Raw genomic sequence first — 55,104 nt, forward strand, 5'->3', positions numbered from 1 at the left:
AAAAGAAACAGCGACCCCACGGCCACCACCACAATCAGCAGCAGCACACCCAATAACCGCATGATCCATTTCATCGCCAACACTCCTCGCCTGTTGCTGGGCCTTTCCCAGACCCTTCGCTTGGCTTATAGCGCAAATGATGAGCACAAACCCACCTAATTTACGCCCCGATCTTGCACCAAAGATGCAGATCACGAACCCGTCCCGCCCCGGCCAGCCCACGATCGGGATGGTATCGCTGGGTTGCCCCAAGGCATTGGTCGACAGTGAGCGTATTCTGACCCGGCTCCGGGCCGAAGGATACGGCGTGTCCCCCGATTATGCGGGCGCGGATGCGGTCATCGTCAACACCTGCGGTTTTCTGGATTCCGCCAAGGCGGAATCGCTGGATGCCATCGGTGAGGCGCTGGCCGAAAATGGCCGCGTCATTGTCACCGGGTGTCTTGGCGCTGAACCTGACTACATCCGTGAACACCACCCCCGCATTCTGGCTGTCACAGGTCCCCACCAATATGAGCAAGTTCTGGATGCCGTGCACAAAGCCGTACCGCCCAGCCCGGACCCATTCATCGACTTGTTGCCCGCCCAGGCGGTCAGCCTGACACCGCGCCACTACAGCTACCTGAAAATCTCGGAAGGCTGTAACCACAAGTGCAAATTCTGCATCATCCCCGACATGCGCGGCCGCCTGCAATCGCGCCCGGCCCACGCCGTGCTGCGCGAAGCTGAAAAGCTGGTGGAGAATGGCGTCAAGGAACTCTTGGTCATCTCTCAAGACACCTCTGCCTACGGCGTCGATATCAAACATGCCGAGGACCGTGGCCACCGCGCTCATATCACCGATCTGGCCCGCGATCTGGGGTCGCTTGGCGCGTGGATCAGGCTGCACTACGTCTATCCCTACCCGCATGTGCGCAACCTGATCCCGCTGATGGCGGAGGGTCTGGTCCTGCCCTACCTCGACATCCCCTTCCAACACGCACACCCCGATGTCCTGAAACGCATGGCCCGTCCGGCGGCGGCTTCGAAAACCCTCGATGAAATCGCTGCATGGCGCGATGTCTGCCCCGACATCACCCTGCGCTCCACCTTCATCGTCGGCTATCCGGGTGAGACTGAGGCCGAATTCCAGACCCTGCTCGATTGGATGGATGAGGCGCAATTGGACCGGATCGGATGTTTTCAATATGAAAACGTCGACGGCGCGCGGTCAAACGCCCTGCCCGATCATGTGGCACCTGAGGTCAAACAAGACCGCTGGGATCGCTTCATGGAAAAAGCCCAAAGCATTTCCGAGGCCAAGCTCGCCGCCAAATTCGGCACCCGTATGGATGTGATCATCGACGAAATCGACGAAGACGCCGCCACCTGCCGCACCAAAGCCGACGCGCCCGAGATTGATGGCAACCTGTTCATTGATGAGGGGTTCGAGGGGCTGTCGGTTGGCGATATTGTAACAGTCGAGGTTGAGGAAGCGGGCGAGTACGATTTGTGGGGGCGGGTGGTCTCCGCCAACTAAGCTCGACCAAGCCCCGCGCGTAATCCGGGCAGCGCCGGACCGGGGGATGGCGCTTTTGCGTTCGGTGTCTGTCCCTTTATGCTAGCCAAACATATCCTGACCCAAAAACGAAACCCCCAGCCTCACCAAAGCGCCAGCCGGTGAGGCTTGATTCCGGGTCGGGGTATTTTTCAACGGTAGCGATGAGCCCAATCACGACGTTCATATTCGGTGCAGCATCCGGCAAATTCGCCGGAAATGCTTCAGAGAGAAAGAAATAGATAAAGAGCGTCGCCGTCCCGTACTGAGGTGCCCTTAGATTTGTAGACGCTTTGCTTGCCAACACCGGCCTTAAACCAGAACTCGCCCCACGCGCAGGACTTGCGGTTCAAAGTGACAACCGTGAGGTAACCTACTTTGTGAAACTTCCAGATGCTCTGCAGGGATTTCGCCACTTTAGCTGGCCATTCAGGTGATTTGGTGGTTGGGCAATGAAGACCGTGTGCCATTCTTGCGCCTTTGGTGGCTGCTACTCTGAATTGGCGTTAGTCCACCGGGCACGCTCAATGCGGCGCTCTTCGAACCAGTCAAGTATTTCCTTAGTATCCCAAGCGGTGGCTGTGCCGCCGATTTTCAAATTAAGGGGGGGGCGACAATCCTCTGGCTTCATGTCCTAGTAAAGCTGTTTTTGACTGTCAGATACCCAGTTTTCTTAGATCGGCGCGAGATACCATAAGCCTCTGGCCGAGCATATCTTCTTACGCACTCATGATTTTCACCGTTTCCTGTGAGCAAGACCTTTGGTTGACGGTTGAATGTTTGCAAACCGAGCGTGCATTAAAATTTTTCAAAAGGGTTTCCTTTCCAGTTGAGTTATTTGGAAAGGACACGCGTCCTATGAATTTGAATTTAGTCATTTGGCCAGGCTGTAATTGTCCCCAATAATCGATGGGTAATCGATTGATTTACGTCCCAGGTAACCCCGCCTTATGCGGTCGCTTTGCCGGCCTTTGCATTGAACGGATCAAGATTTCTGCGACCAACAGATTGAGCACCCAAGCGAAGATCATCAGCCCGTCGCGTAGGGGTCCCATCGCTTCTGAACCGACAGTAATGATCCAAGCAATGCCCAAAACGGTTTGGGTCGACGCGCCTTGGCCAATGGCATAGGCCCGAAACATAGATGCGCTATGTCGAAAGATTTTGCGCGTTCGAATTGCGATCACGGCCCACATAATAAGTCCGAGCATTGCTGTACCCAAAAACAAACGCACCCAATAAAGTGGGGCACCCTGAAGCGCATTCGGAAAGACATAAAAGTGCGTCATCCACAAACCGCTAAGCGCTGAAACACATCCTGCAATTGCGATCACGCGTCCGACTTTGCGATGCGCTGCCGGACGCTGGCGGCGAATACTTGGCAAGAACTGAAGCGCCCCGACGATGCAAAACAGAAAGCTGCTGAAGATATGCAGAACGATGGGCGTTGGGGCAAGCAAGGCCCGTGGGTTTGCTGGTGCGATTTGTGGCCCTCCAGCAAGTTCCAGAACTCGGATCAAACCGCCAAAGGCAGGAATGAACGAATAGACAAAGATAAGTCCAAAGAGCGCCCACTCTGATCTTCGCAAACGTATCACAGTAAACCTTTCATCTGGGGGTGGCATTTGGGCCGCCGCGCCCAAAAGGCAGTGCTCGCGACACCAGCACAGGACGCGAGGTGAACTGGTTGGTATCCGATGTCGGCAAGTTGGCAATCTTGTAACCACGCAACCCCCTGTTGTTCTGTGATTGCCCATGTGCGCCACCGGAACTGGACAAGGGCCCCGAATATCGAGGGCCGCGTCAAACAAACGAAAACCATCCCACCCGGTTTGAGAACGCGGATCATTTCTTTGAGCGCACGTCGTGGGTCTGAAAGATGCTCAAGCACATGCGCGGCCATGACCAAGTCGAAAGACTGATCATCATAGGGCAAAGACTGCACATCCGCCTGTCTAAGATAAGGGCTCAGCCCCGCGTGCTGCATGATCGAACTTGCCTGTGCAATCATGTCAGCACAAGTATCAATTCCATGGAACTCGACCTGGTCTTCCAGAATGCTGCGAAGTGCTATCGACAAGCTCCCGATGCCGCAATCAAGAACACGCGCCTTTGGCCCGAACTGCGCAAGTAGTGTAGCGATTTGAGACGTAACAAACGGCTTTTGATACGCGGCATTCAGTTGGAAACAACGTGCCTTCCTTTCCCAACTGTCCGAGACCGCGCCATATCGGCTGGCAAGGTCTGTTGTTGAGAGCGGACGCCTGCTTATGAGAATTTCCCAGGAACCGATGCGACGCATTGCCATGGGTATTGCCTTTTCCATCGCAGGGTTGTGTGATGACCTGAGGCTCTTATTTTCTGGATGCGCCAAAACTCTGTTCCGCTTGAAGTTGCTTGATGGCAAATACCTAGAACGGAGCGCGCCAATACGGAATTGCGTATCATTCTTGCTTTGGTATACGCAAATGATGGAGTGGAAACGATCAGCGTTCGACTGGAATCAAGCACGGGCGTTCCTCGTGACCGCCGAGGAGGGGTCGCTTTCCGCAGCTGCGCGCGCGCTTGGACTAACGCAACCAACGCTCAGCCGGCAGGTCGCGGGCCTCGAAGAGACGCTTGGCGTGACACTCTTTGAACGGACATCGCGTGCGCTTTTGCTGACACAATCGGGCCTAGAATTGCTTGCACACTTTCGGATGATGGGCGATGCGGCAAACGCCATATCCGTTGCCGCAACGGGCCAGTCCGAAGCCGTGACCGGACATGTGTTGATTTCTGCTACAGATCTGATGGCGACGCATTTTTTACCACCCGTCCTCAAGAATTTGCGCAAGGCTGCGCCAGATCTTCAGATTGAGATTATCGCGTCAAATGAGTTAAGCGATCTGCGGCGGCGTGAAGCGGATATCGCGATCCGACACAGCCGACCCAAAGACGAGGCGCTATTTGCCAAGCGGTTACGGGACACAACAGCGCATCTTTTTGCATCAAAGGAATACCTCGACAAAGTTGGTCGCCCAAAGACGCTTGCTGATCTTGAAATGCTAATGTTTGTCGGTTTCGATCAGCCAGAACGGCGACTTGGATTAATGGCGTCACGTGGCGTGAATCTGACGACCGCGAATTTCAATTTTTCGACGTCAAGCGCCACGCTAGCGCTAGAACTTGTCCGGCAGGGTTTTGGGATTGGTATTCTCCCCGTTGATATTGGGGCGGCTTATCCGGAACTCGAAAACCCATACTTGGCGTTTGAGCCTATAAGCATTGAGACATGGCTGGTAGCTCACCGTGAACTAAAGACGAATCTAAGCATTCGCCTGGTCTTTGACCTACTGGCGGAGGGACTTGGTTAATCAAGTCGAATTCATTAACCGAACGAAGCAGTGCAATCAAATCCAAGGCCAGATTTATCCTCTTTCACAACAACCGCCTATTTCTGTTTCTCTGCAATGAAGTGTCCAATAGCCTCTTTGTTCTGATCTCCGAGTTCAACCTCGCCATCGTCGAGTAGGTCTTGCAACGTCTGGCCGCGCAGGGCCTCTCGCCACAGCACCTCGGCATTGAGCATTCGACGTTTGACAAAGCAGTCCTTTTCATAAGCGCAGCGGGCATTTGTCGTGACATCGCCTTTTTGCCGGATTTCACGGCATACATAGGTAGGGCCCTGACCGTCGATGGCCTCTACCACATCCAGCATGGAAATGTCTTTGGCCGGTCGTGTCAGGCGATAGCCTCCTCTCGGGCCGGGAACTGCCTCGGTCACGCCAGCGGCTGTCAGCGTGCGCAGATGCTTGAGCAGATAGCTCTCTGAAATACCATGCAGCGCCGCCAGGTCTCGGCCGGACAGAACCTTTCCCATTGGCAATGCCGCCAGAACTGCGGCGCAATGTAACGCCGCTTCAACTCCATCTCCCAAACGCCGCATTCGAGTATTTCCTCAGGTTGTTGATTTTGCACTATGCTGTTGTGGCGCTCAATACCGCGATTGCCTCGTCAGGCACCGACACGCGCCTCATGCACCTTATCAAGATTTGGGTTTCGCAGATAAACGGCTGCGCGCTTTGTGTCGGTATGCACACTACGCCCCAGCATCAGGCCTTCTCCATTCACAGCGGTCTGAATGGTAAGGTTGCTGTCAGTGAAGTGATGAGTTGGGGCGAGCGCGTCGTTCAACGTGATGCCTTGACGCTCTATCCAAACATTCCAGTTTAAATTTGTGGTGTCATTGCCGAATGTTTCGTCCCCAAGCAATACAAAATCTGCAACACATTCAAGAGATACGCTATTGTTTTTCCAGTACTGTGGGCTGCAGACTGGACTGACAAATTCATCAAACAGTCTAAGCGAGCATATGCCAGGATATGAGCCACTACCAGATCGTATCGCCAGATCAAAATCGCCCTGTCGAAAATCTGTATTATCATTGCTTGCGTCCAGAATGATCCGGCACCCCCTATGCGCCAACGCGTACCCATTCAATCGCTTAACCAGTCATTTGGCTGCCAAGGAAGGCAAAACAGTGATGCGCAATTCGAATCTATCGTGATCCCGGCGGGCCTTGTCGACAGCCTGCTCCAGTCCATTCAATATTTTGGATAGGTCTTGGGCAAACAGGTGTCCGCCTTTCGTAAGTTCGGATGTGTTTGCGCTGCGCAAAAAAGAGCGGCCCACCCATCCAATCTTCAAGCGTCGCAATCTGTTGGCTTACTGCAGAAGCGCTTACAGAAAGTTCCGCGGCGGCCTTTGAAATATTGCCGTTGCGGGATACCGCATCAAAGGCTTTGATTGAGTTAAGGGGTGGTATTCTTCTTATTCATTTGCCCGCCATCGGGTTCTTGATGTCACACGTTTCAAGACACAAACGCGCCGATCGCGTTTTTCAACCCTCGGGGATTACTTTGACCCAATTCGGTGATGGCTTAAAGGTCGATGCGGACACACTCATGAATACCATATAGAGACCGTTTGCTGCGGTTCTCACACGTCTTGGAGCGGCAAAATCTAATAGCCCTAAACCGCTGGAAATCCGATAACTCCAAGTGCGGCAGCCTTGCTGGCACGCTCTATTTCTTCTGCGGCAGGCCCAGCACCTACGGCACGCGCCAGTGTAAGCCCGCCAATGAGCGCCGAAAGGAACGCCCATGCTTTTGTTTCTTGGTCATTGTCATGCGCGTTCCTGGGCAGATTTTTCGCAATCTCTTTGACGATACGGTTCATCATCGTTGCGTATTCGGTTTGCACCTCTGCATCTGACCTAATCACATCGGGTGTCAGACTGGTCATTGCGCACCCTCCTTCAAGATCCAGCCGATGATCCTTTCCTAGATAGTAATCTGCAAAAGCCACTGGCCACTGGTCACCGTGGGTCTCGCGGTACTCAGGCAGTGCGGCAAGGACCTCTTCCAATCCCGCGACAAGAGCCGCGCGGAAAGCAACATTCTTGGATTTCAGATGAGAATAGAATGCACCGGATGTAACGCCGGCATCTTTCGCAATTGAGTCGACCCCAATCCCGGCATAGCCCTCCCTTCGAAAGGCTCTCCCCGACGATGCGAGCAGTTTGGCCTTGGTCGCGTCAGATTTTTTCATAGGTATTTCAGTCCCTTAAACTAAAATATAGCGATCGTTATATTTTTGCGTTGACGTCGGATTACATGCGCGATAGCAATATATTGAGATCGTTATATTTTGCCTCTCGTTCCAAGGCAACCACCAAGGTAGGTGGCGCATATCAAAACGGAAAATCGACATGAATTCACGTGTGCCGCGGCACGCGCCCAGCAATACTGGGCCGCTTTCAAGGCGCAAAGTTATCACAGCGCTCGCCGCCATTCCGGCCGCAGCAATAGGCTTAACCGCCCCCACAACTGCGCGAACTAAACAGAAGGAAATCCAACCTATGCCCGCCAACGCCTTTGTCTACACAGAATTGCAAACCTCTGTGCCCTTTACTGAGGTCCCTTGGGAAAAGCTGAATGATGCCATCGCTGCTCAGCCCGGATTCATTGACAAAACGTGGTTTTCCGGACTTGGCAATAACTCGGTTGGTGGACTTTATGGGTTTGCCAGTGTCGACGATGCCCTGCGCTATTGCACCGACTTTTTCCCGGCTTTGGCACGTGATTTTGGCGTGGCTCAAACCACCCGCGTCTTTGACAATCAGCCAACCAAAGGGGCAAGTGCCGACATGGATGCCCCCCATTTCGGTGGGCAGGTCACAACCGAACCAGCCGCATTTGTTTATACCGAAGTGCAGGTCGCTATCCCCTTTGAAAACGCGCCATGGCAGGACCGAAACCCGGTCTTGCGCAGGCAAAAGGGACTGTTGTCCAAGATCTGGCTAAGCGGGCACAACACAAACACGCTGGGTGGCTTGGACGCCTTCGACACTGTTGAAAATGCGTTGGACTTTGCCATCAATGAATTCCCGAAAACGACGGCTGCGATGAACGCTGCCTATTATACGCGCGTCTTCGATGCCCGTGTGACCGAGGCCGCAAGCCGCGGTCTCAACTCTCCCTACTACCTTTAACCTCTTCAACTGAACGGAAATGACATGAAACTGAACTCCTTTTCTGGTGCCATCATGGCGCTTGCGATGTCCTCAACTGCCGCTATGGCCGCCGACTGCTTTCAAATGGGCGGCGTTGCTATCCCGAACTTCTTTGGCGAAGGCGAAGGTCAGCCGATGATCATCTCGGCGGTTTTGACCGGTGCTGTTCAAAATGCGGCTGGTAAGATCACGGCCACCCGCGAGACTGAAACGGGTCTTGAGATGGATATGGAACACTACTTTGGCCGCGCAGATGGCGGTGCGTTCCGAACCAAGGATCTGGGCATTCTGACCGCCGTGCCGGGCAAGCCTGGCCGATTTATGATCGAGATAACCTACGACATTCAGCCGGACGTCACGCGCGGCACCATGAAGGGTTACTCAGGCCAGTTCAACAGCTACGGCCTTGTCGATTTGCGCGACAAAGACAACCTTGTTGGACTGGTGCGCTACCAAGGCGAAATCTGCCGCTAAAGTCACTTTCTGGGGGTGGGAAAGGTCTGCCCCCAGTCCATCCGACCATTCAGGTGCATAGATATGAATACTGTCCTTCACCCTGCCAATACTCCCCACGCACTTTTATATACGATGGTGCGCGTCCAAGACCTTGATCGGTCTTTGCGGTTCTATTGTGATGCTCTTGGCATGCAAGAAGTGCGGCGGGAGACGTTTACAGATGCGGAATTTACACTGGTGTTTGTCGGCTATGCCAACACCGACGCGCTGATCGAGTTGACCTACAACTGGGGGAACAACAGCTATTCGCATGGCACTGGTTACGGCCATATCGCGCTGGAAGTCCAAGACATTGGACAAGTGTGCAGGCACCTATCAGATTCGGGCATCGAAATTGTCCGTGCGCCCGGCCCGATGGCGATGGCACCCGATGAAACGGGCGAACGCGAAACCATTGCTTTTATCGAAGATCCTGACGGCTACAGGATCGAATTGATCCAAGCGCCGTAGGTATCACATCACATGGTTAGACTTCATCCTGCGTCACGCATCTTCAGCCTGTGGCCTACCTCCACGATTGCCTCAAGTGCGGGTACAAGTTCTCCGCCCAGATCGGTCAGGGCGTATTCAACAGATGGCGGCGACGTGGGCTGTACGTTGCGCGACAGCACGCCGCGCTGTTCCAACTCACTCAACCGAGTAGAGAGCACCTTGGCCGAAATCGGGGGGATGTCCGTTCGTAACTCGTTGAACCGGCGGGGACCGGCACGCAGCGACCAGATGACGTTGGCCGCCCATGCGCCTGAAATCACAGCCATGCAATGCGTCAGCATGCAGGGCTGCGGGGGCTCCGGGCTTTGGTTCTTTCGGACTTTAAGCGGCATGTTTCGGTAACCTGGTTTCCATGGGGTAACTCGATAATGAAGTATCCTCTAGATACCTAGTTGTCAACGGTTATCAAATTCGCCATCTCTGAACTATCACCACAGCAAATAGGAGCTAAGTTAATGAAACTTTATTACAAACCCGGTGCCTGCTCGATGGCATCGCACATCATCCTGAACGAACTCGAGATCCCGTTCGACCTTGATCAGACAGACACCGATGCAAACAAAACCGAGGCTGGTGATGATTTCCTTAAAATCAGTCCGAACGGCTATGTTCCGGCTCTGATCACCGACGAAGGCGACATCATCACCGAAAACCCAGCCGTGTTGCAGTATTTGGCCGACCAATCACCCGATGCCGATCTTGCGCCACCGAACGGTACGCTGGCGCGCACCCGGCTTCAGGAAGCTCTGAACTTCATATCGTCAGAGCTGCACGTGTCTTTTGGCCCGTTTTTTTCGGGCCGGGAGCTTGATGGCGATGCAAGGCAAAGAGCCGAGGCAGGTGTCTGGCGCCGCGCCGCGCATATCGAGCAACGTCTCGCAGACGGTCGTCCCTTTCTGCTTGGCGACACGTTCACCGTCGCAGATGCATATGCATTCGTGGTGCTGAACTGGGCAGGTTTCGTCGGCATGAGCCTTGCCGCGTATCCGCAAACCCAAGCCTACGTGGCACGGATTGCGGCGCGCCCTGCCTCGATCAAAGCGATGGTTGCAGAAGGCCTGATGGAGCAGGCGGCATGACCGATTTCGCCGCAGTATCCGGCGTGTTAGGGACCTATTTCGATGGTCTCTATCACGCTGACACCGACAGGCTGGCCACCGTGTTTCATCCAAAAGCCATCTATGCGACAGCGGATGAAACTCCGATGCTCTATCGCACGATGGATGAATACTTCTCGGTTGTTGCAAAACGCGTGTCCCCGGCCTCGCGCGATGAAACCCGGCGTGATGTGATCGAAGCCATAGAATTTGCGGGGCAAAACACCGCCTTTGCCCGCGTGCGGTGTTCCATCGGCACGAAGGACTTCGTCGATTTCCTCACCTTTGTGCGCACCGATGGGGCGTGGCGCATCATGGCCAAGATTTTTCAAACCACTGAACGCAAGACCTGAAAGGAAGCGATATGCCCTATGTAAATATCAAAGTAACGCGTGAAGGTGTCACCCCGGATCAGAAGGCCGAGTTGATCAGCGGCGTCACCGAATTGTTGGTCCGAGTTCTGGACAAATCTCCGGCGACAACTTTTGTCGTCATTGACGAAGTTGCGCTTGAGGATTGGGGGATCGGTGGCTTGCCAGTTGAGGAATATCGACGCTCAGTGGCGCGTTGACTTGATGGCTGTTCGCACACCGATCTGCGATCTGTTCGGCATCGAACATCCCGTCCTGCTGGCACCCATGGCGGGTGTCAGCGGTGGGAGGCTTGCAGCGGCAGTGAGCAAGGCGGGTGGTTTGGGTCTGATCGGCGGCGGTTATGGCGACGCCGATTGGCTGATGCGGGAATTCGACGCAGCAGGCGACGCACGGATCGGGGTTGGTTTTATCACTTGGTCGTTGGCTCGCCAGCCCGAACTGCTTGACCTTGCACTTGATCGAAACCCCGCCGCGCTGATGCTTTCGTTTGGTGACTTTAGACCGTTTCTGCCACGGATCAGGAACGCACAGACGAAATTTATCGTTCAGGTGCAGACGCTGGAGCAAGCGCATGACGCCGTGGATGCTGGTGTCGATGCCATTGCGGCGCAAGGCACCGAGGCAGGTGGACATGGCGGTGCCAGAGCGACGCTGCCTTTTGTCCCAGCGGTTGTCGATATTGCGGAAGGGACACCGATCATCGCCGCCGGTGGCATCGCTGATGGACGTGGGTTGGCAGCGGCACTTGCTCTTGGTGCCGCGGGTGCCTTGTGTGGGACAACTTTCTTTGCCAGTGATGAATCCCTCGCAAATGACAATGCCAAACAGGCCGCCGTCAGCGGTTCGGGAGGCGATACCGAACGCAGTTCCGTATTCGACATTGCGCGCGGGCTCGATTGGCCGTCTGACTGGAACCTGCGCACGATACGCAATTCATTCACCCGGCGATGGAGCGCGGACATGGACGGCCTGAGCGAAAATCTTGTGGCAGAGCAAGCTCGTTTTGAAGCCGCGTCGGCAGCGGGTGACATGGACACAGCCGCCGTGATTGTCGGCGAAGCTGCTGACCTCATTCGGCACCGTGGACCCGCCCAAGTCACCCTTCAAAAAATGATGTCGCAAGCCGAGGATCGATTGCGGTGCCTCACCCGACTGGTTGAACCCATCTAAAAGGATTGAGACAATGCCAAAACTTAAAGGAAGTTGCCTGTGCGGCGCAGTCGCGTTTGAGGTCGTCAACGGGTTCGACAAGATGTTCTTTTGCAGCTGTGATCAGTGCAGAAAGATCACCGGGTCGGCCTTTGCATCAAATCTTTTCATGGAGGCGGAGGGCTTCAACTGGCTGAGTGGTGCCGATGATATCGTCACCTACCAAATGCCAGGGCGGGATATCTCGAAGTCGTTCTGCCGTGTGTGTGGCTCTGGCGTTCCATGGTCCAGCGGCGACGGATCAAAAATGACCGTTCCGGCGGGCGCACTGCAAGGCGAACCGGAAGTGGCCGAAAAGTTCAGGATCTTCATCGCCGAACAACCGTCTTGGTCATCAAACCTTGATCACATCGCTGAACATCGGGGTTTTCCATCGTAGCGAGAAGTGAGGCGCAGTGATCTTGGTCCGACGTCCGCCTATGATCCGCCCCCCGCTTCCGCCATTTTCTGAAACAACTGCCGTTCAAAAGGTTCGCGCCGCTGAGAACGGTTGGAACAGCCGCAACCCCCAGTTGGTGACACAGGCCTATACCGACGATAGCCAATGGCGGAACCGATCTGAATTCCTGTCAGGGCATTCCGAAATAGAAGCGTTCCTGACCCGTAAATGGCAACGCGAACATGAATACCGCCTGATCAAGGAACTGTGGGCATGGACGGAAAACCTTATCGCTGTGCGCTTTGCCTATGAATGGTGCGATGAGGCCGACCATTGGTTCCGCTCCTATGGCAACGAGAACTGGGAATTCGCGGTTGATGGGCGGATGCGCCGACGTATTGCCAGCATCAATGACATGCCCATCAAGGCGTCATCGCGTCTGTTTCACTGGGCCTTGGGTCCTCGCCCCGATGATCACCTCGGGCTGACCGAACTAAATCTCTGAAAAGGAAACTATCTCGGCCCACTCAGTAGCGGGATCGACATGATCGGCATTACCCATGCGAAGCAGATCCGTTGGGGTTCGATCCCAACTTCCCGCTCGATTGTCAAAGCGATGTTTACGATTGTTGCGCTGCGGATCGGTCCATGTCACCTTTTTTTGGACTATGGAACAATGCCCAGTCTGCATGAACATTGGCTGGCTCAATACTTACTAGAAAGTCTCTCACGTCTGGAAATCGGGTCCATCGTCCATTCAGCCTAAGCGTAAACCGTGGCATGCAAACCGATGCAACCAAGAACTGACTATAGCCTGAAGCATTTTGCCTGCTGTAGCTCCCGCCGTCGCTGAGCTTGGACAGAAAAAGCTGTATGCCCGAGTTCGGACTGCAATGCCTTTTCGGAAGCAGACGCCCTGCGACATGTCGATATCGCGCCACGAGAGGCCCGTATTGGCGGACACCGCGGATTAACCGGACGTGGATTCGCTCGTTTTGGTCGCAAAAACAGTGATGCGCAGGAAGGCTTTCAGATAGGTAGATCCTCATCTACCATAAAGTCGTGCGACATTTGGCCGTGCATTATACCATGAAAGACCAGATTGAATGAAGAGACTTGCCCTTGATGCAGCAGACATCCGCATTCTCAGTGCGCTTCAGCAGCATGGGCAATTGAGCAAGGCCAAGCTGGCAGAGGTCAGCGGTCTTTCTGCGACCCCGTGCTGGGCGCGGCTGGCAAGGTTGAAAGCTGGCGGATATATTCGCGGCTATCACGCCGATATTGCTCTGGGGCAACTCGCAGATTTCGCGCAAGTGATTGTGACAGTTTCCCTAAGCCGCCATCGAAAGGCCGATTTTGAACGCTTTGAGGCTTTCCTCAATAGCCGGGATGAAATCATTGATTGCATCGCTACGGGTGGCGGGGTCGATTACATCATGAAGGTCATCAGCCCCAGCCTTGCCGCATTCCAGGACCTGATGGAAGAATTTCATGCCGAAGATCTCGGCATTGACCGCTACATGACCCACTTTGCGACGCGACAGGTGAAATCGGGTTTGCCAAACCTCTCGAAATTGGCCGCTGCAAACACAAAATAGCCAATCTGGCCCAGTCGGTCCTGATAGGACCAAAAAATGGCCCACATGGTCTGAGAACTCGAAATCTTCAGGCCACTTTCGTTGTCCGTCCTGGACTACATCTCGCAAAGATTTTGACAGTCTTCGATCAAGGCGATCAGAGACCAAACGGGAGGAAGTTCCAATGCAAGCAGATGATTTCGGTTTCGGCACACAGATTCGCAAGTCGCCGTATTTTGACGCCACAGTGCGTTGGGGCGCGCAAGGGTTTTCCGTCTACAACCACATGTACATCCCACGCGATTTCGGTGATCCGGAGAAGAACTTCTGGAACCTTGTGAACGATGCGATCCTGTGTGATGTGGCCGTTGAACGTCAGGTTGAAATCACTGGCCCTGACGCTGCCAAATTCACCCAGATGCTGACCTGTCGTGATCTGTCCAAGATGGCCGTGGGCCAGTGCAAATACATCCTGATCACGAACGCAGATGGTGGCATTCTGAACGATCCGATCCTGCTGCGCCTTGCGGAAAATCATTTCTGGATTTCTCTGGCTGACAGCGACATCCTCTTGTGGGCGCAGGGGGTTGCGATCAACTCTGGCCTTGATGTCAAGATTGGCGAGCCGGATGTCTCCCCACTGCAATTGCAAGGCCCCAAATCCGGCGAGATCATGAAAGTGCTGTTTGGCGACGAGATTATGGACCTGCGCTACTACTGGCTGCGCGAAGTCGAACTAAACGGCATCCCGCTGATTGTGTCTCGCACCGGCTGGTCAAGCGAACTGGGCTATGAGATTTACCTGCGTGACGGGTCCAAGGGCGATCTGCTGTGGGAAACCATCATGGCGGCGGGTCTGGAATTCGGCCTCATGCCCGGCCACACATCCTCCATCCGCCGCATCGAAGGTGGGATGTTGTCATATCACGCGGATGCCGACATGAGCACGAACCCCTATGAGCTTGGATTTGACCGACTGGTGAACCTGGACATGGAGGCTGATTTCATCGGCAAAGCAGCCTTGCGCCGCATCAGGGACCAAGGTGTCAGCCGCAAGCAGATCGGCCTGATCATCGACGGTGATCCTCTCACTGGCCCCAATACCACGTTCTGGGAAATCAATTCAGATGGCGCGGCAATCGGGCAAGTCACGTCCGCCATCTATTCACCACGTTTGGAGCGCAACATCGCTTTGGCCATGGTGTCAGCGGAATACGCCAACATCGGTGCACAGGTCGAGGTCGTCACAAAATCCGGCCCCATCCGCGCAACGATTTGCGAGCGTCCGTTCTATGATCCCAAAAAGCAAATAGCGGCCGCTTAACGCCCTGCCACCCGAAAGAAGACCGAAATGTCAGACCTTGCGATCGAACTGCATTGGCAGCGCGTCACTCCCGTACTGCAGGCCGGTGCCTACTCGAACGAGCACACCGTGCAATACAACAACCGGTATGACCTGCTGGTCGATTCCGCCCCTGATTGGGGCGGAAATCCTGATAATACAAACCCCGAGCAGGCCCTCGCCTCGGCGCTGTCGAGTTGCCATATGATGACCTTTCTTGCGCTGGCGGCAAAAGCGGGTTGGCCCGTGGCCAGTTACCACGATTACGCCGAGGCCCATTTGGGTAAGAACCCCAAAGGCCAGATGTCGGTGACACGGATTGACCTGCATCCGGTGGTGCGTTTCGACACCGGCTTTTCGGTCAGTGACGCGGAGCTAGCGCAGATGCAGGACCGCGCACACCGCTACTGCTTTATCGCGAACACCTTGGCCGACAGTGTCGAAATCAACATTCTTTAACCCGCAAAAGGAATAGCCCTGTGACCCCATCTGACATCCTGCTGCGCGATCTGGACGAAAACGGCATACTGCGCCTGACCCTGAACGACGTGCCGCGGCGCAATGCCTTGTCCGAGGCGATGCTGGGGAAACTGCGTGCTGCGTTTGCAAACGCAGGGGCCGACCCAAAGGTGAGTGTCATTGTTCTGGCGGCCAAAGGCCCTGCGTTTTGTGCAGGCCACGACCTCAAGGAAATGACCGCGGAGCGTTCGAATGAGGATGGTGGCAAAGCCTATTTTGCACATGTCATGGCGATGTGCGCGGGCGTGATGCAGGGCATCGTGAATTGCCCCAAACCCGTCATTGCCGAAGTCACTGGCGTGGCCACGGCCGCTGGCTGCCAACTGGTCGCAAGCTGTGATCTGGCCATTGCGGCGGACACGGCGCAGTTCAGCACACCGGGCGTGCACATCGGGTTGTTCTGTTCCACTCCGATGGTGGCGCTGTCGCGCAATGTGGCGGACAAACACGCGATGGAGATGCTGCTGACGGGTGACATGACGTCGGCCGCACGGGCCGCCGAGATCGGTCTTGTGAACCGTGTCGTGGCACCCGAGGCGTTGCAAGAGACAACGATGGAGATGGCGCGCAAGATTGCGTCGAAATCCAGCATGACGCTGGCAACAGGCAAACGCGCCTATTACGCGCAACGCGAAATGACGCTGTCAAACGCCTACGATTACGCCTCTGGTGTGATGGTCGACAACATGCTGGCGCAAGACGCCGAAGAAGGCATCGGTGCGTTCATCGAAAAGCGCACACCCCAATGGCAGGACGCCTGAGCCATGACCACGAACCCATACAATACCGATCTGGACCGCAATCCTGCAAACCATCATCCGTTGACGCCGCTGACATTTTTGGAACGCGCAGCCTCAGTCTTTCCTGATCACACAGCGATCGTGCATGGTGCTTTGCGGCGCAATTATGCCGCGTTTTATGCGCGGTCACGTCAGTTGGCCTCAGCTTTGACACAGCATGGCATCGGGCGCGGCGACACGGTGTCGGCCTTGCTCGCCAATACGCCTGCGATGCTGGAATGCCACTACGGTGTTCCCATGTGCGGCGGTGTACTGCATTCCGTAAACACCCGCCTCGATGAGTCGGTGATTGCCTTTCAACTGGACCATGCCATGTCCAAAATCGTTATCGTAGACCGCGAATTCATGCCATTGATGCGCGGCGCGCTGGCGTTGGCCACGGTGACACCACTGGTTATCCAATACGACGATGCTGAATTCTGTGAGCCCGCAACTGCGACAGATGCGCAGGACTACGAGGCCTTTTTATCGACCGGCGACCCTGAATTTGACTGGCTGATGCCGCTGGACGAATGGGACGCGATTTCGATCAACTACACCTCGGGAACGACGGGCGATCCAAAGGGCGTCGTTTCACACCACCGGGGTGCCTATCTGTTGGCGCAGGGCAATGCGCTGACGACATCAATGGCGAAACATGCGGTATTTTTGTGGACGCTGCCGATGTTTCACTGCAACGGATGGTGTTTCCCGTGGACCCTGTCAGCGATCATCGGGACCCATGTCTGCCTGCGTCAGGTGCGGGCAGAGCCGATCTGGACCGCTTTGGCTGACGAGGGCGTCACTCACCTGTGCGGCGCGCCGATCGTGATGTCACTAATGATTTCGGCCACCGAAACAGAAAAACGCGTGCTCGAGCAAACCGTTCAATTCTTCACCGCAGCCGCCCCGCCACCGGAAAAACTGCTGGCCGATATGAAAACCGCAGGCTTTGATGTGACGCATTTGTATGGGCTGACGGAAACCTACGGTCCTGCCGTGGTGAATGACTGGCATCAGGACTGGTCTGACCTGCCGCCCGCCGAGCAGGCCACGCTGAAGTCGCGGCAAGGCGTGCGGTATCTGCCGCTTGAGGGATTGGACGTGCTGGACCCCGAAACCATGCTGCCCGTTCAGCGCGACGGGAAAACCATGGGCGAGGTGATGTTTCGCGGCAACGTCGTGATGAAGGGTTATTTCCGCAACCCGAAAGCCACGCAAGAGGCCTTTGCTGGCGGCTGGTTCCATTCCGGCGATCTTGGCGTGCGGCATCCCGACGGCTATATTCAGCTCAAGGACCGCTCCAAGGACATCATCATTTCGGGCGGCGAAAATATTTCTTCCATTGAGGTGGAAGAAGCGCTCTATCGTCATCCCGCTGTCGAGATCGTCGCCGTGGTGGCTATGCCCCACGAAAAATGGGGCGAAACGCCCTGTGCCTTTGTGGAATTGGCCACCGGTGAAACTGTCGATGCCGCCACATTACGCGCTTGGTGCAAGGACCAGCTTGCGCCCTACAAAGTGCCTGGACATTTCGTGTTCATGCCAATCCCGCGCACCTCCACCGGCAAGATCCAGAAATTTGTCCTGCGCGATCAAGCCAAAGAGATCGCGCAAAACGCGAATGCAGGTAAAATGGCCCCGACTTAATAGGCCGGGGCTTTTGGTGTCCTATCAGGCTGGCAAAACCTTTGATTTCTGCTCGCCCAAACCGGCAATTCCCAAGGTCACAACCTCTCCGCCATGCAGGTATTGCTGCGGGGACTGCCCCATGCCCACACCGGGAGGTGTTCCGGTCGAAATCACATCGCCCGCCTGAAGGCTCATAAACTGGCTGCAATAGGAAACGAGGTGTGGGATCTTGAAGATCAGTGTCGAAGTTGATCCGGTTTGCATCCGCTTGCCATCCACATCCAGCCACATGTCCATGTTGTCCATGTCTGCGATCTCATCGAGTGTCACAAGCCACGGGCCTGTCGGCCCAAAGGTGTCGCACCCTTTGCCCTTGTCCCACGTGCCTGCACGGTTGAGCTGAAAATCACGTTCTGACACGTCGTTGATAACGCAAAAACCAGCGACATGATCCATCGCATTGGCCTCGTCGATATAGGACCCCGGTTCGCCGATCACGACGCCGAGTTCAACCTCCCAATCCGTTTTAACCGAACCGCGCGGGACTTGAATGTCATCATTCGGGCCGACCACCGCAGAGGTCCATTTGTTGAAGATAATGGGCTCTTCGGGAATTGGCATGCCTGCCTCTTCGGCGTGGTCGGCATAGTTCAGTCCGATGCAGACGAATTTGCCGATATTCCCTACACAAGCGCCAAGGCGCAGATCGTCCTGTGGCGTGCCTTCGACAAGTGGCAGCGTTTCCGGATCAAGTGCCTGCAGGGCCTTCAGGCCAGCGGGGCGCAATGTATCACCAGAAATGTCCGGCACGATGCCTGACAAATCGCGCACACGGCCTGATGCATCCAAAAGTCCGGGTTTTTCTGCGCCGGGTGCGCCATAGCGGAGAAGTCTCATGTCGTTTCCTATTTCCTATTAAGTAGATTCGGTTTCTTCAGGCTGCACCACGCGCCGCCCACAGCGCCCCGCGGCGGATGATCTCCGTGACTTGCGGCACCTTCAGGTCGTCCAGTTCGTGACCGATTGAACAATAGAACACGCGGCCCTTGTCCCAGCGGCGTTTCCAGACAACGGGGATCACGGTGCCCTCGATCCACCAAAGATGGTCGCCCGAAAATGTCGTGGTCGCCAGGACGTCGTTGGATGGATCGACGAGCATATAGTATTGCTCGGTTTTCAGGCGGAAGCTCTTGATGCCTTGCACAATCGGATCTTCTGGTTTGCAGATCGTCACGTCATAATCGACGTAGTCTTCACGCGGCTGCAGGTTGTCAGGCCATCCGGGCGGATGCGCCACAAACTGGCCACCAATCAGAAAGTGATAGGTCGGGCGGTCGCGGAACGCGTCCCCCATGTGACCGTGCCATCCTGCAATCCCACACCCGTCAGCGATCAGCTTTAACAAACCGTCTTCTTGCGGTTTGGTCATGTTGCCGAATTCTTCCTGGTGACCTGAGCGCGCAGAAGACCAGATCGGCGTGATCAAATCGACATCCGCCAAGCGTTCGGGCTGCGCGAGGGGTTCCAGCGTGTTATAAACATCAACCTCAAAACCGTTGGCTTCCAGCAAGTCTTTGTACCAATCCGCAAATTGGGTCGGCGTGTGGCCTTCCCATCCGCCAACGAATAGCGCCGCTTTCATCATGTGTCCTTTCGCATGAAGCTCAACATCGACGCCATGTCGCGGGCACCATACCCTGCCTTTTCCGCCTCGATCAATTTGGCCAAGGTGGTCCGGCCTTGCGGCATCGCAGAGCCAAGCCGATTTGCAAGTTGTGCCGTCACTTCCATATCTTTGCGGGCCAGTGCCACCGTGAAAGTCACATCGTGGTCCGCTTCGTTCAGATACAGCGGACGTCGGTATCTAAGCATTGGCGCACAGGCGGCGGAGGCTTCGATCACATCGAACGCGACCTCGGACGTGATGCCAGATGCTTCGGCCAAGGTCATTGCTTCGGCAAGGGTCTGATTGATCCCGTGGATCAGTGAATTCACCACCAGCTTCATCACTGCACCCGACCCGGACTGACCGAGATAGATGGTCTCGCGACCTACCGCATCGAATATGACCGCAAGATCTGCGTCCTCGTTATGGCATCCGGCCATGATGAGCAGGTCTGCATGAGCAGCGGCTTGCGTCGCGCCGGAAACGGGTGCATCGATCACCCGGATACCTTTCGGAGCTTTTGCAACTAATTCGGCGATATGGTCAGGGCTCATCGTGCCCATTTCTACTAAGGTCGCGCTGCGTGCCGAGGCAAACAATCCGTTTTTGCCAAGATGCACAGCTTCAGATGCCCTGTCATCGGCCAACATGGTGACCACGAACTGCACTTGCGCCATCAGATCGGAAGGGGTCGGCACGGCTATACAACCTTCGTTCACAGCAAAATCTATGGCCGCTTGCTCGGTACGGTTCCAGACAAACACCTCATTACCGGCTGCGATCAGGTTGCGGGCCATGAGTGCGCCCATCCTGCCCAAACCAGCAAAGCCAATGCGCATCTCAGGCGACCTTATCGTTAGCAATGATCCCTGAAATCGCCTGAATAAGGCTCTCCTCGGTGACCTCTTCCGACGTAAACGTCCGCATCACCTTGCCAGAGAACATCGCGACGATCCGGTCGCTGACATGCAGCACCTCCGGCATCTCGGAACTCACCACGATGACAGCGTAGCCCTGCGCCGCCAATTCGCGGATCAGGTTGTGAATTTCGGACTTTGATCCCACGTCGATGCCGCGCGTCGGTTCATCCACGATCAGCACTTTGGGATGCATCGACAGCCATTTGCCAATGACGATCTTCTGCTGGTTGCCGCCAGACAGGTTGCCCACCGTCTGCTTCCATCCCGGCGTGCGAATGTCGAGCTTGTTTTTGTATTTGTCGAAAATCTTTGTCTCGGCGCCGGTGGCGACAAAGGGACCGGATGACAGATCGCCCACCTGCGGCAGGGTCATGTTGTCACGGCAATTCATACCCAACACGAGGCCTTGGCCCTTGCGATCTTCCGGCACCAGAGAAATGCCCTTGCTGATTGCATCGGCGGGGGAGGAGATGCGCACCTCTTTGCCGTCAAGCAGAATAGTGCCGGCACTGGGGTCCCGCAAGCCAAACAAGGTCTCTGCGATCTCGGTGCGCCCTGCCCCGACCAGACCGTAAAACCCCAAGACCTCACCACGGCGGACCTCAAAACTGACGTCATTGAACAAGTCTCCGCAGGACAGGCCACGCACTTCAAGGGCGATATCACCCAGCTCGTGATGGCTTGTATTACGCGACAGATCGAGCGCGCGGCCGATCATCAATTGCGTGATCTCTTCTTCGTTTGTGGCGCGGGTTTCCAGCGTGCCGCGATACGACCCGTCCCGCAGAACGCTGATCCGGTCGGTGATTTTGAAAATCTCTTCCATCCGGTGAGAGATATAGATGATCCCCACACCCTGACTTTGCAGGTCGGAAATGACATCGAACAAAACGACCTTTTCGGCGTCGGTCAGGGAGGCCGTAGGTTCGTCAAAAATAACCGCCTTTGCGTCCACGGTAAGCGCGCGGGCGATTTCGACCATCTGCTGGTTGGCGATGGACAGATGACCAACTATGGTTTTAGCGTTGAACCCCACCTTCAGCTTTTCAAGTATCGCATCGGTTTGCGCATAAAGCGTGGCCCAATCGACCCGCCCGAAAGAGCGGCGCGGCAACTCACCCAGATAGATATTTTCTGCGACGGTCAGCTCTTCCGCGAGGCTCAGTTCCTGGTGAATAAACACAATCCCCTTGGATTTAGCCTGCAAGGGCGAGGTCATGACAGTTGGCACTTCCTCAACAATGATTTGGCCCTCTTCGGGCTGGTAGATACCGCCCAGGACCTTCATCAAGGTCGATTTCCCGGCACCGTTTTCACCCATCAGCGCGTGGACTTCGCCCGGCATCACCGAAAATGAAACGCCATCGAGCGCGCGGACACCGGGGAAGGTTTTGACGATCCCTTCAAGGCGCAGGGCAGGTGTTTGTTCGGTCATATCTTCAACTCCTCTTTGCCCTTGGTGTTCAACTGGCGGTCAAGGAACAGGACGGCGATCAGGATCAGGCCGATGACAAGATTGACGGTCGATGTATCTGCACCAATGTGGCCCAAACCCTTGCGCAGCAATTGGATGGCCAGAACTCCGCCCAACGTTGAGATGATCGACCCAGCCCCACCCGTCAATTTGGTTCCACCAAGAACCACGGCCGTGATGACCCAAAGCTCATAAAGTTGGCCATCGTTTGGATTGACCGAACCAGATTCAGAATAGAAAACCACCGCTGACAAGGCCGCCAGAAAGCCTATGATCATGAAATTGATCAACATGTGCGGCCCGACCTTGATACCGGCGTTCACTGCCGCCTCGCGGTTGTCTCCGATGGCATAAGCGTTGCGCCCATGCACTGTGCGCGTCATCACGTACCAGATCACGAGCGTTACAACAGCAAGAAACCAAGTTGCCGTGTGCAGTCCCAGAAATTGCGCCTCGGCAAGATCTACCAGGGTCCAGTTCAGGCTCGAAGTAGGGTTTTCGCCATTGTACATGAAAACCAATCCGCGAAAACCCAACATGGAACCCAGCGTTACGATGAACGCATCAACGCCCGTTTTCCAGACGATCAACCCGTTGATCGCACCCAAGACGACACCCGTCAGCAATGCCAGCCCCCACGACACTGGGATGACCCAATCGCCCAGACCGGCAAAGACGTCCCACGTCATACTGTCGAGCAGAATGACCGCCGACAGCGCAAAGATAGCTCCGACGCTCAGGTCGATATTCCCGTTCACCATGATGATCGTCATGCCCATGGCGATAATGCCGATGGGGGCCGATTGCTTGAGCAGCAGCAGCATGTTGTCGGCGTCCATGAACGCCTTGTCTGACAACGAAAAGAATTCGCCCGCAACGCTGAAGAAGATCAGCTCAAGTAAAATAAAGCCCCAGATCGCGCCGTTCTTGAGAAATTTGGACAGTTTTCCAGCTTCCATTTTTCCGCTCCCCTACGCGATTTTTGACCACAGCTTGCCGCGTTTGGCCGCAATATCGAGCCAGACCGCAAGAATGATGATGACCCATGTCACGACGAACTGGACATAGAACTGAAGCCCGACCAGCAGCAGCCCGTTCTGGATGAATCCAAGGATCAGTACGCCGATCACAGTTTTGAAGATTGTGCCCGACCCGCCGAGCAAGGACGCGCCGCCCAGGATCACAGCTGCAAGAACGTCAAGTTCAAGCCCTTGGCCAACGGTGTTTTGCGACCCCAAAGAGCGGCTTGCCTGAATGAGACCAGCAACGGCCACACAAAACGCGGACATCACATAGCACAGGAAAACCACGCGCGCCCGTTTGATCCCCGAAAAGGTCGCGGCAGTTCCGTTGCCACCGACCGCGTAGACTTTGCGACCAAAGGGCGTTTTTGCCAATATGATCCCCAAAAGCGCAGCCAAAGCCACAAAAATGAGAATAGGCACTGGAATCCCAAGTGCAGACCCTTGTCCAAAAACGCCAAACCAGGTGCCTTCCTTGTCAACGATGTCCATGTTCTGACCACCCGAATAGGTCAGCGTCAGACCATGAATTGCCGACAACATGCCCAAGGTTACAATCAGAGAGTTCAGCTTGAGATAACCTACCAGAAACCCGATGAACGCCCCCAGACACAGGGTCATTGCAAACATGGCGGGAATGGCAAGTGCGGGGCCGATCTTGTCATGCAGATCCAGCACCACAATCGTCGAGAACGACATCATTGAACCGACCGACAAGTCGAGGTTGCCGCTGATGACAACGAATGTCACGCCAAGCGCCATGACCCCCAGAATGGCAGAAGACCGTATCACGCCCATCACATTGTCGGGACTTAGAAATCGTTCGTTGGCCAACGTGAACCCGATGATGAAAACCGCAAAAGCAATCAAAATGCCCTGCCGTGCTAGAAATCGCCCAATGTCTGCTTTTGACATGCTCGCCATGTTTCCCTCCCAAAGGCCTCGGCCCGGCCATTTCTGGCCTCTCTATCAGACCAAGGTCATCCCACCGTCGATCATGACGATTTGTCCGGTCATGTAATCGCTATCCTTCGACGCCAGATAGGTCGTCGTTCCGGTAATATCTTCCGTACTGGCAACGCGCCCGCGCAGGATTTCTGATGAAAACTCCTCCATCGCCTGTCCGGGTCGGTCTGCGGCACCAATCTTCATCAGGTCCTGATCAACCTGTTCCCACATTTCCGTGGCTACCACACCAGGCGCAAAGCCTGTGACGGTGATGTTGTGCTTTGCCAGATCGCGCGCGCCCGATTGGGTCAGCGCCACGACGGCGAACTTGCTGGCACAATACGGGGCAACATTATCAAATCCCTGACGGCTCGCGATCGAGGCCGTATTGATGATCTTGCCCCCGGTGCCTTGGGCGATCATCTGATGGGCCGCTTCCTGCATACCGATCATGCAGCCCAGGCCGTTAACCCCCATGATAAAATTCCAGTTATCTTCAGTCACCTCAAGAAAATTCATCGGGCGGTTCACGCCGGCATTATTGAATTTTACGTCCAACTTGCCAAAGATCTGGACCGCATGCGCGATCATCGCTTTGACCGATGCACGATCCGTTACATCGACCGGGGCGTGGGTGGCCTTGCCGCCATACTGGATTGCTCTTTCAGCATTTGCATCCGCAACTTGCGCGACCTTATCGCCATTGATGTCCGCAAAACATACGTCAGCGCCTTCATCCAGCAATGCCTCGGCAATTGCGCGCCCGATACCTTGCGCCGCACCTGTCACAATACAAGACCGCCCAGTCACACGCCCCATGACGCTACCCCCGTAAAACTATATTGAGTGTAGAATTGAAACGGGGCGCCGAAGCGCCCCGCAACACGGGAGATGTTTAGAACACGGGTTTTGTGAACTCGCCCATGTTGTCCTGAGTAATCTTCGGTGTATCGAAGTAGTTCAGGAAAGGCAGCTCTTCGCCGTTAAGCAGATCAATCGCGGACTTCAGCGCGGCTTCTGCGTCATCAACAGGCGACTGGTAGATCGAACCCCAGTATGTGCCTGCGGCCATTGCCTCATAGCCAACTGCAAAGTTGGTTGCACCGACGAAAGTGATGCCCTCACGTCCAGCAGCCACCGCGGCGTTCATTGCGCCAACACCCATGTTGTCATCGCCAGCATAGACGCCGTCGATGTCGTCATACTTGACGAGGAAGGCCTCCATGACTTGCTGCGACTTTTCGCGGTTCCAGTCACCGGGCTGCTCGTCGATCTGCACTACATTTGGGCAGACTTCGGGCAGACGGTCGTTGAAGCCCTTCGCGCGCTCAATGGCGGTCGTGTAGCCCGGCTGGCCAGTGATGTGGACAACCTTGGCCTCGTTCTCGATACCCAATGCCTTGAAGCGATCGCACATGATTTCGGCAGAGCGTGAGCCTTGTGTGATGTTATCAGGGCCAGAGAACGTCGCGACGAATGGGAAACCAGCTTCGGCGATGTTGGAGTTGGTTACAACAACCGGAATGTCAGCAGAATGCGCCTTGCGCACCGCAGGGATCACCGCTTCACCGTTTGTTGGCCAGATGATGATGGCATCGACTTCCTGCTGGATCAGGTCTTCCATCTGGGCGATTTGGCGGGCGACATCGCCACCGGCGTCCAGAACGACGACTTCGACCTTATCGTTCGCTTCGGCTGCGGCGATGAATGCTTTTTCATATGTTGTCTGGTAGCTGTCGACGCCGACGTTGTTCTGCGTGATGCCGATGCGCATCGGGCTGTGGCCGTCTGCGTAGGCCGCCCCTGCCACGGTCAGTGCTGTCGTCGCGGCAGTTGTAGTCAGAATTGTGCGTAGTTTCATAGTGAGCTCCTCCAAGAACTTATTAGACTTTTTTGTCTGGTCCCCACTCTCCCAAGGGGGGAATCACCATTCGGCATACCGATATGATCACCCTCACCTTGCCGTGCGCCCACCAGCATAACCTCCAGAATAATATTCGATTTGGATATTCTTATATCCATTTTGGATATTTTTGCGATACATTTGGAGGTTACTCCGACATCAATATGAGGTGCGACTTGTGACGATTCCAAAATCATCCGAAACGGACAAACCACGTGGTCGAGGCCAGTCGCGTCATCGCTACAATAATTGGAAGGCAGCGGCAGAGGGTATGAATGTCATGAGGGGGGAGAATTTCAATCAGCTCATGCCACCTCAGGCAAAGGCCAACATGTTGACCGTTCTTTCCTTTATGGAAGATCTCGGCGATGAGCTGGAAAACTCGTCTGAGCTGTTTGCATCGACACCGAACCTGCGCATCACGATGCATCTGATCCGTGGTCATCTGGAAGGACGGCTCACCACGATGACATCCCTGATTGGTGCCAGCCGCGCGCCCTACGCAACGGCCAATCGCCGCATAAAGGGCATGCAGGAGGCCGGACTGATTGATCAGCGACCGCGCACCGTTACAGGAAAAAGCTTTTCTCTACATCCGAGCGTTCAATTGTTGGATCAATGGACACAGCTAACCAGCCGCGTACACCGCCTTGCAAGTTCGCAATTTGGCGGGGCCGCAGCAGCAGAAACCTCAGACTACTATTTTGGCGGATCGTACCTGAGCGCGAAATCGATCCCTCCGATGAAGGTCCTTGCCGAGCCGCTCAAGTTGGCGGGGGGGCTGCGTGTTCTGGTGCATGGCGATCCGACCTTCATGGTGATGGACAACCTCAAACGCCAGTTTGAACAGACGATCGGCACGCAAATTCATCAACGCGCCTTTTCTATTGATCGCCTGCGCGAAGAAACGATGCGCAACGCAAGCCGCAAGTCGAGCATTTACGACATCATCGCCGTTGATCTGCCATGGGTCGGCGGGTTCGCTGAAAAGAACGTCTTGATGCCCCTTGATGAGGTTATGGATATTGCCCGTATTGACCCGTCGGATTTTCATACGGCCGGCTGGCAAGCCGCCCATTGGGGTGGTCGCGCATACGGAATCCCGGCGCAAACGACCCCGGAACTGCTGTTCTACCGCAAAGATCTTTTTGCGCAGGCAGGCATTGAGCCACCCACAACCACGCAAGAGCTTCTGAATGCCGCGAAGGCGCTACACGATCCGCAGCATGGACTGCATGGCATTGCTTGGAATGCTGCGCGCGGGACAGCATTGGGTCACACAGTTCTGATGACACTGGCAGATTTCGGGCAACCCATCCTGGACTTGACGCCGAATGCAGGCGGTTATGAAACGCAGCATCTTGCGAACCGCAAATACCGCTTCACCATTGACACGCCAGCGGGTCTGCAAGCGGCGGAGTTCCTCAGCGAGCTGCTCAAGTATTCGCCGCCCGATATTCTGTCGATGTCATGGTATGAACGCATTCGCCCCTATGCCGCAGGGCGGATCGCGATGGCGTACGGGTACACGCTGCTTGCCCCCTATTTCGAACTTGATGACGCGTCGCCTGCCAAGGATCAAACCGGATACCTGCCGCACCCCGCAGGCCCAAACGGGGTGCCCATCGCCCCTGTTGGCGGCTATGTGATGGGGATACCGGCCAACCTGCCAAAAGAACGCGTTGCAGCGGCGGTCGAGGCCTTGCTGGTCTTCACCTCCCCCACGGCACAAAAGCTGTATGTTCAGAACGGCAGCCGTACCAACCCACGCTATTCCGTTGGCTCAGACCCCGATGTGCGGCGTCTGTCCCCGATATTTGAAGCGGTCGACGGGATGTCCTGGCGCGACGAACTGCAGTTCTGGCCAAGGCCGCCGATCCCCGAAATCAACGAAGTCATCCAGATTTGCGGAGAAGAATTTCACGACATGCTGCGCGGCATCATCAGCCCGCAAGACGCATTGCGCCGCGCCCAAGAGAGAGCGGACGCAACCCTATCACCCCCACCATAATCATGACGTCAGGAGGAGACACCCATGGACCCCAACCGCCTCAAAGGTAAAAACATTCTCATCACAGGTGCTGCGCGCGGCATGGGTGAGGCCAACGCACGCTCATTTGCCGAACAGGGTGCCAACGTCTGCATCGGTGATCTGGACCTCGACATGGCGAAAAACGTCGCGGATGAGATCAACGCAGCCGGCAATGGCAAGGCGATAGCGGTCAAGATGGATGTCACCAAACGCGAAGACAACGCCGCTGCCGTGGCCGCAACGGTCAAAGCCTTCGGGTCCATCAATATCGGTGTCTTCAACGCTGGCCTGAACAAACCCCGGTTCTTCATGGATATCGATGAAGACAACTGGGACATGATCATGAACGTCAACACCAAGGCGATGTGGCTGGGCATGCAGGAAACCGCGCGTCAGATGATCGAACAGGGTCCGATGGAGGGGCATCCCTACAAACTGATAAACGTCGGCTCAATCGCATCGCGCAAGCCGCTGGTGGATGTCACGGTCTACTGCACGTCGAAATATGGCTGCCTTGCGCTGACCCATTGTGGCGCAATTGGTCTGGCCGAGCACGGCATCACCGTGAATGGCTATGCACCTGGCGTCGTTGTGACCCCGCTTTGGGAACAGCTCGATAAGGACCTTGTTGATATCGGTTTCAAAGAAAAAGAAGGCCAGGCCTACGAAGACATCGTGCGCGATGCGCTTCAGATCAAGCGCGTGTCATACCCCAAAGACATCGTCGGCACCGCGTCCTTCCTCGCGTCAGACGACAGCGACTACATGACCGGTCAGATGATCCATGTCGACGGCGGCTGGTGCATCCAGTAACGCCGACCCCCTTTTTAAAACCGTAATTCAGGATGGGGCCAAGCGCCCCGAAGGAGACTTCAATGTCAGAACGTCCAGGCAATGCCTTAATGCCAAACTTGCTCACCCCAATGGATCTTGAACCCAACTGGGAATGGCGCGACAAGTTGCCTGCCCATGGTCACATGTCCGTGGATTTTGAACGCCGCATCGACCACGACCGCCTGCGTCGCTACCGCCTTGCGCGAACGCGTCAGTCTCTAATAAATTCGAACGCGGGCACGCTGCTTTTATTCGATGTAAACAATATCCGCTACGTTTCGGCCACCAAGATCGGCGAATGGGAACGCGACAAGATGTGCCGCTTCTGTCTGCTGACAGGTGACGACAGCCCCTATGTCTGGGATTTTGGATCAGCCGCAGAACACCACAAACGGCACTCCGACTGGCTGGAGCCCAGCCACTGCCTTGCTGGCGTTGTTGGCATGCGAGGAACCATACCGCCGGAATTCGGATTGATGCAGAAGTACGCCAAACAGATCGCCGGATTGATCCGCGATGCCGGTATGGCCGATATGCCGGTTGGCGTGGATTATGCTGAGACGGCAATGTTCCACGCATTGCAACAGGAAGGCCTCAATGTGGTCGATGGTCAGCAGATCATGTTGGCGGCGCGCGAAATCAAAAACACGGATGAAATCCAGCTTTTGACCCAGGCGGCCGCCATGGTCGATGGCGTCTACCACATGATCTACGAAGAGCTGAAACCCGGCATCCGCGAAAACGATATCGTCGCCCTGTCCAACAAGATGCTCTACGAGATGGGGTCAGACGACGTCGAGGCGATCAACGCCATCTCCGGTGAACGTTGCAACCCGCATCCGCATAACTTTACAGACCGGCTGATCCGGCCAGGCGATCAGGCCTTCTTTGATATCCTGCAATCCTACCAGGGCTATCGCACCTGTTACTACCGCACGTTCAACGTTGGCCGCGCGACACCGTCACAGAACGACGCCTATGTGAAGGCGCGCGAGTGGATCGACGCGTCGATCGCGATGATCAAACCCGGCGTTTCCACCGACAAGGTGGCCGAGGTTTGGCCAACCGCCCAAGAGCTTGGCTTTGCGAGCGAAGATCAGGCTTTCGGACTGCAATTCGGTCATGGTCTTGGCCTTGCATTGCACGAACGGCCCATCATCAGCCGCGCGGTGTCGATGGATCACCCGATGGAGATCAAGACCGGAATGGTCTTTGCGCTGGAAACCTACTGCCCCGCGACCGACGGCTATTCAGCCGCACGGATCGAGGAAGAAGTCGTGGTGACGGAAAACGGTTGCGAGGTCATCAGTCTTTTCCCAGCGGAAGAACTGCCGATCGCGAACCGGTACTGATATGGGCAACCCGTTCGATTTGACCGGTCGCAAGGCATTGGTCACCGGCGGCGCAACCGGCATCGGCGAGGGCATTGCCCTCGGCCTTGCTGCCGCCGGGGCCGATGTGGCGCTGACCTATCGCAGCCATCAACCTGACGACACCCTTGCCAAGATCAAGGCACTTGGTGTCAAAGGTGCTGCCGTGAAAGCTGACTTCTCCGGCATGGATGAAGCCGCAGCCGAGGACGTGGTAAGCTTTGCCAACGACGCCTTGGGGGGGCTGGACATTCTGGTAAATAACGCCGGGATCATCCACCGCGAAGACAGCACTGACATGCCGCTTGAAGATTGGCGGCGCGTGCTGTCGGTGAACCTTGAATCCGTGTGGTTGCTGTCTCAGGCGGCGGGCAAGCGCATGGTGGCCCAAGGCTCAGGCAAAATCATCATCGTTTCCTCTGTACTCGCATCGCAAGGCGGCCTGCGTGTTCCGGCCTATGTCTCCAGCAAACACGCGGTGGTCGGCCTGACCAAGGCACTTTGCAACGAATGGGCACCGCACGGTGTTAACGTCAACAGCATCGCACCGGGCTACACTGCCACAGACAACACGCAAGCGTTGCGCGACGATCCGGGCCGCTCAAAGGCGCTGCTTGAACGTATTCCTGCGGGCCGTTTTGCCGAACCTTCAGAAATCGCAGGTGCTGCGGTTTTTCTTGCGTCTGACGCCGCCAACTATTGCCACGGAAGCGTGGTCACCGTCGATGGCGGCTGGCTCGCCCGTTAGGAGAGAGACTATGGAACAATCACTTAAAGGCAAAACCGCTCTGATCACTGCGGCGGGTGCAGGCATCGGGCGTGCCAGCGCCGAAGCGCTCGCCGCACGGGGCGCACAGGTCATTGCCACCGATCTGAAAGGCGATCTGGTTGCCGATCTGGCGGGAACATCACCCAACATCACGGGCCACGCGCTGGACGTGCTGGACGCTGAGGCCGTCAAAGCGCTTGTCGCGTCGGTCGCACCCGTCGATATATTGCTGAACTGCGCTGGATGGGTGCATGACGGCACGATACTTGATGTCGACGAAGATGTCTGGGACCGCGCATTCGATCTGAACGCAAAGGCGATGTACCGCATCACAAAGGCCGTGCTGCCCGGAATGCTCGCCAATAAGAACGGGTCGATCATCAACATCGCCTCTATCGTCTCAAGTGAAAAAGGCGCGCCGCGCCGCTTCGCTTATGGCGCGTCAAAGGCCGCGATCATTGGCATGACCAAGGCCATCGCGGCTGACTTCGTCAAGGACGGTATCCGGTGCAACGCAATCTGCCCCGGCACCGTACAAAGCCCGTCTTTGAATGACCGTCTGACCGCAACAGGTGACTTCGACAAAGCCCTCGCCGCGTTCAAGGAACGCCAGCCGATGGGACGGCTTGGCCAGCCCGAAGAAATCGCGGAAATGGTCTGCTACCTTGCGGGCGACTTGTCCGCCTTCACCACTGGTCAGTCCTTTGCCGTTGATGGTGGGTGGTCAATCTGATGGGACTGGACCGCGCGGCTTCAATTGATGATCTGCGGCTGCGCGCCAAACGCCGCATCCCGCGCTTTGCGTTTGATCTGGTGGATGGCGGTGCCGAAAATGAGCGCAATATGCGCCGCAACACAGAAGCTTTTGAAGAAGTAGAGCTGACGCCCCGCTACATGGTAGACGTGTCCAACATCGACACCAGCGCGACCGTATTCGGGCAAACCTTTGATGTGCCGTTTGGCATGGCCCCCATCGGTATGCTTAACGCCTTCTGGCCAGGTGCCGACCTGACGCTCGCACGGCTGTGTAAGGCGCAAAACATCCCCTACACGGCCAGTTCCGCCTCTTCGACCACGCTGGAACAGCTTGCCGAAGCCGCAGATGGCAATGGATGGTTCCAGTTGTATGTGTCCAGCGATGCAACAGTGACCGAAGGCCTGATCGGACGTGCCGAAGCGGCTGGCTATACCACGATGATGGTCACCGCCGATGTCCCCGCCGCAGGCAAGCGCGACCGCGACATCCGCAACCAGCTTGCCGTGCCCTTCCGTTTTACGCCCGAAGTGATCCTGCAATGTTTGGCCAACCCGCGTTGGGCGCTGACCAGCCTGAAACATGGCACGCCAAACGTGGCGAACTATGCCGACCTTTTGCAAAGTGCGACGTCATACGCGGATGTGCAAAAAACACTGATTACACCGGGGTTCACCTGGGAAGACCTCAAACGCTTGCGTGCACGCTGGAAAGGCAGGCTTTTGGTCAAAGGCATCTTGCATGCCAAAGATGCCGTGGCCTGCGCCGAATTGGGCTGCGACGGAATTGTCGTGTCTAACCATGGCGGGCGTCAGGTCGCCTTTGGCCCGCCCACGATCGAAGCATTGCCCGCCATTGCCGACGCCGTCGCAGGCCGCATGACCATTATCCTGGATAGTGGTATCCGGCGCGGCGCGGATGTTCTGCGCGCAAAGGCCCTTGGGGCTGACTTTGCGTTTGCAGGCCGCGCGTTCGCCTATGGCGTTGGCGCAGGTGGTGAGGCAGGCGCTCAGCGGGCATTTGAAATATTACAGTTGGAATTGGTCCGCGCTTTAGGTCAGCTTGGTATCTCGACTTTTAGGGCCGTTGGTTCGTCTGAACTTAGCACTCTCAAAGAAACGACGTCTTAGGGCCCTTGCCCTTACATCACCTCGAGAAAACTTTGTCGCAGACTTCACATACGCTAGCTTATGCGTCAACGAAAACTGACTTTCTCATCACCGATAGCTCCAATGTAATATCCTGCCCAAAGTTTTTTAAACACATCTCAAAAAAAGGAAATCATCCTTTTACGGTCTTTGGGGAATAGTGAGCTTTTCGCTGAAATGACCCACAATTCGATAAAAATTTGAACCGTAGAGTATCCACGTGACGCGACACAGGCCGATCTCGAGGCATACACATAGTGCACACGACACCACTTAAATTATTGAATATAAAAATTAACCTGCCCAGCGCATCACTGAAAAGACGCAATGCACGTCTCCGAATGACCACTTCGAAACGGAATTTAGGCCTTGTTGCAGGGCGCAGAATTCGGAACTCCGGGCTCTCTGCAGTCGTTCAGAACCTTCATCTGACGACCCTTTCCGACGTCCAATCGTCCGGTCTCCGAGTCATCAATGTGAAAAGGTTGAAGCTACGGCATTTATGAAGCGGCCGCTTTCGGGGGCGCGGTTCTACAAATGTTGCAAAGTGCGTGAATGGCGGCGAAGTGTGTGTGCCAAGTGGACCTTAATTCATCTCTTCGCTGCGCACGCCTCGCCCTATTGTCTGAGCCACTGATCGAGACTTCTCTAAAAGGGGTTCCGATCATGTAGAGTACCGAATACGACCGGGTGACCCGCTCTCGGCGCAACGAATGAGACAGTTTCTGCGGCCTATCCGAGCACAGATTGAATGTGTTTGACAGAATCAAAAATGGTATTACCGTCGGGGGCTTGTTGCTCTCTTTAGCTATGTGACAAGATCGCACAGCCTGCGGCGGGACAGCCTCCAAGGATGACAAGAGGGGTGAATTTTTGTATAAACTTACCTGTGCAATCGCATTTTTCCTGGCATTGACCGTCCCGGAGCAAGGGTTCGGCGCTGACAAAGAGCTGGGAGAAACCAAATACAAGAAGACGTGCATTTCCTGTCATGGAAAAGCCGGAAAGGGCGCTGCCAGCTTTCCCAAGATTTCTGGTAATCCGATTTCCTACACGACGGAAAAACTAAAAGCGTACAGAGAAGGTCTCAAGCAAGGCCCGAACTCAGCCTTGATGATCATGAAGGCAAAGCCATTGACCGACGAAGAAATCGACAACTTAGCCGCGTATTTGCAGGGCGCGGAGTAAGGAGCGAGGAAATTTAATCTCTAGGGAGGAAGACATGAAAACGCTAAAAAGTAAGTTCGTTTCTCAACTAGCGGCTGCTGCTTTGACAATTGGACTGCCGCTTTCTGCCCAGGCAGATAATCACGAAGGCATGGACGTTCCAAAGATTTCACCAACCATTGTCCTTGCGGGACTCGAGAATCCCTGGGACATGGCGTTTCTTTCAGACGGCTCGATGTTCTACACCGAAAAATGCAAGGGCCTGTCGGTAAGAACCCCTGATGGAACTGTGCATGCCTTGTACGGAATGCGGGACAGTACGGGCTACGCCGATAGTGGCAGCGATTTGTTTTGCGAAGGACAGGCTGGTATGCTTGGCGTCGTCGCGGATCGTCACTTCGACAATAACCGGATCCTTTACGTCTATTCGACCTCGAACAAATATCACGGCGATGGTTGCGAGACCAACTTTGGTAAATGCGACGGCAACATCGTCATGAGGTTCAAAGTCAGCGATGACCTCACGAGCGTATCTGATCGAACGGATATCGTTACGGACATTCAATACAAGCCGTTGGAGTCAGATCAGCCCTTTGGAGGCCCCGGTGCACACAATGGCGGTCGGATCCGCGTGGGGCCGGGAGGGTACCTTTGGGTCGCTGGCGGTGACCGCCATCGCGGGATTTGTCCACAGGATGGCTCATTGCTCTGTGGGAAAGTTCTGCGGATCGATATGAACGGGAATGCGCACCCGGAGAACAATCCGCCTGAAGGCTTTGACAAGCGCATATACACCTACGGACACAGGAATGTTCAAGGAATCGATTTTCGTCCAAGCGACGGTAAAGCGTTCACCGCTGAGCACGGCCCTTGGCACAACGATGAGATCACAGCCCTTGTGAATGGCGGCAATGCCGGCTGGGATCCCGCGCAGAACACTGGGGGTCGCGGCGAATGCCCCGATGAGTACTGTGGGTACGAGCCAAATCAATTGGAAGGTATGGACCCTGCGGTTCGTGCTGCGTACACCCCAATGAGCGACACGCGCTTCGACGACTTGATGCCACCAAGCTGGAACAACAATGGTTTCTCGCAAGGCACCGGTTCTGCAGCTTTCCTGAAAGGCAGCAACTGGGGCATTTACGAAGGGCGTTTGGCGGTCGGTATCATGGGCATCGGCTTTGGTGACACGCCTCCGGGGTCGCGGATCGACATGATTAGCCTCACGCCCGATGGTTTGGGCATCAACGGGATCACGCGCATGCCGCTTGGATTTTCGACAAGGTTCCGTGGCTTGGTCATGGGGCCCGACAACGCGCTATACGTCGCGACGGATGACGGTGATATTTACAAGGTCACGGCGGAAAGCATGAGGTGAGTCCTCGAACCTGCAGATAACCATTCAAATGAAGTGCCCGCGGTATTTAGACACCGCGGGCATTTGTTGTTCAGACGGACAATGCGCTTGGCTCAAAGTACCTGACGACCAAACCATCTGTCAGCTGCACACTATCTGAGCCAGGCGTTCCGTTGCAGATCCAACCGCTATCTCTTTCTTCGGCTTTTGCTTGGTGTCCGTTTTCATTGCGGCATTTTCCCAGTGCGCATCTGTAAAAAAAGTACTCTGCAAGATCTTTTGCGTCTGCTCAGAACAATTGATTTCCAAAAAGCTTAGGAAGCTGGACGCACCCATGACGGACGTTTTGTATCGAATCCCACTCCAAACGTGACGCAGGGTATCGATCCGCTCCACGCGAGACGGGTCATAAAAATATTGATCGCCATTCGCTTTCTCTACGTACATGACCCATTCGCCGTCTCCCGCATCACCAGCCAATGCATTACAATTTGTGGCCGCAAAAGCGACGGAAAAAATCAATAACGCTGTTATCCTCATTCCGTTCATACGGATTAGTCTTTTATAGTTTCCCAGGTGTGGCCAGCAAATAATTGTCACTTTTCTGGTAGTATCAATGGGTCCCTACTCGGCTCTTTGGCGATGGCGAACTTTGATAAACGTCGGTTGTCCGCAGTTGCCCAGATAGCTTGCCACACATTCAAATACAGCGTATTAAAACATACAACCTGTGGTGTTTTGCGGTGCCGCCGCAAAGCGCCCACAGCGGACCTTTGCACCCAGAAATCAAATGGCAAGTTTGCCCGCAAAGCACCCCAGTCCTGCGGGCAGTTGGGCGAAGTCTGTGCCAGTGTGCAAATTGAAGCGTTAGAAACTGCAATCCTAAGCCAATTTCCGCTCATATAGTTGCTGTGGCCGCGTCATACCCCACATCTGGTAGATAGAGCAGAACAGGTTCACCCTCCCTCTTGCAAATGTTCCCTATATGTTCTATATATTAACAATATGAGAACAAGGAATGCTGAAATGTCCTTTCAACCCCAGTTTCCCGGCATCTTTACCCCTGCCCAAGGGGCTACACCTGTGCAGCATGACCTGCCGCTGACGCAGCCATTGGCCGCCACGGAAAAACAGATCGCTTACGCCCGTATTCTGGCCGCAAAATCCCACACGGCCCTGCCACAGGGGATCACACAGGACCGTTCCAAGCTGTCGGCATGGATCGAAGCGCACAAAGCCCCAGCGCCCAAGGGTAAGTTCGACAATTATCCGTCGTCCAAGCAGGTCGCCTTTGCCGAACGCATTGCCCGGCTCAAGCGCCGAGACGTGCCGCGCGAGTGTTTTCACGACAAAACCCTGATGTCGCGGTGGATTGATGGCAACAAACCGCGCTGATCCCAGCACCGACGTTATACTGACGCAAAGTCATGCATGGTCTCTTAATCATCTGGTGCTAGCATCTGGTCATGCCCTACCCTACGTCCCCAGCTGAAACTTTGGCCGATGGTACCGTGCATTTCGCGGGATTGGCCTTTGCCATTCCGGCAAGTTTTTTGTTGCTGATGCAAGCTGCGGGCACAGACGCAACTACGGTCGCCACGGCGATCTATGCGGGTTGCATGATCTTTGCTTTTGCCGCATCGGCGGTCTATCACCTGATGCCTTTTGAACAGACCCGCGCCCTGCTGGGCCGGATCGACCATGCGGCAATTTATTTCAAGATAGCAGGAACTTATACCCCACTTGTCATGATCATTGGCACCGGGTTTGCTTATGGTATCCTTGGTCTTGTCTGGATATTGGCGGTGCTTGGGGCCATTGCAAAACTGTTCTTTTGGCGTACCGACGCGCGCGGATCACTGGCGCTTTATCTTGGTATGGGATGGCTGTCTGTGCTGTTGGTCTGGCCCATGTTGGACAGGTTGCCGGGCATGGCCGTTGCATTGATTGGGATCGGCGGGCTGACTTATTCTGTCGGCACGGTCATCTACAAACGCGACGGCATGCCCTATCAAAATGCGGTCTGGCATGTATTTGTCCTGATCGCTTCAATCTGCTTTTTTTCGGCCATCAGCCTCAGTGTTCAGACCACCTGATCAAGATACATCCGCACGCAGGTCTGAACATGGCGAAACCGATCCCCGCCTAAATGCTTGCCACCAAACCATCGCGTCACAATGATCAAATGATTATGCAGCCCCTCGCGTTCGAGCACGCGCACAATCACCATCCCAGCGCCCGCCTCGCCATCATCACCCTTAAGCGCGCCGGATGTTGACAGCAAAACCGCCCATGTATTATGGGTCGCTCTTGCGTATGATTTGTCTCTTTTCAGCGCCTTTAGCGCCGAATCAACGCCTGCGCGGTCCTGAACGAGTCCACCCGAGACCGCATATTTTGACCCGCGGTCAGATAGGACATTACCAAGCTTAGTCAACGCTGACATATTTGCCCCTTAGCCCGCTGTGACCCAAGAACGTGCGCTTAGGCAAGGTTTTTCGCCATAGGCGATCGCCTAACATCTGCCTGACGCGACCAATATTCACGCGGGTGCTGTGTGGCCATTCTGTGCAGTTTTTAGCGCTCAACCCTACTGCTTCCATCCGCGAGTTGACCAGTCTGACCGTCAGCTTCAATCTCGCCGCAGCGCTGATCCATATCTCTTGGGTCTTGAAGCCCCTGATCGGCATCGCCCTCAATCTGACCAAGCCACCGCCGAAACCGATCTAAAGACCAGCAGCCGTCCGGCGCACGGTATCGAGCCGCGATGCATTGGGTGGATGCGTTCCCAAAAATCTGTCGCCCGGATCAGGGATGCGCGCAAAGAACTGCGCGCCGCGCACCGGGTCATATCCCGCCCGCTTGGTAATCACCGTGCCCAGCGCGTCGGCCTCAAGTTCAAAATTCTTGGAATAGCTGCGCGCACCAACCTGGGCACCTGTGCGCTGAGCGGCCTCAATGGCACTGCTGTCACCGCCCAACAAAACGGCCAGACCACCCGCAACAACAGCGCCCGCAACAGCGTTCTGCTGCTGGCGTCCGATGTGGCCTGCAATGTGATGCGCCGTCTCATGACCCAGCACAAACGCCAGTTCGTCCTCGTTGCGCGCCTCCGCGATCAGGGCAAGCGTAAAGGCAACAATGGGGCGGCCCTGTTTGTCCAAGGTCTGAAACGCATTCGCGGGCTGTCCGGGGCGGTCATCGACAACGATGTTGAAATTGCAGTTCACCCCAGTGGTGCGCGCGCGGCATTCGCGTTCGGCCACAGGTTCAAGGGTATTGACGACATTCACGAAACTGCGCGCCGCTTGCGAGGCGGAAAGCGTTCCGGTCCTTGGCTGCGGGGCGGCAGCCGGGCCAACGGGGCCTGAAGGACCCGGCCCAACTGTGGTGACTTCGCAGGCTGCCAAAAAGGCGACCGCCGCAATTGTTCCAAGGGCTTTGGTTATTCTCATTTCTGTTCCTCTGGGCTGCGCCTGCTCTGGATGTGTTTTAGCACGCTCGCGCGCGAGGACCAGCCCGATCACAGCACTTTGAATCCGATCCTTGCAATGATCCGCTGAAAAGAACAGGTTTAGATTATGTTTACCATCGAACACGAATTTGACGCGACAGTGATCACTTTGATTGACGAAGGCGACGCTCCTTTGCGAGAGGATGTGACTGTGCATGCCTTTGCAAGCGAGATCACCTTTGAGCAATGGGATCCGCGCACCGATCAGATCAAAAAGATCACCCTGTCACCCGCTCAGTTGCGCGAGTTGACGGACGCCCTCAACCTGCCCGAAGGCATCTACCGCAGCAAGCCTTAGAGGAAACCGAACATGGCCACCGGCACCAATATCAAAACCTATTTCGACGGCACCTGGCATGACGGCGACATGTCGATCATCAAGGCGGCAGATCATGGTGCATGGCTGGGCACCACCGTGTTTGACGGCGCGCGGCTTTTTAATGGGTTGTCCCCGGATCTTGAGGCGCATTGCGCACGCATTGACCGCTCTGCGCGCGCTTTGATGATCACGCCAACGGTCCAGACCGCCGATATGGTGGCCATTGTGCGCGAAGGGCTGGCCAGCTATCCGCGCGACGCCGCCGTCTATATTCGCCCGATGTATTGGGCCTTGGCGGGTGACGAACTGGGCATCGTGCCGCGTGAAGGGGCCACAGGGTTTGCCATATCGCTCGAACAGATTCCAATGGCCCCGCCTGAGGCCGCGACCACCCTGACCCGCACCCGGTTTCGCCGCCCCGTGCTCGAAGACAACGTGGTCAACGCCAAGGCCGGGTGCCTTTACCCCAACAACGCACGGATGATGGTTGAGGCACGCAGCAAAGGTTTTGGCAATGCGCTGGTTGCCGACGCGATGGGCAATGTCGCGGAATCGGCTTCAGCCAACGTGTTCATGGTCAAAGACGGTGAGGTGTTCACACCGATCCCAAATGGTACATTTCTGGCTGGCATCACCCGTGCGCGCCATATGAAAAACATGACCGCAGATGGCATGAAAGTGCACGAGGCGGTGCTTTCCTTTGATGATTTTCATGACGCGGACGAGGTATTTTTGTCTGGCAACATGATGAAAGTCACCCCTGTCAAAGCCTTTGATGACACCCAGTATCAGATCGGACCGAATGCAAATCCGGTGACCCGGCGGGTCCGGGAGATGTATTGGGATTGGGCCGCATCCGAGCGCTAAGCCAAAAAAGCGCCAGTCCAGTCACCCGCTCATGACCCGTCCAGACGTAGTTTGCGATTGCGCGACGCAGCTTCTGACGCCATGATCCGGGGCCAAAGGGAGACCTCTCATGCGTAAGTTCCTCGTTGTCCTTGATGACAGCACCGAATGTCTGAATGCGATGCGATTTGCGGCATTGCGCGCGGCGCACACCGGGGGCGGTGTAACGGTTTTGTCGGTCATTCCACCGGATGAATTCAACCACTGGATCGGTGTCGGCGACATCATGCGTGAAGAAGCGCGTGAACGCATTGAAGTGCATTTTGAAGTGTTTGCCAAATGGATGCGGGACAAACAAAACGTCGATCCAGAACTGGTGATACGCGAAGGCGTGGCCGCAGACGAGATCATTAAATATGTGATCGAGGACCCAGATGTTGGAGTGCTGGTGCTGGGCGCAAGTGCTGACAATAAGAAGGGTCCCGGCCCACTGGTAACGCAATTGTCACGCAGCGCCGGAACCCTGCCAGTCCCGATCACGATTGTGCCGGGTGACCTGAGCAAAGATCGGCTTGAGGCCATCACGTAAATCAATAGCACGACAAACGCCTGACCTGACGGTTCGCCGGGCAATCATTTTCGAACGGCTTTGTGATTCCTACGTCAGGGTTGCGAACCGTGCGGCAGGTCGATTTAGAATGGTTCCAAACCTTGACTTCACGATCCCCAAAGCGCATATCAAAGCTGCGCCAAGCACAGGAAACTGCCATGTTTATTCAAACCGAATCCACACCAAACCCAGCAACACTCAAGTTCCTTCCCGGACAGGCAGTGCTGGAGGTTGGCACAGCAGATTTCCCAACCCCTGATGCCGCGGGCGGTTCACCGCTGGCCACGCGCCTATTTGCCATAGACGGCGTCGCGGGGGTGTTCTTTGGGACGGATTTTGTGACAATCACTAAGGCCGACACAGTTGACTGGGACCATATCAAACCAGCATTGCTGGGTGCCATCATGGAACATTTCCAATCTGGTCAGTCGGTGATGGCAGCCGATCATCAGGCCACGTCAGGCCATGCAGCGCACGATGGCGAGGACGGTGAAATTGTAAATCAGATCAAAGAGTTGCTGGACAGCCGTGTGCGCCCTGCGGTCGCGCAGGACGGCGGCGACATCACTTTTCATGGATTTGATCGGGGCGTTGTCTATCTGCATATGCAAGGCGCATGTGCGGGCTGTCCGTCGTCGACCTTGACCCTGAAAATGGGCATTGAGAACCTGCTGCGCCACTATATTCCGGAAGTGACCGAGGTGCGCCCGGTTGCCTGACACACCACTTGTTTTGGCGTTTGATACATCGGCCGCGCATTGCGCGGCCGCTTTGCTGTTGGGTGATCAGGTGCTGCAAAGCGTGGTGGAACCCATGGCCAAAGGTCAGGCAGAGCGTTTGTTGGTGCTGTGTAGCGAGCTGATGGCCAAGGCGAATATTAAAGTTTCAGATTTGTCGGCCATCGGGGTCGGCATTGGCCCCGGAAATTTCACCGGCATTCGCATCTCTGTCTCCGCGGCGCGCGGCCTCGCGCTTGGTCTTGGGGTGCCAGCGGTTGGAGTGTCGGCCTTTGACGCATTGCGCCTTGGAACACAGGGGCCTTGTGCTTGCGCCGTGGATGCACGACGCGACATGGTTTACCTGCAAGGCTATGAGAACCCGAACCTTTCTGATCCTGGGCAATATCCGGTAGCAGAACTGCCTGCCTTTGATGGGCCCTTGATTGGGACCGGTGGGCACCCCCCCGTGCACCCCGTTGCTGAGGCAATCGCAAGGCTGGCGGCAACCCGCTTCCTCACCGAGACAATGCGCCCGGCACCGCTTTATCTGCGGCCTGCGGATGCGGCACCGAGCCGTGATCCCGCGCCCGTGATTTTGTCATGACAGCGGACGAGATGGCGGCGGTGCATGCGCGCGCATTCGATCAGGAACGCGCGTGGAATACGGCGGAATTTTCTGATCTGTTGGAGAGCCCATTTGTGCAGGCGTTTACGCATGCCTTTGGTTTCGCCCTGACCCGCTCGGTGGCAGGCGAAACCGAATTATTGACGTTGGCCGTCGATCCCGGTCACAGGCGCATAGGCATCGCGCGCGGGTTGCTCTGCCGCTGGTTGGATGCGCCGACAGAATCTGCAGACACCGCGTTTCTCGAAGTTGCGGCCGACAACACAGCCGCGATCGCGCTTTATCTTGATCTGGGCTTTGCCACCATCGCCACCCGCCCGGCCTATTACGCCCGCAAAGACGGCTCTGTCGCCGACGCATTGATCATGCAGCGCGCCCTTACCTTCGGTCAGCGCACAGAATAACAGCCCTTGGTGTCAGAAAGCTGTTGACCCTCCCCCCCGACTACGACCAAATTTGCACCTGATCATTTGATCGCGGGCAAAAGCCGTTGCTGGCCGCGCCCCAAATAGAAACCTGGGAGATACCTATGACCCTTATGACCAAATTTATGGGCGCTGCCGCCGCTGTCGCACTGAGCGCCGGTGCCGCATTGGCAGAGCCTGCGTTGATCTTTGACCTTGGTGGCAAGTTTGACAAATCGTTTAACGAAGCGGCCTTTGGTGGTGCGCAGCGTTGGGCCGAAGAGACCGGTGAAACTTTCCGCGAGATTGAATTGCAGTCCGAGGCTCAGCGTGAGCAGGCCCTGCGCCGTTTTGCCGAAGCGGGCGCAAATCCGATCATCATGACCGGCTTTGCCTTTGGTGACATCCTGAACCAGGTCGCACCAGACTATCCTGAAACAGATTTCGCGATCATCGATATGGTTGTCGATCAGCCAAACGTGCGTTCGGTTGTGTTCAACGAGCACGAGGGTTCCTATCTGGTTGGCATGATGGCCGCGATGGCGTCCAAATCCGGCACAGTTGGCTTTATCGGCGGCATGGACATCCCGCTGATCCGTAAATTCGCCTGCGGCTATGCACAGGGTGTGAAAGCGGTCAATGCGGACGCAACCGTGATTGCCAACATGACCGGCACCACCCCTGCCGCCTGGAATGACCCGGTAAAAGGCTCCGAATTGACAAAAGCACAGATTAGCCAAGGCGCTGATGTGGTTTATGCCGCCGCTGGTGGCACCGGCGTTGGGGTTCTTCAAACCGCCGCTGACGAAGGCATTTTGTCTGTGGGCGTCGACAGCAACCAAAACCACCTGCATCCGGGCAAAGTTCTGACATCCATGCTCAAGCGCGTTGACAATGCTGTGTATCAGGCCATGAAAGACGGCCCCGGCATGGAAAAAGGCTTTAATGTCATGGGTATCGCCAATGGCGGCGTCGGCTATGCGATGGATGAAAACAACGCCGAATTGGTCAGCACGGAGATGCTGACGACCGTTGATGCAGCATCAGCGAAAATCGCGGACGGCTCTCTGGTCGTGCATGATTACATGTCAGACGACAGCTGCCCTGCGCTGGACTTCTAAGCGTGACAGCGGAAAAAACAGCGGGGCAGCCGGAAACGGCTGCCTCATCCCTTGCACCCGCGATTGAGCTGAAAGGAATTTCGAAAGCCTTTGGGCCGGTCCAGGCCAACAAAAATATTTCGATCCGCGTCATGCCCGGCACGATCCACGGGATCATCGGTGAAAACGGTGCGGGCAAATCGACCCTGATGTCGATCCTTTACGGATTCTACAAAGCTGACAAGGGCGAGATATTTATCAGCGGCACAAAAACCGACATCCACGATAGCCAGGCCGCAATTGCGGCAGGCATCGGCATGGTGTTCCAGCATTTCAAGCTGGTTGAGAATTTTACGGTTCTGGAAAATATCATTCTGGGTGCCGAAGACGGCTGGAAACTGAAACCCTCGCTTGCCAAAGCGCGCCGATCGCTGGTGGAACTGGCCGAGGATTATGGGCTCAACGTCGACCCGGATGCGCTTGTTCAGGACATCGGTGTGGGCATGCAGCAGCGGGTCGAGATCCTCAAGGCGCTCTACCGCCATGCGGATATTCTGATCCTGGATGAACCGACAGGTGTATTGACGCCTGCCGAGGCGGATCAGTTGTTTCGCATTCTTGGCCGGCTCCGCTCTGAAGGCAAAACCATCATTCTGATCACCCACAAACTGCGCGAGATCATGGAGATCACCGACACCGTGTCAGTGATGCGCCGTGGGGAAATGACCGCAACGGTCAAGACAACCGAGACATCGCCCGCCGAACTGGCAGAGCTGATGGTTGGACGTAAGGTCCTATTGCGGGTCGATAAAAAACCAAGCACCCCAGGTGAGGTCGTGTTGGATGTGCGCGGCCTTCGGGTGGTTGATGAAAAGGGTGTCGAGCGCCTGCGCGGCATTGATTTGCAGGTGCGCGCAGGTGAGATTCTGGGCATCGCGGGGGTCGCCGGGAACGGTCAGTCAGAACTGCTTGAAGTGCTGGGCGGTTATAAGGATGGCATCGGCGAGGTCAGCGTAAATGGTCAAAAGCTTGACTTGACTGGCAAATACTCTGACGGCAAATCACGGCGTGCACGCGGCATCGCCCATGTGCCAGAGGATCGTCAGCGCGAAGGTCTGATCATGGATTTTCACGCATGGGAAAACACCGCCTTTGGCTATCACGATGATCCCAGCTATCGCAGTGGCGTGTTGATGAACAACAACGCCATTCGCGAAGATACCGCTGAAAAAATGGAGCGATTTGACGTGCGCCCGCCAAATCCCAGGCTTGAAGCGAAAAATTTCTCGGGCGGCAATCAGCAGAAAATTGTTTTGGCCCGCGAAATTGAACGCAATCCGAACCTGCTGTTGATCGGCCAGCCAACGCGCGGCGTGGACATTGGTGCCATTGAATTCATTCACCAACAAATTGTCGCCCTGCGCGATCAGGGCAAGGCGATCTTGCTGGTGTCCGTTGAGCTTGAAGAAATCCTGTCGCTGTCCGACCGCATCGCTGTCATGTTTGATGGCCGGATCATGGGGATGCGAGACCCGGACCAGACCGACGAAAAAGAGCTGGGCCTGTTGATGGCCGGGATCATCGACACTGACAAACCGCATTCAGTGGCCGAGGTCGAGGCGAACCTTGCCCACGTCAGCGGCGACCCGAGAAAGGAGGTCTGAGATGGACGTGATGCCAAAATGGGCCGAAGTGGTCCTTGTCCCGCTGATCTCGCTTGTGCTGGCGGCGATTCTGTCTGCCCTTGTCATTCTTGGCATCGGCGAAGACCCGGTGGCAGCCGTCAAGCTGATGATCACCGGCGCGCTCGGCTCTACCTATGGCTGGGGCTACACGCTTTATTATGCGACCAACTTTATCTTTACAGGCTTGGCTGTTTCGATCGCCTTTCACGCGCGGCTTTTCAACATCGGTGGTGAAGGTCAGGCGATGCTCGGCGGGCTTGGCGTCGCGATTGCGTGCCTTTACATCCCTTGGCCCCACTGGTCATTGGCGTTGATTGGGGCCGCTGTGATGGCGGGGCTATTTGGGGCGTTCTGGGCCGCGATCCCCGCGTGGTTGCAAGCCAAACGCGGCAGCCACATCGTGATTACCACAATCATGTTCAACTTTATCGCCGCCGCGCTGCTCAACTATGTACTCGTTAACATGATGCGCCCCAAAGGCAGCATGGATCCCGCCACTGCGCGTTTTCCCGAGGCGACCAACCTGCCGACATTGCATGATATTCTGGCCCCTTTTGGCATCGCCTTTTCCAAATCCGCCCCCGCAAACGTGTCCTTTCTGGTCGCAATTGCAGCCTGCGTCATTTTATGGCTGCTGATCTGGCGGACCCGTTTGGGATACGAAATTCGCGCATATGGTCATTCGGAATCTGCCGCCAAATACGCGGGCATATCGCCCTTCAAGATCATCATGATCGCGATGATTATTTCAGGTGCTTTGGCCGGTATGATGGCGATCAACAACGTGATGGGTGAAGCCGAAAGGCTGGTACTGAACTCCACCGAAGGGGCTGGTTTTATTGGCATCGCGGTGGCGCTGATGGGGCGGTCGCATCCTTTGGGTGTGTTCATTTCCGCGATCTTGTTTGGCTTTCTCTACCAAGGGGGTGCGGAGCTGGCGCTCTGGACATCGATCCCCCGCGAACTGATCGTCGTGATTCAAGCGCTTGTGATCCTGTTCACAGGCGCGCTCGACAACATGGTGCGGATGCCACTTGAGCGCATATTTCTCGCCTTGCGTAAATCCAAAACGGCAAAGGCGGTGAAGTAATGGATTACGCAACGCTCATCCAACTGCTCGACAGTACTGTCCGCCTTGCCACGCCGTTGCTTCTGGCCTGTCTTGCGGGGCTGTTCAGCGAACGTGCAGGAATTTTCGACATTGGCCTTGAGGGCAAAATGCTGGCGGCGGCGTTCTTCTCTGCTGCTGTGGCATCGCTTTCTGGCTCCGTCTGGATTGGTCTGGCGGCGGGCATGGGGGCGTCGCTGATGCTCAGCGCGCTGCATGGTGTCGCGTCGATTACCTTTCGCGGCAACCAACTGATTTCCGGCGTGGCGATCAACTTTCTGGCGGCGGGCATGACTGTGCTAATTGCGCAAGACTGGTTCAGCCAGGGCGGGCGCACGCCATCGTTGATGGGCGGTGCCCGGTTCGAGGCGATCACCCTGCCCGGTGCGGATGCTATAGCCGATGTGCCGATTATCGGACCGCTTTATGCGGAACTGATTTCGGGTCATTCGATCCTTGTCTACATCGCCTTTGCGGCGGTGCCTTTGTCATGGTGGCTGCTTTATCGGACGCGATTCGGGCTGCGCCTGCGCGCGGTCGGCGAAAACCCGGCAGCCGTGGACACCGCTGGCGTTTCCGTGGTCGGTCTGCGCTATGCGGCGGTGGCGATATGCGGCGTGCTTTGTGGCATCGCGGGGGCCTATCTCAGCACGGCTTTGCAGGCTGGGTTTGTCAAAGACATGTCAGCAGGGCGCGGGTTTATCGCGCTTGCCGCATTGATATTTTCCAAGTGGCGGCCGTGGTATGCGCTGTACGCAACCTTGCTCTTTGGGCTGTTTGGTGCGTTGGAAACGCGTCCCGATGTGATCGAAGCGATGGTTGGCATCAAGGTTCAGGGCCAGCTATTGGGGGCGCTGCCATATGTGATGACCGTCATCATTTTGGCCGGGTTCGGCGGCAAGGCCATTCCGCCCCGCGCGGGTGGCGAGCCATACGTGAAAGAACGCTGATCCATCAGGTCAAATTATAAGGTCTGATCATAAGGCCAGTTTGACCTATGATATCGGTCCTCCTTGCTGCAAAGCAGCAAGGACAGTTGATTTAGATACAAGACCTGCGCTAATGGGTGCCATGCAAATATACCTGCCCATCGCCGAAGTTTCGGTTAACGCATTCCTCTTGTTGGGATTGGGTGGGCTTGTTGGCATCTTGTCAGGCATGTTCGGAGTAGGCGGTGGTTTCTTGATGACGCCACTGCTTTTCTTTATCGGCATCCCTCCCGCGGTCGCAGTTGCCACCGAGGCGAACCAGATCGTTGCCTCTTCATTTTCTGGGGTTTTGGCGCATTTCAAGCGAAAGACCGTCGATTTGAGGATGGGCACCGTCCTGCTGATCGGGGGTCTTATCGGTGCCGCCTTGGGTGTGATGGTGTTCAACTATCTCAAGGCCCAAGGTCAGGTCGATCTGCTGGTCAAGCTTTGTTACGTGATCTTTCTCGGCGTTATCGGCGGGTTGATGTTTATCGAATCGTTGAATGCGATCCGCAAGACCCGCTCCGGCAAAAAGACAGCGCGCAAAAAGCACAACTGGATCCATGGCCTGCCCTTCAAAATGCGGTTCCGGGTTTCGGGTCTTTATATCTCGGTCATTCCGCCTCTGATCGTGGGTGTCGCGGTCGGTATCCTCGCTGCGATCATGGGTGTCGGCGGCGGCTTTATCATGGTGCCCGCGATGATCTATCTTTTGGGCATGCCAACCAAAGTCGTGGTGGGGACGTCGCTCTTTCAGATCATATTCGTGACTGCCTTCACCACAATGCTGCATGCCACCACAAACTTTACCGTCGATATTGTCCTAGCTGTGTTGCTGCTCATCGGCGGTGTGATCGGCGCGCAAATCGGCACCCGCATCGGCGTCAAGATGAAGGCCGAACAATTGCGCATCCTTTTGGCGCTTATGGTGCTGTTGGTCTGCGGCAAACTTGCACTGGAATTGCTGTTGGAACCGGTCGAGCTTTATTCGCTCGGCGCGGCGAGCGGTCATTGATGCGCACACTTGCATTTGCCTTCGTACTGGTCTGCGCGCTGCCTGCTCTGGCAGAAGAAGTGGTGCTTGGCCTAAGCAGTGATCAGGTGTCGATCAACACCAATTTTGACGGATCGGAGATCCTGATATTTGGTGCTGTGAAACGTGAAGAGGCGATCCAGGACAATCCGCGCCTGCAGGTGATTGTCACCGTCGCGGGCCCCTCTAGGCCGATCACTGTTCGCCGCAAGGAAAAGCGGTTTGGCATCTGGGTCAATACTGATGCCGTTGAAGTAGATCACGCCCCGAGTTTTTATGCGGTGGCGTCCAGCACGTTGTTGGGTCTTGCACTCTCCAACACCGAAGATTTGCGATACAAAGTGTCCATACCACGCGCCATCCGATCTGTCGGGGCACCGCAAAACATCCTGGACTCCAAGAACTTTACCAACGCGCTGATCCGGATCAAATCAGAGTCCAATCAGTATCAGTTGAACGAAGGCACCGTTAGCGTGGATGAACAAACGCTGTTTCGGACGGCCATCGAACTGCCCGCCGCCCTGACCGAAGGGGATTATCTGACACGGATTTTCCTAACGCGCGGCGGCGAGGTTGTGTCAAAATATGAAACCAGTATTTATGTCCGAAAGGTCGGCGTTGAGCGCTGGTTGTTCAGATTGTCTCGTGAAAATGCACTGATCTATGGCTTTATGTCACTGGCCATCGCGATTGCAGCTGGCTGGGGTGCCTCCGCGATCTTTAGCATTTTCCGGCGCTAGTCAGCCGCGCCCGACAAAGGGCATTTTGGTGGCCATCACCGTCAGGAACTGAACATTCGCCTGCGCCGGCATTGCCGCCATGTGCAAGACGGAAGCCGCAGCATGTTTGACATCCATCGTGTCCATCTGAGGGTTCTGTTTTTTCAATTCTGCGACGATCTGGCTTTCGGCGTTGCCTATGTCGATCTGCCCACAGGCGATGTTAAATGGCCGCCCATCAAGCGACAGCGATTTGGTCAGGCCGGTGATGGCATGTTTGGTTGTGGTATAGCAGACCGACCCCGGACGCGGCGCATGGGCGGACAGTGATCCATTGTTGATGATCCGCCCGCCGCCCTGTTTACGCATGTGTTTGAACGCCAACTGAGCCGCAATGAACATGCCGTGCAGGTTGACCGACAGCACCTGCTGCCAATCGTCCAATACGATCTCGTCGATGGGCGCAGACGGGCCAAAAATGCCCGCGTTGTTGAACAGGACGTCCACCTGCCCAAATGCTTTGAATGCTTCTGCCATCGCCTGTGCATCTGTCACGTCCGCTGGCAGGGCAACGGCATGGCTGTGCGCCGTTGCCATTTCCTCCAGCATCTCAGCACGCCGCGCGATCAGGCCAACGCGCCAATTGTTTTCCAGGAACAATTCCGCAGTGGCCCGCCCGATGCCAGAGCTTGCCCCAGTAATGATGATGGAATTCATATCGTACCCTCCGTTGTGGCATCCAGTGTTAGGGGGGCCACGGGTGCCGCGCGCAGATCGTCCACCTGCAACGGGCCGCTGGGCTTTGAAAGCCGATTGCGCACCACCCAGATCAGCCGCTCCTGCGCCCGTGTGATGGCGACATAGGCCAGCCGTTTCCACAGGGGCTGACCCGCCTCCATTCGCCCCATACGTGCGGCGGCAAACAGATCCGGGGCAAACACCTGAACGGTTTCCCACTGGCTGCCCTGCGCCTTGTGAATGGTCACAGCGGAGCCATGCAAAAAGGTGGCCCCCATGCGCGCGGCAAAGGGAATGAAAGGTTCCTCTTCGTCTGGCTTTTCGATTTTCACGATCGACGCCGCCGACACCTGCGGGTCTTCCGCGCCCATCACGTGCAGACGGCTGAACCCCGGCTTGCGCCCCTCGCCCAGATAGATCACCTGCGCGCCCTTGATCAGCCCTCTGGCCTCAAGGTCCAACCGTTTCTTACGGTGCTTCAGAGGCAGTTCGATGCCATCACAAATCAGCGGCTCCCCCGCTAGCAGCGCATCCTCAGGCGCGCCATGCACGGACCGGAACGCATTGATCAAGCGGATGCGCGTCGCGTTGCGCCAGACCAAAACCGGGCTGCGCGCCATCAGATCAACCTCGACCCGCTGGCCCCAGATGACGCGGTCATCCTTCTTCGACGCATCCTCAATCTTCCGCTCGAACTGCTCAAATCCCAGATCAGGGTCCGCCAGCGCATGTGCCAGATCAAGGATCGGATTGCCCGCGTCCTGCCGGAATATCCGGTTCAGGTTCATCACCCGCTTTTCGGGTAGTTTTTCAAACACCATCGTCCCGGATTGATTAACCGGAGCCAGCTGCGCAGGATCACCAAAGAGCAGCAGGGTCGGGAAAATCTCTTTCAGATCCTCGAACTGTTTATCATCCAACATTGACGATTCATCGACAAATCCGATGTCCAATGGCTCTTCGCGCCGTTTCCAGCCGGTGATGAAATCGGACCCACGCAGGCCCGCTGCAGCCAAGGCACCGGGAATGGATTTGTTGCCCGCATAAAATGCCGCCGCCCGGTCTAACGATATTTCGGTCAGCCCCTCAATCTCGGGCCGCTCGCCGGACCCGGCTAGCCATTCGGCGATCCGTTCGTATTCAGGGTCATAGACCGGCGTATAAAGAATACGGTGAATGGTTGTGGCCGGGACCCCGTGCAGACGCAAAACCGATGCCGCTTTGTTGGTGGGCGCAAGGATCGCAAGCGAACGTTTGTCTTTGCGTTTACGCGATTCGTAATCACCCGAAACAATCTCAACCCCGGCACCCTTTAGCGCCTTGTAAAGCTCTGCAAGCAAAAGTGTTTTGCCCGATCCGGCCTTGCCGGTGACGGCCATCACCTGATCCGCGCCACCGGTGCTTGGCATCAGCAGGCTGTCCTCAAGATCGATCCCGGCGCTACGCAGCATCTCGGCTACAGCGTCAAAGGCTGTGGCCTGATCGTCGGAATAGGTGAGTGCAGGAATATTCATGGCGCGACCCTACGTGAGGGGCGCGCCGGGGGCCAGACGGGTTTGATTACTTTACCCTGTTCTGGCCCATCCTCCCAGCGATGTGCTGGAAAAGCTGTAATCGAACCAGAACCGAGATTGTTCAGGCGATATGCCCGCGCGCGCGGCGACACGCGCTTGGGCGACTGCGTCAAACGCCCAAAGGCCAACCGATATCTTTTCGCGCCCCTCGCCCTGGCTGCCCAACACCTCAGGCGACGATCCAATCATCCGGTATATCCGCACCATGCGCGCATCAAAGACCCCGACAAAATGCTTGATGCCAAATCCCTGCATGATTTCACCACCGCCCAACATCAAGGCCGCGGCCACCTTTGGGTCAGCCCCACGCGCCAGACAAAACCGCGTACATTCCCAAATCAGCGGGCTTTGGATGGGGCCCGTCGTCAGATGACCAAAATGATCATTTACCATTGCGGGTCCTGTGGTGGGCAGGAACCGCATTGAACCGCCATGACTACCATCGGCCTGTTCCCAGATGACATACAGTGGGTTCAGCGCATCATATTCATCGCGCTCTTCGCCCGCATGATCCAGTGTCACATCCCAGCCCAGACGCACCTTGAATTGGTCCGCCCGGTCGCAAAACATCTGGCGTGCCAGTCGCGGATGTTGGCACAGGTCGTTTCCATAAAGGTATCGTAACACGTTAAGCCCTCCGTCCATCACAAGAATGGAAACAGAGCTAACGTAGTCCTTGTTAATTCAACCAATCAGCACCGCGCGGTGCTTTTGGATCATCCGCAACACGTGCTCGTCTCAGACAACGATCAAACCCCGGCTTAGCGCCCGCGCAACCGCATGTGTCGTATTCATCGCGCCCAGTTTGAACCGCGCACTTTCGATATAGACCCGCAGCGTATGTTCCGAGATCGACAAGGTATTGGCCACCTGCGCCCTGCTGTAGCCAATGGCAAGCAATGTCATCGCATCGATCTCTCTGGGGCTCAGCGACTGGGATTGTTCTGGCGTTCTGTTGGGCTCAAATTCCAACGCCTTTTTGTTCAGGTAATGTGCAATCAGGATCAGCATGCTGCGGTGCGCTTCGGTGAAGGCGAACCAGTCATCGTCGGTGCAAGAATGGTTAACCGTAAACAAGGCAAATTGACCGTTTGGGCCACGAATGGGCACGGAATAGCCTTGGTTCCCAAGACCATATTCAATCGATTCAGCCAAAAAAGCCCGCGCGGGCTTGCTTGACCAATCCAGTCTTTTCCAATCGACCGGATGAAAGCGTTGATAACAGCCGATGATAACCGGATCGATCCGCAGGTAATTTTGTTCAAGATATCGCGCCTGCCAGGCCGTCGAATAGGTCCCGCAGCCATATTGATCACCGGCGGAATCCACCCAATGATATGCGATGTGATCTACGTTTAGTGTGTCGCGCAACGCGACGCTGGCCGCCTGCAATTTCGCAAGCGTGTCAGCCTGCTCCAACAGCTCCATTATCGGTTCCATTTGTGTTTCGGTCACCATGCGCTTGGCCGTTGGTCCTTTCTCTAAGGGCGGCGATCTCGCTCAGCGCAACAATTGCGGTGTCATCCAACTGTTCCGCCAGGGCGGGCAAATTGTTCGACAACGCAAACCTGCGCAGATCAACAAGAACGTCCAAAATCCAGTCACTTCGCATGTACAGACTCTCTTTAAAATGGTTAACGGAAGGTTAATACAACCATAGCATGTGCCCTAGAATCGAAAATATTCGCAACTTTCAACTCCCCCGAAATGGCGAGGGGCGAGAATCCAAGTATTTGATCTAAAAGGGCCAACCAAAATTCAAGAAAACGCCCGCGAATCAATCCTCTGATTCGCGGGCTATTGTTCAGGATGCAGAGACAATCAGGCGTCAGCCCCGGGCGTCGAGCGCGTCTTCCAAGGTACGCAGCCCGGTTTTTGGGGCCTGTACCAGCACCGACATGTTGCCGGGCTTATGTTCGTTTCGCTGCATTTTGACGTGGGCCTGTGGCAGGTCTTCCCACGTGAACACCTCTGACATGCACGGGTCCAACCGCCGTTCCAGCATCAGTTTGTTGGCTGCCGAGGCCTGCTTGAGGTGGGCAAAGTGACTGCCCTGCAAGCGCTTCTGGTGCATCCACATGTATCGCACATCAAACGTCAGGTTAAACCCGGACGTACCGGCACAAATCACCACCATGCCACCCTTTTTCACCACAAAAGTGGACACTGGGAATGTCGCCTCACCGGGGTGTTCGAACACCATATCGACGTTCACGCCTTTGCCGGTGATGTCCCATATCGCTTTGCCGAATTTTCGGGTCTCGTTGAACCACTCTTTGTATTCAGGGGTGTTCACGGTGGGCAATTGCCCCCAGCATTTGAAATCCTTGCGGTTCAGCACGCCCTTGGCCCCAAGATCGAGCACGAACTGACGTTTGCTTTCGTCGCTGATGACCCCGATGGCATTAGCGCCCGCGGTGTTGATCAGCTGGATCGCATAGGATCCCAGGCCACCAGATGCACCCCAAACCAGCACATTCTGCCCCGGCTTCAGATCATGAGGTTCATGACCAAACAACATTCGGTATGCGGTGGCCAGCGTCAGCGTATAACATGCGCTCTCTTCCCAGGTCAGGTGCTTGGGACGCGGCATCAGTTGTTGTGACTGAACGCGGGTGAATTGGCTGAATGACCCATCGGGTGTCTCGTAGCCCCAGATGCGCTGGCTTGGCGAATACATCGGATCGCCGCCGTTACATTCCTCGTCATCGCCATCGTCCTGATTGCAGTGGATCACCACCTCGTCACCGACTTTCCAGCGTTTGACCTTGTCGCCTACAGCCCAGACTATACCCGACGCATCCGAGCCCGCGATATGATAGGGCTGTTTGTGGCCGTCAAACGGGCTGATCGGCACCCCAAGAGCGGCCCAGACGCCGTTATAGTTCACGCCCGCAGCCATCACCAAGACCAGCACGTCCTGGCTGTCCAGCTCGGGCACGTCTACCACCTCTTGCAACATGGCCTTGTCAGGATCGCCATGCCGTTCACGCCGGATCGCCCAGGCATACATTTGCTTTGGCACATGTCCCATGGGCGGCATTTCACCAACCTCATAAAGGTCTTTTTCAGGTGCGTCGTATTGCGCGATGGTGGTGTCGAGTGCCATGCGGGCCTCCTGTCGGTTCGTTCGGTCAATGATGCGTTTGCCGCAATGCAGAATCGCAGCGTCTCATCCTTGGGATATGGATGGTGACGCAATAATGCAACCTCAGAAGCGTCTTTTTTGTAATTTTATGACCCAGCAAGTGCAGAAATTTACTTTGCTGGCGCAGCATTTCTAAGCGCAAATTGTTGGATTGAATTTGCATAAAATCGCACAACCGGCCCTTGCCCGTCGTTGATTTGCCACATCCCGTCACTCTTGCTGATCACATCTCGCCCCGCCAACCCCTTCAACGCGCGGTCCAGTTCAGATCGCAATGTCTCAGGCTTCGGTACGCGGTTCTGCACCGGTATATGGTCAAGCAATGATCCCACCGCATCAAACAGCGCCTCATCCGTCAAGGGCGCGTGGGTCAACAGGGTTTGCGCAATCAATGGCACCGTCAAAACCGGCATAGCTTCTGATATGCGGTTCATCAACGTCTCTGACAGATCTTCAATTGTGGTCTCTGGTCCTGCGTCACGCAAAGACAGCGGCGTGCCAAATGCCACAGCCGCCGTGCCGAACCGGGTATCCCGCCCCCGCAACCGTTGCCAGAGTTTGCGCAGAATAAACCCTACGACCACTGATATTCGTGCACCAAAGCGTCTATCCCCACGG

Annotated in this window: 64 protein-coding genes and 1 pseudogene (1 of these 65 only partly in view); 40 read left to right on the forward strand and 25 right to left on the reverse strand. The window is 55.8% G+C overall.

What is annotated here, in order from left to right; genetic code table 11:
* Positions 1–139 precede the first annotated feature (139 nt).
* Positions 140–1,519: a 30S ribosomal protein S12 methylthiotransferase RimO gene (gene rimO, locus ACEWL3_RS15665; RefSeq protein WP_386181402.1), complete on the forward strand. Its 1,380-nt coding sequence runs from the start codon at positions 140–142 to the stop codon at positions 1,517–1,519.
* Positions 1,520–1,761: 242 nt separating this feature from the next.
* Here rimO and ACEWL3_RS15670 read toward each other — a convergent pair whose 3' ends face one another.
* From ACEWL3_RS15670 to ACEWL3_RS15680, 3 genes are all read right to left on the reverse strand, one after another.
* Entirely contained in the window at positions 1,762–2,007 is a 246-nt protein-coding gene (locus tag ACEWL3_RS15670; protein WP_386180858.1) for a hypothetical protein, read from the reverse strand.
* 456 nt (positions 2,008–2,463) lie between these two features.
* The gene (locus tag ACEWL3_RS15675; protein WP_435001139.1) at positions 2,464–3,126 is read right to left on the reverse strand and encodes a DUF2306 domain-containing protein; all 663 of its coding nucleotides are present in this window, start codon (positions 3,124–3,126) and stop codon (positions 2,464–2,466) included.
* Between the two features lie 5 nt (positions 3,127–3,131).
* Positions 3,132–3,845 carry a class I SAM-dependent methyltransferase gene (locus tag ACEWL3_RS15680; protein WP_386180852.1) on the reverse strand — a complete coding sequence of 238 codons (714 nt, stop codon included), beginning with the start codon at positions 3,843–3,845 and terminating at the stop codon, positions 3,132–3,134.
* A gap of 160 nt (positions 3,846–4,005) precedes the next feature.
* On the opposite strand from ACEWL3_RS15680, the gene ACEWL3_RS15685 reads away from it, so the two are divergent.
* Positions 4,006–4,893 (forward strand): LysR family transcriptional regulator, encoded by an 888-nt coding sequence (locus ACEWL3_RS15685; RefSeq protein WP_386180850.1) that lies wholly within the window; start codon positions 4,006–4,008, stop codon positions 4,891–4,893.
* A gap of 77 nt (positions 4,894–4,970) precedes the next feature.
* Here the strand turns inward: ACEWL3_RS15685 and ACEWL3_RS15690 are convergent, their stop codons facing one another.
* On the reverse strand, positions 4,971–5,465 hold the full coding sequence (locus ACEWL3_RS15690) for an RrF2 family transcriptional regulator (protein WP_386180847.1): 495 nt from the start codon (positions 5,463–5,465) through the stop codon (positions 4,971–4,973).
* Here ACEWL3_RS15690 and ACEWL3_RS15695 point away from each other — a divergent pair.
* Positions 5,405–5,752 (forward strand): carboxymuconolactone decarboxylase family protein, encoded by a 348-nt coding sequence (locus ACEWL3_RS15695; protein WP_435001166.1) that lies wholly within the window; start codon positions 5,405–5,407, stop codon positions 5,750–5,752. The two genes, ACEWL3_RS15690 and ACEWL3_RS15695, sit on opposite strands and share 61 nt — an antisense overlap.
* Here ACEWL3_RS15695 and ACEWL3_RS15700 read toward each other — a convergent pair.
* The 3 genes and pseudogenes from ACEWL3_RS15700 to ACEWL3_RS15710 all read right to left on the reverse strand — a co-directional run.
* A pseudogene (locus tag ACEWL3_RS15700) lies at positions 5,684–6,019 on the reverse strand (LysR substrate-binding domain-containing protein); the annotation flags it as partial. The gene ACEWL3_RS15695 and the pseudogene ACEWL3_RS15700 overlap by 69 nt on opposite strands.
* 58 nt (positions 6,020–6,077) lie before the next feature.
* Entirely contained in the window at positions 6,078–6,353 is a 276-nt protein-coding gene (locus ACEWL3_RS15705; RefSeq protein WP_435001168.1) for a LysR family transcriptional regulator, read from the reverse strand.
* Between the two features lie 197 nt (positions 6,354–6,550).
* The gene (locus ACEWL3_RS15710; RefSeq protein ID WP_386180841.1) at positions 6,551–7,129 is read right to left on the reverse strand and encodes a TetR/AcrR family transcriptional regulator; all 579 of its coding nucleotides are present in this window, start codon (positions 7,127–7,129) and stop codon (positions 6,551–6,553) included.
* 310 nt (positions 7,130–7,439) lie between these two features.
* On the opposite strand from ACEWL3_RS15710, the gene ACEWL3_RS15715 reads away from it, so the two are divergent.
* The 3 genes from ACEWL3_RS15715 (at position 7,440) to gloA (ending at position 9,059) form a co-directional block, all read left to right on the forward strand.
* Positions 7,440–8,072: a YdhR family protein gene (locus ACEWL3_RS15715; protein ID WP_386180839.1), complete on the forward strand. Its 633-nt coding sequence runs from the start codon at positions 7,440–7,442 to the stop codon at positions 8,070–8,072.
* Positions 8,073–8,096: 24 nt separating this feature from the next.
* Positions 8,097–8,567: a hypothetical protein gene (locus ACEWL3_RS15720; protein ID WP_386180836.1), complete on the forward strand. Its 471-nt coding sequence runs from the start codon at positions 8,097–8,099 to the stop codon at positions 8,565–8,567.
* Positions 8,568–8,630: 63 nt separating this feature from the next.
* The gene (gene gloA, locus ACEWL3_RS15725) at positions 8,631–9,059 is read left to right on the forward strand and encodes a lactoylglutathione lyase (protein WP_386180834.1); all 429 of its coding nucleotides are present in this window, start codon (positions 8,631–8,633) and stop codon (positions 9,057–9,059) included.
* A 23-nt stretch (positions 9,060–9,082) separates the two neighbouring features.
* Here gloA and ACEWL3_RS15730 read toward each other — a convergent pair whose 3' ends face one another.
* Positions 9,083–9,367: a winged helix-turn-helix transcriptional regulator gene (locus ACEWL3_RS15730; RefSeq protein WP_386180831.1), complete on the reverse strand. Its 285-nt coding sequence runs from the start codon at positions 9,365–9,367 to the stop codon at positions 9,083–9,085.
* A gap of 189 nt (positions 9,368–9,556) precedes the next feature.
* On the opposite strand from ACEWL3_RS15730, the gene ACEWL3_RS15735 reads away from it, so the two are divergent.
* The 11 genes from ACEWL3_RS15735 to ACEWL3_RS15785 all read left to right on the forward strand — a co-directional run bounded on the left by ACEWL3_RS15735 (position 9,557) and on the right by ACEWL3_RS15785 (position 18,027).
* On the forward strand, positions 9,557–10,180 hold the full coding sequence (locus tag ACEWL3_RS15735; protein WP_386180829.1) for a glutathione S-transferase C-terminal domain-containing protein: 624 nt from the start codon (positions 9,557–9,559) through the stop codon (positions 10,178–10,180).
* A complete protein-coding gene (locus tag ACEWL3_RS15740) occupies positions 10,177–10,551 on the forward strand; it encodes a nuclear transport factor 2 family protein (protein WP_386180827.1) in 375 nt (124 codons plus the stop codon). The genes ACEWL3_RS15735 and ACEWL3_RS15740 overlap by 4 nt, the downstream gene beginning before the upstream one ends.
* 11 nt (positions 10,552–10,562) lie before the next feature.
* Positions 10,563–10,769, forward strand: coding sequence for a tautomerase family protein (locus ACEWL3_RS15745; protein ID WP_386180824.1), 207 nt, complete (start codon positions 10,563–10,565; stop codon positions 10,767–10,769).
* Positions 10,770–10,773: 4 nt separating this feature from the next.
* The gene (locus ACEWL3_RS15750) at positions 10,774–11,742 is read left to right on the forward strand and encodes an NAD(P)H-dependent flavin oxidoreductase (RefSeq protein ID WP_386180821.1); all 969 of its coding nucleotides are present in this window, start codon (positions 10,774–10,776) and stop codon (positions 11,740–11,742) included.
* Positions 11,743–11,755: 13 nt separating this feature from the next.
* Positions 11,756–12,160: a GFA family protein gene (locus ACEWL3_RS15755; RefSeq protein WP_386180818.1), complete on the forward strand. Its 405-nt coding sequence runs from the start codon at positions 11,756–11,758 to the stop codon at positions 12,158–12,160.
* 40 nt (positions 12,161–12,200) lie between these two features.
* Positions 12,201–12,665 (forward strand): nuclear transport factor 2 family protein, encoded by a 465-nt coding sequence (locus tag ACEWL3_RS15760; RefSeq protein ID WP_386180816.1) that lies wholly within the window; start codon positions 12,201–12,203, stop codon positions 12,663–12,665.
* Between the two features lie 601 nt (positions 12,666–13,266).
* Positions 13,267–13,758, forward strand: coding sequence for an Lrp/AsnC family transcriptional regulator (locus tag ACEWL3_RS15765; protein WP_386180814.1), 492 nt, complete (start codon positions 13,267–13,269; stop codon positions 13,756–13,758).
* A 163-nt stretch (positions 13,759–13,921) separates the two neighbouring features.
* Positions 13,922–15,061, forward strand: coding sequence for a glycine cleavage T C-terminal barrel domain-containing protein (locus tag ACEWL3_RS15770; RefSeq protein ID WP_386180811.1), 1,140 nt, complete (start codon positions 13,922–13,924; stop codon positions 15,059–15,061).
* Between the two features lie 27 nt (positions 15,062–15,088).
* Positions 15,089–15,538 (forward strand): OsmC family protein, encoded by a 450-nt coding sequence (locus ACEWL3_RS15775; protein ID WP_386180808.1) that lies wholly within the window; start codon positions 15,089–15,091, stop codon positions 15,536–15,538.
* A gap of 20 nt (positions 15,539–15,558) precedes the next feature.
* Positions 15,559–16,359 (forward strand): enoyl-CoA hydratase, encoded by an 801-nt coding sequence (locus ACEWL3_RS15780; protein WP_386180805.1) that lies wholly within the window; start codon positions 15,559–15,561, stop codon positions 16,357–16,359.
* A gap of 3 nt (positions 16,360–16,362) precedes the next feature.
* Positions 16,363–18,027, forward strand: coding sequence for an acyl-CoA synthetase (locus ACEWL3_RS15785; protein ID WP_386180803.1), 1,665 nt, complete (start codon positions 16,363–16,365; stop codon positions 18,025–18,027).
* 24 nt (positions 18,028–18,051) lie between these two features.
* Here ACEWL3_RS15785 and ACEWL3_RS15790 read toward each other — a convergent pair whose 3' ends face one another.
* From ACEWL3_RS15790 to ACEWL3_RS15825, 8 genes are all read right to left on the reverse strand, one after another.
* Positions 18,052–18,906, reverse strand: a complete 855-nt coding sequence (locus tag ACEWL3_RS15790; protein WP_386180800.1) for a fumarylacetoacetate hydrolase family protein — start codon at positions 18,904–18,906, stop codon at positions 18,052–18,054.
* 37 nt (positions 18,907–18,943) lie between these two features.
* On the reverse strand, positions 18,944–19,654 hold the full coding sequence (locus tag ACEWL3_RS15795) for a ThuA domain-containing protein (RefSeq protein ID WP_435001143.1): 711 nt from the start codon (positions 19,652–19,654) through the stop codon (positions 18,944–18,946).
* Positions 19,651–20,514 carry an NAD(P)-dependent oxidoreductase gene (locus ACEWL3_RS15800; protein WP_386180794.1) on the reverse strand — a complete coding sequence of 288 codons (864 nt, stop codon included), beginning with the start codon at positions 20,512–20,514 and terminating at the stop codon, positions 19,651–19,653. Before ACEWL3_RS15800 ends, ACEWL3_RS15795 begins: the two co-directional genes overlap by 4 nt.
* Before the next feature lies 1 nt (position 20,515).
* Positions 20,516–22,030 carry a sugar ABC transporter ATP-binding protein gene (locus ACEWL3_RS15805; protein ID WP_386180791.1) on the reverse strand — a complete coding sequence of 505 codons (1,515 nt, stop codon included), beginning with the start codon at positions 22,028–22,030 and terminating at the stop codon, positions 20,516–20,518.
* The gene (locus ACEWL3_RS15810; RefSeq protein ID WP_386180788.1) at positions 22,027–23,028 is read right to left on the reverse strand and encodes an ABC transporter permease; all 1,002 of its coding nucleotides are present in this window, start codon (positions 23,026–23,028) and stop codon (positions 22,027–22,029) included. The genes ACEWL3_RS15805 and ACEWL3_RS15810 overlap by 4 nt, the downstream gene beginning before the upstream one ends.
* Before the next feature lie 12 nt (positions 23,029–23,040).
* Positions 23,041–24,015, reverse strand: a complete 975-nt coding sequence (locus tag ACEWL3_RS15815) for an ABC transporter permease (RefSeq protein WP_386180785.1) — start codon at positions 24,013–24,015, stop codon at positions 23,041–23,043.
* 45 nt (positions 24,016–24,060) lie between these two features.
* Positions 24,061–24,858: an SDR family oxidoreductase gene (locus ACEWL3_RS15820; protein WP_386180782.1), complete on the reverse strand. Its 798-nt coding sequence runs from the start codon at positions 24,856–24,858 to the stop codon at positions 24,061–24,063.
* A gap of 76 nt (positions 24,859–24,934) precedes the next feature.
* Positions 24,935–25,900, reverse strand: coding sequence for a sugar ABC transporter substrate-binding protein (locus ACEWL3_RS15825; RefSeq protein WP_386180779.1), 966 nt, complete (start codon positions 25,898–25,900; stop codon positions 24,935–24,937).
* 313 nt (positions 25,901–26,213) lie between these two features.
* Here ACEWL3_RS15825 and ACEWL3_RS15830 point away from each other — a divergent pair, with 313 nt between their 5' ends.
* The 8 genes from ACEWL3_RS15830 to ACEWL3_RS15865 all read left to right on the forward strand — a co-directional run bounded on the left by ACEWL3_RS15830 (position 26,214) and on the right by ACEWL3_RS15865 (position 35,394).
* The gene (locus ACEWL3_RS15830; RefSeq protein WP_435001145.1) at positions 26,214–27,953 is read left to right on the forward strand and encodes an ABC transporter substrate-binding protein; all 1,740 of its coding nucleotides are present in this window, start codon (positions 26,214–26,216) and stop codon (positions 27,951–27,953) included.
* Between the two features lie 24 nt (positions 27,954–27,977).
* A complete protein-coding gene (locus ACEWL3_RS15835; RefSeq protein ID WP_386180773.1) occupies positions 27,978–28,787 on the forward strand; it encodes an SDR family NAD(P)-dependent oxidoreductase in 810 nt (269 codons plus the stop codon).
* Between the two features lie 62 nt (positions 28,788–28,849).
* The gene (locus tag ACEWL3_RS15840) at positions 28,850–30,160 is read left to right on the forward strand and encodes a M24 family metallopeptidase (RefSeq protein WP_386180771.1); all 1,311 of its coding nucleotides are present in this window, start codon (positions 28,850–28,852) and stop codon (positions 30,158–30,160) included.
* Between the two features lies 1 nt (position 30,161).
* A complete protein-coding gene (locus ACEWL3_RS15845) occupies positions 30,162–30,926 on the forward strand; it encodes an SDR family oxidoreductase (protein WP_386180768.1) in 765 nt (254 codons plus the stop codon).
* Positions 30,927–30,936: 10 nt separating this feature from the next.
* On the forward strand, positions 30,937–31,680 hold the full coding sequence (locus tag ACEWL3_RS15850; protein WP_386180765.1) for an SDR family oxidoreductase: 744 nt from the start codon (positions 30,937–30,939) through the stop codon (positions 31,678–31,680).
* Entirely contained in the window at positions 31,680–32,831 is a 1,152-nt protein-coding gene (locus ACEWL3_RS15855; protein WP_386180762.1) for an alpha-hydroxy acid oxidase, read from the forward strand. The genes ACEWL3_RS15850 and ACEWL3_RS15855 overlap by 1 nt, the downstream gene beginning before the upstream one ends.
* 891 nt (positions 32,832–33,722) lie before the next feature.
* On the forward strand, positions 33,723–34,037 hold the full coding sequence (locus tag ACEWL3_RS15860) for a c-type cytochrome (RefSeq protein ID WP_386180759.1): 315 nt from the start codon (positions 33,723–33,725) through the stop codon (positions 34,035–34,037).
* A gap of 34 nt (positions 34,038–34,071) precedes the next feature.
* A complete protein-coding gene (locus tag ACEWL3_RS15865; RefSeq protein WP_386180756.1) occupies positions 34,072–35,394 on the forward strand; it encodes a PQQ-dependent sugar dehydrogenase in 1,323 nt (440 codons plus the stop codon).
* A 120-nt stretch (positions 35,395–35,514) separates the two neighbouring features.
* On the opposite strand, the gene ACEWL3_RS15870 is transcribed toward ACEWL3_RS15865, so the two are convergent.
* Positions 35,515–35,913, reverse strand: a complete 399-nt coding sequence (locus tag ACEWL3_RS15870) for a surface-adhesin E family protein (protein WP_435001149.1) — start codon at positions 35,911–35,913, stop codon at positions 35,515–35,517.
* Between the two features lie 486 nt (positions 35,914–36,399).
* On the opposite strand from ACEWL3_RS15870, the gene ACEWL3_RS15875 reads away from it, so the two are divergent.
* Together ACEWL3_RS15875 and trhA are read left to right on the forward strand one after the other, a co-directional pair.
* Positions 36,400–36,768, forward strand: coding sequence for a hypothetical protein (locus ACEWL3_RS15875; RefSeq protein ID WP_386180750.1), 369 nt, complete (start codon positions 36,400–36,402; stop codon positions 36,766–36,768).
* Between the two features lie 71 nt (positions 36,769–36,839).
* Positions 36,840–37,469, forward strand: coding sequence for a PAQR family membrane homeostasis protein TrhA (trhA, locus tag ACEWL3_RS15880; RefSeq protein ID WP_386180748.1), 630 nt, complete (start codon positions 36,840–36,842; stop codon positions 37,467–37,469).
* Here the strand turns inward: trhA and ACEWL3_RS15885 are convergent.
* Positions 37,457–37,819 carry a YigZ family protein gene (locus tag ACEWL3_RS15885; protein ID WP_386180745.1) on the reverse strand — a complete coding sequence of 121 codons (363 nt, stop codon included), beginning with the start codon at positions 37,817–37,819 and terminating at the stop codon, positions 37,457–37,459. The two genes, trhA and ACEWL3_RS15885, sit on opposite strands and share 13 nt — an antisense overlap.
* Positions 37,820–37,923: 104 nt before the next feature.
* Between ACEWL3_RS15885 and ACEWL3_RS15890 the strand changes: the two genes are divergently transcribed.
* On the forward strand, positions 37,924–38,103 hold the full coding sequence (locus ACEWL3_RS15890) for a CBU_0592 family membrane protein (protein ID WP_435001170.1): 180 nt from the start codon (positions 37,924–37,926) through the stop codon (positions 38,101–38,103).
* On the opposite strand, the gene ACEWL3_RS15895 is transcribed toward ACEWL3_RS15890, so the two are convergent.
* A complete protein-coding gene (locus ACEWL3_RS15895) occupies positions 38,100–38,828 on the reverse strand; it encodes a M48 family metallopeptidase (RefSeq protein WP_386180740.1) in 729 nt (242 codons plus the stop codon). The two genes, ACEWL3_RS15890 and ACEWL3_RS15895, sit on opposite strands and share 4 nt — an antisense overlap.
* 126 nt (positions 38,829–38,954) lie before the next feature.
* Between ACEWL3_RS15895 and ACEWL3_RS15900 the strand changes: the two genes are divergently transcribed.
* The 12 genes from ACEWL3_RS15900 (at position 38,955) to ACEWL3_RS15955 (ending at position 49,047) form a co-directional block, all read left to right on the forward strand.
* A complete protein-coding gene (locus ACEWL3_RS15900; protein ID WP_114877743.1) occupies positions 38,955–39,185 on the forward strand; it encodes a DUF8831 family protein in 231 nt (76 codons plus the stop codon).
* Positions 39,186–39,197: 12 nt separating this feature from the next.
* Complete coding sequence (locus ACEWL3_RS15905; RefSeq protein ID WP_386180737.1) at positions 39,198–40,073, forward strand: branched-chain amino acid aminotransferase; 876 nt, start codon at positions 39,198–39,200, stop codon at positions 40,071–40,073.
* Positions 40,074–40,182: 109 nt separating this feature from the next.
* Positions 40,183–40,641 (forward strand): universal stress protein, encoded by a 459-nt coding sequence (locus tag ACEWL3_RS15910; RefSeq protein ID WP_386180734.1) that lies wholly within the window; start codon positions 40,183–40,185, stop codon positions 40,639–40,641.
* 179 nt (positions 40,642–40,820) lie between these two features.
* On the forward strand, positions 40,821–41,381 hold the full coding sequence (locus ACEWL3_RS15915) for a NifU family protein (protein ID WP_386180732.1): 561 nt from the start codon (positions 40,821–40,823) through the stop codon (positions 41,379–41,381).
* The gene (gene tsaB, locus ACEWL3_RS15920; RefSeq protein WP_386180729.1) at positions 41,374–41,985 is read left to right on the forward strand and encodes a tRNA (adenosine(37)-N6)-threonylcarbamoyltransferase complex dimerization subunit type 1 TsaB; all 612 of its coding nucleotides are present in this window, start codon (positions 41,374–41,376) and stop codon (positions 41,983–41,985) included. Before ACEWL3_RS15915 ends, tsaB begins: the two co-directional genes overlap by 8 nt.
* Positions 41,982–42,410 (forward strand): GNAT family N-acetyltransferase, encoded by a 429-nt coding sequence (locus tag ACEWL3_RS15925; protein WP_386180726.1) that lies wholly within the window; start codon positions 41,982–41,984, stop codon positions 42,408–42,410. The genes tsaB and ACEWL3_RS15925 overlap by 4 nt, the downstream gene beginning before the upstream one ends.
* 125 nt (positions 42,411–42,535) lie before the next feature.
* Complete coding sequence (locus tag ACEWL3_RS15930) at positions 42,536–43,531, forward strand: BMP family lipoprotein (protein ID WP_386180723.1); 996 nt, start codon at positions 42,536–42,538, stop codon at positions 43,529–43,531.
* Positions 43,532–43,533: 2 nt separating this feature from the next.
* The gene (locus ACEWL3_RS15935) at positions 43,534–45,174 is read left to right on the forward strand and encodes an ABC transporter ATP-binding protein (RefSeq protein WP_386180720.1); all 1,641 of its coding nucleotides are present in this window, start codon (positions 43,534–43,536) and stop codon (positions 45,172–45,174) included.
* A 1-nt stretch (position 45,175) separates the two neighbouring features.
* Positions 45,176–46,285 (forward strand): ABC transporter permease, encoded by a 1,110-nt coding sequence (locus tag ACEWL3_RS15940; RefSeq protein WP_386180717.1) that lies wholly within the window; start codon positions 45,176–45,178, stop codon positions 46,283–46,285.
* Complete coding sequence (locus ACEWL3_RS15945; RefSeq protein ID WP_386180715.1) at positions 46,285–47,253, forward strand: ABC transporter permease; 969 nt, start codon at positions 46,285–46,287, stop codon at positions 47,251–47,253. Before ACEWL3_RS15940 ends, ACEWL3_RS15945 begins: the two co-directional genes overlap by 1 nt.
* Before the next feature lie 121 nt (positions 47,254–47,374).
* A complete protein-coding gene (locus ACEWL3_RS15950; protein ID WP_386180712.1) occupies positions 47,375–48,289 on the forward strand; it encodes a sulfite exporter TauE/SafE family protein in 915 nt (304 codons plus the stop codon).
* Positions 48,289–49,047 carry a TIGR02186 family protein gene (locus ACEWL3_RS15955; RefSeq protein ID WP_386180709.1) on the forward strand — a complete coding sequence of 253 codons (759 nt, stop codon included), beginning with the start codon at positions 48,289–48,291 and terminating at the stop codon, positions 49,045–49,047. The genes ACEWL3_RS15950 and ACEWL3_RS15955 overlap by 1 nt, the downstream gene beginning before the upstream one ends.
* Here ACEWL3_RS15955 and ACEWL3_RS15960 read toward each other — a convergent pair whose 3' ends face one another.
* The 6 genes from ACEWL3_RS15960 to ACEWL3_RS15985 form a co-directional block, all read right to left on the reverse strand.
* Positions 49,048–49,743: an SDR family oxidoreductase gene (locus tag ACEWL3_RS15960; protein WP_386180706.1), complete on the reverse strand. Its 696-nt coding sequence runs from the start codon at positions 49,741–49,743 to the stop codon at positions 49,048–49,050.
* Entirely contained in the window at positions 49,740–51,278 is a 1,539-nt protein-coding gene (locus ACEWL3_RS15965) for an ATP-dependent DNA helicase (RefSeq protein WP_386180703.1), read from the reverse strand. Before ACEWL3_RS15965 ends, ACEWL3_RS15960 begins: the two co-directional genes overlap by 4 nt.
* Before the next feature lie 51 nt (positions 51,279–51,329).
* Positions 51,330–51,965, reverse strand: coding sequence for an acyl-homoserine-lactone synthase (locus ACEWL3_RS15970; protein ID WP_386180700.1), 636 nt, complete (start codon positions 51,963–51,965; stop codon positions 51,330–51,332).
* Positions 51,966–52,076: 111 nt separating this feature from the next.
* The gene (locus tag ACEWL3_RS15975; RefSeq protein WP_386180697.1) at positions 52,077–52,766 is read right to left on the reverse strand and encodes a helix-turn-helix transcriptional regulator; all 690 of its coding nucleotides are present in this window, start codon (positions 52,764–52,766) and stop codon (positions 52,077–52,079) included.
* Positions 52,767–53,166: 400 nt separating this feature from the next.
* On the reverse strand, positions 53,167–54,447 hold the full coding sequence (ccrA, locus tag ACEWL3_RS15980) for a crotonyl-CoA carboxylase/reductase (RefSeq protein WP_114877729.1): 1,281 nt from the start codon (positions 54,445–54,447) through the stop codon (positions 53,167–53,169).
* Positions 54,448–54,596: 149 nt separating this feature from the next.
* On the reverse strand, positions 54,597–55,104 hold the end of the coding sequence (locus ACEWL3_RS15985) for a 1-acyl-sn-glycerol-3-phosphate acyltransferase (protein WP_386180692.1). The gene runs 863 nt beyond the window's last position; the window shows 508 of its 1,371 coding nt (coding positions 864–1,371); its start codon lies beyond the right edge, outside the window; it ends in the stop codon at positions 54,597–54,599.

The sequence above is a fragment of the Sulfitobacter sediminivivens genome, assembly GCF_042611115.2.
GTDB lineage: Bacteria > Pseudomonadota > Alphaproteobacteria > Rhodobacterales > Rhodobacteraceae > Sulfitobacter > Sulfitobacter sediminivivens.

Coding starts and splice junctions, on each gene's coding strand:
- rimO (WP_386181402.1), top strand. CDS start 140: ATGAGCACAAACCCACCTAATTTACGCCCCGATCTTGCACCAAAGATG.
- ACEWL3_RS15670 (WP_386180858.1), bottom strand. CDS start 2,007: ATGGCACACGGTCTTCATTGCCCAACCACCAAATCACCTGAATGGCCA.
- ACEWL3_RS15680 (WP_386180852.1), bottom strand. CDS start 3,845: ATGGCAATGCGTCGCATCGGTTCCTGGGAAATTCTCATAAGCAGGCGT.
- ACEWL3_RS15685 (WP_386180850.1), top strand. CDS start 4,006: ATGATGGAGTGGAAACGATCAGCGTTCGACTGGAATCAAGCACGGGCG.
- ACEWL3_RS15695 (WP_435001166.1), top strand. CDS start 5,405: ATGCCGCCAGAACTGCGGCGCAATGTAACGCCGCTTCAACTCCATCTC.
- ACEWL3_RS15690 (WP_386180847.1), bottom strand. CDS start 5,465: ATGCGGCGTTTGGGAGATGGAGTTGAAGCGGCGTTACATTGCGCCGCA.
- ACEWL3_RS15710 (WP_386180841.1), bottom strand. CDS start 7,129: ATGAAAAAATCTGACGCGACCAAGGCCAAACTGCTCGCATCGTCGGGG.
- ACEWL3_RS15715 (WP_386180839.1), top strand. CDS start 7,440: ATGCCCGCCAACGCCTTTGTCTACACAGAATTGCAAACCTCTGTGCCC.
- ACEWL3_RS15720 (WP_386180836.1), top strand. CDS start 8,097: ATGAAACTGAACTCCTTTTCTGGTGCCATCATGGCGCTTGCGATGTCC.
- gloA (WP_386180834.1), top strand. CDS start 8,631: ATGAATACTGTCCTTCACCCTGCCAATACTCCCCACGCACTTTTATAT.
- ACEWL3_RS15730 (WP_386180831.1), bottom strand. CDS start 9,367: ATGGCTGTGATTTCAGGCGCATGGGCGGCCAACGTCATCTGGTCGCTG.
- ACEWL3_RS15735 (WP_386180829.1), top strand. CDS start 9,557: ATGAAACTTTATTACAAACCCGGTGCCTGCTCGATGGCATCGCACATC.
- ACEWL3_RS15740 (WP_386180827.1), top strand. CDS start 10,177: ATGACCGATTTCGCCGCAGTATCCGGCGTGTTAGGGACCTATTTCGAT.
- ACEWL3_RS15745 (WP_386180824.1), top strand. CDS start 10,563: ATGCCCTATGTAAATATCAAAGTAACGCGTGAAGGTGTCACCCCGGAT.
- ACEWL3_RS15750 (WP_386180821.1), top strand. CDS start 10,774: ATGGCTGTTCGCACACCGATCTGCGATCTGTTCGGCATCGAACATCCC.
- ACEWL3_RS15755 (WP_386180818.1), top strand. CDS start 11,756: ATGCCAAAACTTAAAGGAAGTTGCCTGTGCGGCGCAGTCGCGTTTGAG.
- ACEWL3_RS15760 (WP_386180816.1), top strand. CDS start 12,201: ATGATCCGCCCCCCGCTTCCGCCATTTTCTGAAACAACTGCCGTTCAA.
- ACEWL3_RS15765 (WP_386180814.1), top strand. CDS start 13,267: ATGAAGAGACTTGCCCTTGATGCAGCAGACATCCGCATTCTCAGTGCG.
- ACEWL3_RS15770 (WP_386180811.1), top strand. CDS start 13,922: ATGCAAGCAGATGATTTCGGTTTCGGCACACAGATTCGCAAGTCGCCG.
- ACEWL3_RS15775 (WP_386180808.1), top strand. CDS start 15,089: ATGTCAGACCTTGCGATCGAACTGCATTGGCAGCGCGTCACTCCCGTA.
- ACEWL3_RS15785 (WP_386180803.1), top strand. CDS start 16,363: ATGACCACGAACCCATACAATACCGATCTGGACCGCAATCCTGCAAAC.
- ACEWL3_RS15790 (WP_386180800.1), bottom strand. CDS start 18,906: ATGAGACTTCTCCGCTATGGCGCACCCGGCGCAGAAAAACCCGGACTT.
- ACEWL3_RS15795 (WP_435001143.1), bottom strand. CDS start 19,654: ATGATGAAAGCGGCGCTATTCGTTGGCGGATGGGAAGGCCACACGCCG.
- ACEWL3_RS15800 (WP_386180794.1), bottom strand. CDS start 20,514: ATGCGCATTGGCTTTGCTGGTTTGGGCAGGATGGGCGCACTCATGGCC.
- ACEWL3_RS15805 (WP_386180791.1), bottom strand. CDS start 22,030: ATGACCGAACAAACACCTGCCCTGCGCCTTGAAGGGATCGTCAAAACC.
- ACEWL3_RS15810 (WP_386180788.1), bottom strand. CDS start 23,028: ATGGAAGCTGGAAAACTGTCCAAATTTCTCAAGAACGGCGCGATCTGG.
- ACEWL3_RS15815 (WP_386180785.1), bottom strand. CDS start 24,015: ATGGCGAGCATGTCAAAAGCAGACATTGGGCGATTTCTAGCACGGCAG.
- ACEWL3_RS15820 (WP_386180782.1), bottom strand. CDS start 24,858: ATGGGGCGTGTGACTGGGCGGTCTTGTATTGTGACAGGTGCGGCGCAA.
- ACEWL3_RS15825 (WP_386180779.1), bottom strand. CDS start 25,900: ATGAAACTACGCACAATTCTGACTACAACTGCCGCGACGACAGCACTG.
- ACEWL3_RS15830 (WP_435001145.1), top strand. CDS start 26,214: ATGAATGTCATGAGGGGGGAGAATTTCAATCAGCTCATGCCACCTCAG.
- ACEWL3_RS15835 (WP_386180773.1), top strand. CDS start 27,978: ATGGACCCCAACCGCCTCAAAGGTAAAAACATTCTCATCACAGGTGCT.
- ACEWL3_RS15840 (WP_386180771.1), top strand. CDS start 28,850: ATGTCAGAACGTCCAGGCAATGCCTTAATGCCAAACTTGCTCACCCCA.
- ACEWL3_RS15845 (WP_386180768.1), top strand. CDS start 30,162: ATGGGCAACCCGTTCGATTTGACCGGTCGCAAGGCATTGGTCACCGGC.
- ACEWL3_RS15850 (WP_386180765.1), top strand. CDS start 30,937: ATGGAACAATCACTTAAAGGCAAAACCGCTCTGATCACTGCGGCGGGT.
- ACEWL3_RS15855 (WP_386180762.1), top strand. CDS start 31,680: ATGGGACTGGACCGCGCGGCTTCAATTGATGATCTGCGGCTGCGCGCC.
- ACEWL3_RS15865 (WP_386180756.1), top strand. CDS start 34,072: ATGAAAACGCTAAAAAGTAAGTTCGTTTCTCAACTAGCGGCTGCTGCT.
- ACEWL3_RS15870 (WP_435001149.1), bottom strand. CDS start 35,913: ATGAGGATAACAGCGTTATTGATTTTTTCCGTCGCTTTTGCGGCCACA.
- ACEWL3_RS15875 (WP_386180750.1), top strand. CDS start 36,400: ATGTCCTTTCAACCCCAGTTTCCCGGCATCTTTACCCCTGCCCAAGGG.
- trhA (WP_386180748.1), top strand. CDS start 36,840: ATGCCCTACCCTACGTCCCCAGCTGAAACTTTGGCCGATGGTACCGTG.
- ACEWL3_RS15885 (WP_386180745.1), bottom strand. CDS start 37,819: ATGTCAGCGTTGACTAAGCTTGGTAATGTCCTATCTGACCGCGGGTCA.
- ACEWL3_RS15895 (WP_386180740.1), bottom strand. CDS start 38,828: ATGAGAATAACCAAAGCCCTTGGAACAATTGCGGCGGTCGCCTTTTTG.
- ACEWL3_RS15900 (WP_114877743.1), top strand. CDS start 38,955: ATGTTTACCATCGAACACGAATTTGACGCGACAGTGATCACTTTGATT.
- ACEWL3_RS15905 (WP_386180737.1), top strand. CDS start 39,198: ATGGCCACCGGCACCAATATCAAAACCTATTTCGACGGCACCTGGCAT.
- ACEWL3_RS15910 (WP_386180734.1), top strand. CDS start 40,183: ATGCGTAAGTTCCTCGTTGTCCTTGATGACAGCACCGAATGTCTGAAT.
- ACEWL3_RS15915 (WP_386180732.1), top strand. CDS start 40,821: ATGTTTATTCAAACCGAATCCACACCAAACCCAGCAACACTCAAGTTC.
- ACEWL3_RS15925 (WP_386180726.1), top strand. CDS start 41,982: ATGACAGCGGACGAGATGGCGGCGGTGCATGCGCGCGCATTCGATCAG.
- ACEWL3_RS15930 (WP_386180723.1), top strand. CDS start 42,536: ATGACCCTTATGACCAAATTTATGGGCGCTGCCGCCGCTGTCGCACTG.
- ACEWL3_RS15940 (WP_386180717.1), top strand. CDS start 45,176: ATGGACGTGATGCCAAAATGGGCCGAAGTGGTCCTTGTCCCGCTGATC.
- ACEWL3_RS15945 (WP_386180715.1), top strand. CDS start 46,285: ATGGATTACGCAACGCTCATCCAACTGCTCGACAGTACTGTCCGCCTT.
- ACEWL3_RS15950 (WP_386180712.1), top strand. CDS start 47,375: ATGCAAATATACCTGCCCATCGCCGAAGTTTCGGTTAACGCATTCCTC.
- ACEWL3_RS15955 (WP_386180709.1), top strand. CDS start 48,289: ATGCGCACACTTGCATTTGCCTTCGTACTGGTCTGCGCGCTGCCTGCT.
- ACEWL3_RS15960 (WP_386180706.1), bottom strand. CDS start 49,743: ATGAATTCCATCATCATTACTGGGGCAAGCTCTGGCATCGGGCGGGCC.
- ACEWL3_RS15965 (WP_386180703.1), bottom strand. CDS start 51,278: ATGAATATTCCTGCACTCACCTATTCCGACGATCAGGCCACAGCCTTT.
- ACEWL3_RS15975 (WP_386180697.1), bottom strand. CDS start 52,766: ATGGAGCTGTTGGAGCAGGCTGACACGCTTGCGAAATTGCAGGCGGCC.
- ccrA (WP_114877729.1), bottom strand. CDS start 54,447: ATGGCACTCGACACCACCATCGCGCAATACGACGCACCTGAAAAAGAC.